42 protein-coding genes and 4 pseudogenes are annotated in these 48,892 nt (G+C 61.2%); 12 read left to right on the forward strand and 34 right to left on the reverse strand.

The annotated features are described in order from the left end of the window. The 12 genes from trbF to QJT82_RS37190 form a co-directional block, all read right to left on the reverse strand. Positions 1 to 412: conjugal transfer protein TrbF (trbF, locus tag QJT82_RS37135; protein ID WP_281446688.1), on the reverse strand; the 412-nt coding region annotated here is incomplete at its 3' end. A 92-nt stretch (positions 413 to 504) separates the two neighbouring features. Further along, a complete protein-coding gene (gene trbL / locus QJT82_RS37140; protein WP_028343873.1) occupies positions 505 to 1,728 on the reverse strand; it encodes a P-type conjugative transfer protein TrbL in 1,224 nt (407 codons plus the stop codon). Next, positions 1,725 to 2,096 carry a putative entry exclusion protein TrbK-alt gene (gene trbK-alt / locus QJT82_RS37145; RefSeq protein WP_016845887.1) on the reverse strand — a complete coding sequence of 124 codons (372 nt, stop codon included), beginning with the start codon at positions 2,094 to 2,096 and terminating at the stop codon, positions 1,725 to 1,727. Before trbK-alt ends, trbL begins: the two co-directional genes overlap by 4 nt. Further along, positions 2,096 to 2,824, reverse strand: coding sequence for a P-type conjugative transfer protein TrbJ (gene trbJ / locus QJT82_RS37150; RefSeq protein WP_026192416.1), 729 nt, complete (start codon positions 2,822 to 2,824; stop codon positions 2,096 to 2,098). Before trbJ ends, trbK-alt begins: the two co-directional genes overlap by 1 nt. Further along, on the reverse strand, positions 2,821 to 5,262 hold the full coding sequence (gene trbE / locus QJT82_RS37155) for a conjugal transfer protein TrbE (protein ID WP_028343872.1): 2,442 nt from the start codon (positions 5,260 to 5,262) through the stop codon (positions 2,821 to 2,823). The genes trbJ and trbE overlap by 4 nt, the downstream gene beginning before the upstream one ends. Positions 5,263 to 5,272: 10 nt before the next feature. Continuing rightward, positions 5,273 to 5,536 (reverse strand): VirB3 family type IV secretion system protein, encoded by a 264-nt coding sequence (locus QJT82_RS37160; RefSeq protein ID WP_018270310.1) that lies wholly within the window; start codon positions 5,534 to 5,536, stop codon positions 5,273 to 5,275. After that, complete coding sequence (locus QJT82_RS37165; protein ID WP_240537001.1) at positions 5,536 to 5,808, reverse strand: TrbC/VirB2 family protein; 273 nt, start codon at positions 5,806 to 5,808, stop codon at positions 5,536 to 5,538. The genes QJT82_RS37160 and QJT82_RS37165 overlap by 1 nt, the downstream gene beginning before the upstream one ends. A 55-nt stretch (positions 5,809 to 5,863) precedes the next feature. Next, positions 5,864 to 6,778, reverse strand: coding sequence for a P-type conjugative transfer ATPase TrbB (trbB, locus tag QJT82_RS37170; protein WP_016845878.1), 915 nt, complete (start codon positions 6,776 to 6,778; stop codon positions 5,864 to 5,866). A gap of 232 nt (positions 6,779 to 7,010) precedes the next feature. After that, complete coding sequence (locus QJT82_RS37175) at positions 7,011 to 8,339, reverse strand: MFS transporter (protein WP_026192414.1); 1,329 nt, start codon at positions 8,337 to 8,339, stop codon at positions 7,011 to 7,013. Positions 8,340 to 8,480: 141 nt separating this feature from the next. After that, positions 8,481 to 8,897, reverse strand: a complete 417-nt coding sequence (locus tag QJT82_RS37180) for a CopG family transcriptional regulator (RefSeq protein WP_018270307.1) — start codon at positions 8,895 to 8,897, stop codon at positions 8,481 to 8,483. 6 nt (positions 8,898 to 8,903) lie between these two features. Next, complete coding sequence (locus QJT82_RS37185) at positions 8,904 to 10,886, reverse strand: conjugal transfer protein TraG (RefSeq protein WP_028343871.1); 1,983 nt, start codon at positions 10,884 to 10,886, stop codon at positions 8,904 to 8,906. Positions 10,887 to 10,922: 36 nt separating this feature from the next. Continuing rightward, positions 10,923 to 12,686, reverse strand: coding sequence for a DUF3363 domain-containing protein (locus tag QJT82_RS37190; protein ID WP_028343870.1), 1,764 nt, complete (start codon positions 12,684 to 12,686; stop codon positions 10,923 to 10,925). A gap of 228 nt (positions 12,687 to 12,914) precedes the next feature. On the opposite strand from QJT82_RS37190, the pseudogene QJT82_RS37195 reads away from it, so the two are divergent. Both QJT82_RS37195 and QJT82_RS37200 read left to right on the forward strand, forming a co-directional pair. Continuing rightward, positions 12,915 to 13,643, forward strand: a pseudogene (locus QJT82_RS37195) (transposase). A gap of 43 nt (positions 13,644 to 13,686) precedes the next feature. Continuing rightward, positions 13,687 to 13,941 (forward strand): hypothetical protein, encoded by a 255-nt coding sequence (locus QJT82_RS37200; RefSeq protein WP_016845865.1) that lies wholly within the window; start codon positions 13,687 to 13,689, stop codon positions 13,939 to 13,941. A 163-nt stretch (positions 13,942 to 14,104) separates the two neighbouring features. Here QJT82_RS37200 and QJT82_RS37205 read toward each other — a convergent pair whose 3' ends face one another. The 6 genes from QJT82_RS37205 to QJT82_RS37230 all read right to left on the reverse strand — a co-directional run bounded on the left by QJT82_RS37205 (position 14,105) and on the right by QJT82_RS37230 (position 21,345). After that, positions 14,105 to 14,836: a lytic transglycosylase domain-containing protein gene (locus QJT82_RS37205; protein ID WP_210262968.1), complete on the reverse strand. Its 732-nt coding sequence runs from the start codon at positions 14,834 to 14,836 to the stop codon at positions 14,105 to 14,107. Positions 14,837 to 14,991: 155 nt separating this feature from the next. Then, a complete protein-coding gene (locus tag QJT82_RS37210) occupies positions 14,992 to 15,504 on the reverse strand; it encodes a S26 family signal peptidase (protein WP_028343868.1) in 513 nt (170 codons plus the stop codon). After that, positions 15,501 to 15,965 (reverse strand): DUF2840 domain-containing protein, encoded by a 465-nt coding sequence (locus tag QJT82_RS37215; protein ID WP_016845862.1) that lies wholly within the window; start codon positions 15,963 to 15,965, stop codon positions 15,501 to 15,503. The genes QJT82_RS37210 and QJT82_RS37215 overlap by 4 nt, the downstream gene beginning before the upstream one ends. A gap of 182 nt (positions 15,966 to 16,147) precedes the next feature. Further along, a complete protein-coding gene (locus QJT82_RS37220; protein WP_075968518.1) occupies positions 16,148 to 16,426 on the reverse strand; it encodes a helix-turn-helix domain-containing protein in 279 nt (92 codons plus the stop codon). 793 nt (positions 16,427 to 17,219) lie between these two features. Next, positions 17,220 to 18,962 carry an NEL-type E3 ubiquitin ligase domain-containing protein gene (locus QJT82_RS37225; protein ID WP_028343865.1) on the reverse strand — a complete coding sequence of 581 codons (1,743 nt, stop codon included), beginning with the start codon at positions 18,960 to 18,962 and terminating at the stop codon, positions 17,220 to 17,222. A gap of 1,018 nt (positions 18,963 to 19,980) precedes the next feature. Then, entirely contained in the window at positions 19,981 to 21,345 is a 1,365-nt protein-coding gene (locus QJT82_RS37230; protein ID WP_016841760.1) for a hypothetical protein, read from the reverse strand. A gap of 348 nt (positions 21,346 to 21,693) precedes the next feature. On the opposite strand from QJT82_RS37230, the pseudogene QJT82_RS37235 reads away from it, so the two are divergent. Further along, positions 21,694 to 21,886: pseudogene (locus QJT82_RS37235) on the forward strand (transposase); the annotation flags it as partial. A 12-nt stretch (positions 21,887 to 21,898) separates the two neighbouring features. Here the strand turns inward: QJT82_RS37235 and QJT82_RS37240 are convergent. From QJT82_RS37240 to QJT82_RS37275, 8 genes and pseudogenes are all read right to left on the reverse strand, one after another. After that, positions 21,899 to 22,330 carry a hypothetical protein gene (locus QJT82_RS37240; RefSeq protein WP_018270293.1) on the reverse strand — a complete coding sequence of 144 codons (432 nt, stop codon included), beginning with the start codon at positions 22,328 to 22,330 and terminating at the stop codon, positions 21,899 to 21,901. Between the two features lie 141 nt (positions 22,331 to 22,471). Further along, positions 22,472 to 23,395: a DUF2493 domain-containing protein gene (locus QJT82_RS37245; protein ID WP_028343864.1), complete on the reverse strand. Its 924-nt coding sequence runs from the start codon at positions 23,393 to 23,395 to the stop codon at positions 22,472 to 22,474. 337 nt (positions 23,396 to 23,732) lie between these two features. Further along, complete coding sequence (locus QJT82_RS37250) at positions 23,733 to 24,833, reverse strand: toprim domain-containing protein (RefSeq protein ID WP_035633030.1); 1,101 nt, start codon at positions 24,831 to 24,833, stop codon at positions 23,733 to 23,735. Next, positions 24,833 to 29,170, reverse strand: a pseudogene (locus QJT82_RS37255) (strawberry notch-like NTP hydrolase domain-containing protein). The gene QJT82_RS37250 and the pseudogene QJT82_RS37255 overlap by 1 nt, the downstream one beginning before the upstream one ends. Positions 29,171 to 29,416: 246 nt before the next feature. Beyond that, positions 29,417 to 31,539, reverse strand: a pseudogene (locus QJT82_RS37260) (ParB/RepB/Spo0J family partition protein). Between the two features lie 417 nt (positions 31,540 to 31,956). Further along, on the reverse strand, positions 31,957 to 33,150 hold the full coding sequence (locus QJT82_RS37265; RefSeq protein ID WP_028343862.1) for a hypothetical protein: 1,194 nt from the start codon (positions 33,148 to 33,150) through the stop codon (positions 31,957 to 31,959). Then, on the reverse strand, positions 33,131 to 33,850 hold the full coding sequence (locus tag QJT82_RS37270) for a hypothetical protein (RefSeq protein ID WP_028343861.1): 720 nt from the start codon (positions 33,848 to 33,850) through the stop codon (positions 33,131 to 33,133). Before QJT82_RS37270 ends, QJT82_RS37265 begins: the two co-directional genes overlap by 20 nt. A gap of 314 nt (positions 33,851 to 34,164) precedes the next feature. Then, positions 34,165 to 34,485, reverse strand: coding sequence for a DUF736 domain-containing protein (locus QJT82_RS37275; RefSeq protein ID WP_018270286.1), 321 nt, complete (start codon positions 34,483 to 34,485; stop codon positions 34,165 to 34,167). Positions 34,486 to 35,061: 576 nt separating this feature from the next. On the opposite strand from QJT82_RS37275, the gene QJT82_RS37280 reads away from it, so the two are divergent. The 6 genes from QJT82_RS37280 to QJT82_RS37305 all read left to right on the forward strand — a co-directional run bounded on the left by QJT82_RS37280 (position 35,062) and on the right by QJT82_RS37305 (position 38,957). Beyond that, on the forward strand, positions 35,062 to 35,322 hold the full coding sequence (locus QJT82_RS37280) for a hypothetical protein (protein ID WP_155258731.1): 261 nt from the start codon (positions 35,062 to 35,064) through the stop codon (positions 35,320 to 35,322). 362 nt (positions 35,323 to 35,684) lie between these two features. After that, positions 35,685 to 35,939 carry a hypothetical protein gene (locus QJT82_RS37285; RefSeq protein ID WP_016843182.1) on the forward strand — a complete coding sequence of 85 codons (255 nt, stop codon included), beginning with the start codon at positions 35,685 to 35,687 and terminating at the stop codon, positions 35,937 to 35,939. A 941-nt stretch (positions 35,940 to 36,880) separates the two neighbouring features. After that, a complete protein-coding gene (locus QJT82_RS37290; RefSeq protein ID WP_155258730.1) occupies positions 36,881 to 37,048 on the forward strand; it encodes a hypothetical protein in 168 nt (55 codons plus the stop codon). Positions 37,049 to 37,661: 613 nt separating this feature from the next. After that, positions 37,662 to 38,117, forward strand: coding sequence for an Hsp20 family protein (locus QJT82_RS37295; protein ID WP_016843181.1), 456 nt, complete (start codon positions 37,662 to 37,664; stop codon positions 38,115 to 38,117). Between the two features lie 77 nt (positions 38,118 to 38,194). Then, the gene (locus tag QJT82_RS37300) at positions 38,195 to 38,692 is read left to right on the forward strand and encodes an Hsp20/alpha crystallin family protein (RefSeq protein WP_016843180.1); all 498 of its coding nucleotides are present in this window, start codon (positions 38,195 to 38,197) and stop codon (positions 38,690 to 38,692) included. Between the two features lie 70 nt (positions 38,693 to 38,762). Next, on the forward strand, positions 38,763 to 38,957 hold the full coding sequence (locus QJT82_RS37305) for a hypothetical protein (RefSeq protein ID WP_035633041.1): 195 nt from the start codon (positions 38,763 to 38,765) through the stop codon (positions 38,955 to 38,957). Here the strand turns inward: QJT82_RS37305 and QJT82_RS45660 are convergent. Further along, a complete protein-coding gene (locus tag QJT82_RS45660) occupies positions 38,932 to 39,606 on the reverse strand; it encodes a response regulator (protein ID WP_077231028.1) in 675 nt (224 codons plus the stop codon). The two genes, QJT82_RS37305 and QJT82_RS45660, sit on opposite strands and share 26 nt — an antisense overlap. On the opposite strand from QJT82_RS45660, the gene greA reads away from it, so the two are divergent. Beyond that, positions 39,590 to 40,069, forward strand: a complete 480-nt coding sequence (gene greA, locus QJT82_RS37315) for a transcription elongation factor GreA (protein WP_028343859.1) — start codon at positions 39,590 to 39,592, stop codon at positions 40,067 to 40,069. The genes QJT82_RS45660 and greA overlap by 17 nt on opposite strands. Before the next feature lie 88 nt (positions 40,070 to 40,157). Here greA and QJT82_RS37320 read toward each other — a convergent pair whose 3' ends face one another. From QJT82_RS37320 to QJT82_RS37350, 7 genes are all read right to left on the reverse strand, one after another. Continuing rightward, on the reverse strand, positions 40,158 to 41,255 hold the full coding sequence (locus tag QJT82_RS37320; RefSeq protein ID WP_038375289.1) for a trypsin-like peptidase domain-containing protein: 1,098 nt from the start codon (positions 41,253 to 41,255) through the stop codon (positions 40,158 to 40,160). 133 nt (positions 41,256 to 41,388) lie between these two features. Beyond that, positions 41,389 to 41,721, reverse strand: a complete 333-nt coding sequence (locus QJT82_RS37325; protein WP_016843176.1) for a hypothetical protein — start codon at positions 41,719 to 41,721, stop codon at positions 41,389 to 41,391. Between the two features lie 138 nt (positions 41,722 to 41,859). After that, the gene (locus tag QJT82_RS37330; RefSeq protein WP_038375292.1) at positions 41,860 to 42,315 is read right to left on the reverse strand and encodes an Hsp20 family protein; all 456 of its coding nucleotides are present in this window, start codon (positions 42,313 to 42,315) and stop codon (positions 41,860 to 41,862) included. A gap of 527 nt (positions 42,316 to 42,842) precedes the next feature. Then, positions 42,843 to 43,175 (reverse strand): hypothetical protein, encoded by a 333-nt coding sequence (locus QJT82_RS37335; RefSeq protein WP_129964896.1) that lies wholly within the window; start codon positions 43,173 to 43,175, stop codon positions 42,843 to 42,845. 197 nt (positions 43,176 to 43,372) lie between these two features. Then, positions 43,373 to 44,995 (reverse strand): chaperonin GroEL, encoded by a 1,623-nt coding sequence (gene groL, locus QJT82_RS37340; RefSeq protein WP_016843172.1) that lies wholly within the window; start codon positions 44,993 to 44,995, stop codon positions 43,373 to 43,375. A 35-nt stretch (positions 44,996 to 45,030) separates the two neighbouring features. After that, complete coding sequence (groES, locus tag QJT82_RS37345) at positions 45,031 to 45,345, reverse strand: co-chaperone GroES (RefSeq protein ID WP_038375291.1); 315 nt, start codon at positions 45,343 to 45,345, stop codon at positions 45,031 to 45,033. Positions 45,346 to 45,906: 561 nt separating this feature from the next. Beyond that, complete coding sequence (locus QJT82_RS37350; protein WP_338132107.1) at positions 45,907 to 46,692, reverse strand: RNA polymerase factor sigma-32; 786 nt, start codon at positions 46,690 to 46,692, stop codon at positions 45,907 to 45,909. A 564-nt stretch (positions 46,693 to 47,256) separates the two neighbouring features. Between QJT82_RS37350 and QJT82_RS37355 the strand changes: the two genes are divergently transcribed. Both QJT82_RS37355 and QJT82_RS37360 read left to right on the forward strand, forming a co-directional pair. Beyond that, the gene (locus QJT82_RS37355) at positions 47,257 to 47,688 is read left to right on the forward strand and encodes a hypothetical protein (RefSeq protein WP_050999402.1); all 432 of its coding nucleotides are present in this window, start codon (positions 47,257 to 47,259) and stop codon (positions 47,686 to 47,688) included. A 602-nt stretch (positions 47,689 to 48,290) separates the two neighbouring features. Next, positions 48,291 to 48,509, forward strand: a complete 219-nt coding sequence (locus QJT82_RS37360; protein ID WP_051448167.1) for a hypothetical protein — start codon at positions 48,291 to 48,293, stop codon at positions 48,507 to 48,509. The last annotated feature ends 383 nt before the right edge of the window (positions 48,510 to 48,892 follow it).

Genomic DNA, 48,892 nt, shown 5'->3' on the forward strand with positions numbered 1-48,892 from the left:
GGCGATCATCATCGCGCCGCGACACTGACTCGCCATCCTGATCGCCGCGCTCTTCCGACCCAGATCGTCGCGCTATAGGAAGGCCCCTGACATCCTCGATAAAGCGCGCCAGATGGTAGGCGATCTGTGCATCAGTGGGTTGATAGTCGATGTTGGCCGGCGCGACCCTTTGGGCCTGGCCAAGATGGTCGACTTCGACCACCCAGGGCGTGATCGAGCCTTGATTCGACTGCCGGACAAGGCTACCTGCGAGACCGGCTGACAACATCAAGCAGCCGAATGCCATCAGGCGCCAGTTCTTGGCTTGCACGCGCGCTGATCCAATGCGTTCGTCCCAAACTTGAGCTGCTTTCTGATACGGCGTGACCGGTGCGGGCATGCGCCCGTAATGAACGGAAGTTCGTTTGAACATCGATGGTTGCCCCTGGTATCGAGTGATCGGTTTCAAGTCGGGCGATGGAAGGGTTGAGGTGCTGCTGTGCGGCGTAGGTACAGTGGTGCGTCTCAGCGCTCTCCTTCGGACAAATCGACGGAGGAGCCGCTGCCACCGTGATCGCCCGAGCGGACCGCGTGGCCGGCAGCCGAAGCACCATGCCGAATAGTCTCGGCACGCTTCATCCGGCGCGCCCAATCAGGCCGCCCCTCGGCCGAGGTGCTCGCCGCCCGTTCGCCCGCTTGCTCACCTCCGACGGCAGCCGCTGCGCGACGCAAAGGACTCATGGCAGCCGAAGCGCCAGCCTCCGCGACGCCGGCAAGGCCGCCGTTTCGATAGGCGGCTGACGCTCCGCTTAGGACAGCGCCGCCACCGCGCGCGGCGCCTGCAATCGCGCCACTAGCGAGACCAGCACCGGCCGCTACACCAGCACCTGCCGCAACAAGCCCGCCAGCAGCCAAACCCGATCCAATCGCCGCACCGGCGCCGAGCTGCGGTCCGCCAGATACCAGGCCGTTTGCAATACCCGGACCGAAGATGCCGAGGCCCAGCAGGGAGAGCGCCGCGAGCACTAGCGTCATTGCGTCTTCAATGGTCGGCTGAGCACCTCGGAAACCAGAGGTGAACTGCGAGAACAGGGTCGAACCGATGCCCACGATGACAGCTAGGACCAGAACCTTTATCCCCGAAGATATTACATTGCCCAGGACCCGCTCAGCGGCAAAGGCGGTCTTGCCAAACAGACCAAATGGAATGAGCACGAAGCCGGCCAGCGTCGTAAGCTTGAACTCGATCAGAGTGACGAAAAGTTGGATCGCCAAAATGAAGAAGGCGAGCAGCACCACGACCCATGCGAATAAGAGAACGACGATCTGAACGAAATTCTCGAAAAAGCTGATGTAACCCATCAGGTTCGAGATCGAATCGAGCAGTGGTCGGCCGGCATCGAGTCCGACTTGGGCGATCTTTCCCGGCCTCAGGAAATCGGATGCGGATAGGCTTGCACCCGACGCTTTCAGCCCAAGTCCGGCAAAGCTCTCGAAAACGATGCGCGCCAGGTTGTTCCAGTTGCCGATGAGGTAGGCAAAGACGCCCACGAAGAGGGTCTTCTTGACGAGCCGCGCGATGATGTCCTCGTCAGTTCCCCAACTCCAGAACAACGCAGCGAGAGTGATGTCGATCGCGGCGAGTGTCGTCGCGAGATATCCAACGTCACTGCCCAGCAACCCGAATCCGTTATCGATATAACGCGTAAACGTTTCCAAGAACTGGTCGATGATCCCGGTACCCGTCATGGCTTGCTCGCCTCGGGTGTCGCCGGTTGCGGATATGCTTGCGGGATCCGGCTCTGATCCTTTGGGGCGGGCGCCAGCCCTGCGAAGGAATCATTCTGGCCAGGGTCTGCTGGGCCGATTCTTTTGCCAAAGAAGCGACGCCGGTTTTCGTCCCAAATCTGCTTGCAATGCCGATAACCCACTGTGTCCTCTGGAGTGACACCGCGGCAGCGTGCGAGCTCGGAGCTGGCTGCATCGGTCCCTTGCTCCGCCTTCGGTGCCGACCGAGACGCGTCCAGTCCGCGCAGCTGAATCGTGCAGGCGGCGACGGCCACTAGGCCGATTGTCGTAAGCAGCGAAAGCGCCTTGAATGCCTTTACGTCGGTCATCAGTGGAACATCTGTACATTGGAGGATTGATAGCCCTGTCCTGGTGTTAGGAAGCGCTTGAGCTGCTCTCGACCCTGATCCTGGGCCGCGGCGCGCTGCGCCGCTTCGAGGCTCTGCGCCCTGCCCTGCGCCGCCGTGGCCGCCGTGAGATCGGCAAGTTGTTGCGCTTGAAGCGCGAGGATCTGATTGCCAGCCTGCGTTGCCTGCAGCGCGCCGGCGGCCCCCTGGCTTGACGTCACGAGCGCGGATGTCTGGATGCGATTGGTGTCGAGGTTACCAACGATGCCGGCTTGGACGCGAAGCGCGTCTTGCGTCGCGGCATAGGAATTTTGCCATCGCGCTTGAGCGTTGGCGACCAGCAGCTGGTTCGACTGGTTGCTGGTGGCTGGCGCGTAGCTGGTCGAGAAGGCGCGATCGATTTCCTGGACGTCGTAGGCGATGCGCTGAGCCTGCGCCAGCAACTGTTGGGTCCGCTGAATCGAGGATAGAAATTGCTGCAGCGACGAATACGGAAGGTTCGCCAGATTCTTCGCCTGATTGATCAGCATCTGCGCCTCGTTCTGCAACGAGGTGATCTGGTTGTTGATCTGCTGAAGCTCGCGCGCAGCGGTCAGGACATTCTGAACGTAGTTGTTGGGATCGAAAACGATCAGCGCCCGTGCGGGGATCGCAACGCCAAGCGCCAGCGCAGTGACGCCGGCTGCGGCCAATAGGGCAAGACGCCTCATGGCGATTTCTCCAGATTGACGAGATTGGGAATTAGATCTATGGCCCAGGCGACGCCACGGTGCTGGAGCCAGGCCGGCACGAAGCCGTCAGGTCCATGTTCGGCGAAGAGCTGCGCGATGGCAGCTTGGTCTGTCTTGGAAGAGGCCGCGGTGAATGCGAGCGCAACCTCACCAAGCCCGAGTTCGAACATCCGGTTGCCGCGACGGGACTGGCAGTAATAGTCGCGTTTTGGCGTTGCCCGACTCAATAACTCGATCTGGCGGTCATTGAGGCCGAAGCGGCGGTAGATGGCGGTGATTTGCGGTTCGATCGCCCGTTCGTTCGGCAGCAATAAGCGAGTTGGGCAGCTTTCGATGATCGCCGGCGCGATCGCTGAGCCGTCGACATCCGAGAGCGACTGGGTAGCGAAGATGACGGAGGCATTCTTTTTCCGAAGCGTTTTCAGCCACTCCCGGAGCTGCCCCGCGAAATCCTCATCATCGAGGGCAAGCCAACCCTCATCGACCATAAGGAGCGTCGGCCGACCATCGAGACGGTCCCCAATACGATGGAAGAGGTAAGCCAGCACGGCCGGCGCAGCACTCGTTCCGATCAAGCCTTCGGTCTCAAATGCCTGGACCGACGCTTCGCCAAGGCGCTCGAATTCGGCATCGAGCAGGCGCCCCGAGGGACCACCCACGCAATAGGGTTGCAGTGCACGTTTCAGGGAGTTGGATTGGAGGAGGACTGACAGGCCGGTCAGGGTGCGTTCCTGCATCGGCGCCGAGGCGAGAGACGTCAGCGCCGACCACAGATGATCCTTGACCTCCGGGGTGATCTCGATTTTTTCCCGTGCCAGGATCGCGCAGATCCATTCGGTGGCCCATCCGCGCTCTGAGGGATCATCGATCCAAGCCAGCGGCTGCAGCGCGACGGGCCGATCACTTCCGTCAGACAAAGCACCGCCCAAATCATGCCAGTCGCCGCCCATGCCGAGCGCGGCCGCCCTGATCGAACCACCGAAATCGAACGCAAAGATCTGGGAGTTCGGGTAGCGGCGGAATTGCAGTGCCATCAGAGCGAGCAGTACCGACTTGCCGGCCCCCGTCGGTCCGACCACAAGGGTATGGCCGACGTCGCCGACGTGGAGGGAAAATCGGAACGGGGTCGATCCCTCGGTCTTGCCGAACAGGAGGGGCGGCCCCTTGAAGTGCAGATCCCTCGCCTCGCCGGCCCATATGGCGGAAATCGGAATCATATGGGCGAGGTTGAGGGTCGAAACCGGCGGCTGACGCACGTTCGCATAGACATGCCCCGGCAGACTGCCGAGCCAGGCTTCGACGGCGTTCACCGTCTCGATCATGCAGGTGAAATCACGCCCCTGGATTACCTTCTCGACCAGCCGCAGCTTTTCATCGGCGGCATTGGGATCGCGGTCCCAGACAGTGATGGTCGCGGTGACAAAGGCTTGTCCGATCTGATCGGACCCCAGTTCCTGCAACGCTGCGTCAGCATCGAGCGCCTTGTTGTGGGCGTCGGTATCGAGCAGCGTCGACGCCTCGTTGGTCATGACCTCCTTGAGAATGGCGCCAATCGACTTTCGCTTGGCGAACCACTGCCGCCGAATCTTGGTCAGCAGCTTGGTGGCGTCTGTCTTGTCGAGCATGATCGCCCGGGTCGACCAACGATAAGAGAATGGCAGGCGATTCAGGTCGTCTAGGATTCCCGGCGTCGTGGCGCCCGGAAAGCCGACAATTGTTAGGACCCGAAGATTGGCTGAGCCCAACATCGGCTCTAGCCCGCCGGTCAACGGCTGGTCGGCCAAGAGCGCATCGATGTACATGGGAATTTCGGGGACTCGAACCCGATGACGTTTGGTCGAGATCGTCGAGTGCAGATAGGTCAGAGTATCCTGGTCATCGAGCCAGGTGCACTCCGGCATGAACCCTTCGACGAGTTGCAGCACGCGGTTGGTTTGATCGACAAACCCGCGCAGCACCTCGCGCGCGTCGGCTCCAACAGTGCGATCACGCCCCTCGTAAAGCAGTCGTTCTGCCTTGGCGGCTCCTTCCTCGGGGGGCAGATAGAGAAAGGTGAGGAAATAACTGGACTCATAGTGGGCGCCCGCCTCTTCGAACTGAGCTCTGCGCTCGGCGTCGACCAGTGCGGATGCGACATCCGGAAATGTACTCGGAGGATAGGCCCCGGCAAAATGGCGCTGTGCCTCGACGAATACGGCCCAACCTGATCCGAGGCGGCGCAGGGCGTTGTTCAGACGACCGGCGACGGCGACAAGCTCAGCCGGGACCGCGCTGTCGAGGTCGGGGCCACGGAATTTCGCCGTCCGTTGAAACGAACCGTCCTTGTTCAGGATGATTCCCTCGTCGACTATGGCGGCCCACGGCAAGAAGTCCGCAAGACGCGCGTTGGAATGGCGGTATTCGGCAAGGTTCATCATGGTAGAGAGCTCAGGCGTTGAGGTGGCCGGGAATGCGAAGATGTCGGCGCACGACGTCGACAAACGCAGGATCGCGCTTGGCTGCCCAGACGGCGGCCATGTGGCCGATGAACCACAGGACAAGGCCCGCGATCCAGAGCCGAAGCCCGAGCCCCAAGGCTGCAGCAAGCGTACCGTTGACGATCGCGACCGACCGTGGCGCGCCGCCCATCAGGATTGGCTCAGTGAGCGCGCGATGAACGAGCACGACAAAGCCTGTGACTGGTTCATCCATCAGATCACCACGCCGCCGCCGAAGGAGAAGAACGAAAGGAAGAAACTCGAGGCGGCAAACGCGATCGACAGACCGAACACGATCTGGATCAGCCTGCGGAAACCACCCGACGAGTCTCCGAACGCGAGCGTGAGCCCGGTTACGACGATGATGATGACGGCAATGATCTTGGCGACTGGCCCCTCGACCGACTGCAGGATCTGATTGAGTGGCTGCTCCCACGGCATGTTCGATCCGGCAGCCCAGGCCGGTGCCGACGCCAAAAGAAGCATCCCGGACATGGCCAGTGAAGCGGCATCTCGAGGAAAGCGAAATTGCGGACGCATGTCAGTCTCCTGTTGATGAAAGGTCGTAGTCGCCGGCGGGCCCTAGCCCGGTGACGAGAGCAAGCTCAGCGAGGCGACGGTCAGCGCCGCGCCCCGCAAGCACAGCAACGAGGTTGATGGTCTCAGCGATCAGGGCGCGCGGAACCGTGATGACGGCTTCCTGGATGAGTTGCTCGAGCCGCCGCAGGGCACCGAGCGCAGTGCCCGCATGAATAGTGCCGATGCCGCCGGGGTGGCCGGTGCCCCAGGCCTTGAGCAGATCGAGTGCTTCAGCACCGCGAACTTCGCCGACTGGAATCCGGTCAGGACGCAGTCGCAGCGAGGAGCGAACGAGGTCCGATAACGTGGCCACGCCATCTTTGGTACGCAAAGCGACGAGATTGGGCGCTTTGCACTGAAGTTCGCGGGTATCTTCGATCAGCACGACCCGATCAGAAGTCTTTGCCACCTCGGCTAAGAGCGCATTCGTCAATGTTGTCTTGCCGGTCGATGTCCCGCCGGCGACGAGGATGTTCTTGCGTGAGGCGACTGCGCTTTTCAGGATGTTGGCCTGTTCCGATGTCATGATCTCTTTGACGACGTAGTCATCCAGCGTAAACACGGCGACGGCGGGCTTGCGGATAGCAAAGGCCGGTGCTGCAACGACTGGGGGCACGAGCCCTTCGAAGCGTTCGCCGGTCTCAGGCAATTCGGCCGAGACCCGTGGCGCGCCGGCATGCACTTCGGCGCCTACATGGTGCGCAACCAGACGAACAATGCGCTCGCCATCCGCTGCGGACAGAGTTTCGCCTGTATCGGTCAGGCCATGCGACAAACGGTCGATCCACAGCCGCCCATCTGGGTTGAGCATTACCTCGATGATCGATTGATCCTCGAGGTATCCGGCGATCGCTGGGCCAAGAGCACTACGCAGCATTCGCGCACCGCGCGAATTCGCCTCCGATTGAAAGGAATGGATTGCCACCGTTGCCCTCCCCGAATGAGGGCGTCCACAGAGGGGCGCCCAGATGGGGACGATTAGAAAAGGCACCAACGGACTTAGCGCAACAAGCGCTTTCGGTGATCGAAGACTGGCGTAGAAAAAGAAAGATTGAGAGGCGATTTTTTTGACACCTACTCAATCGTATCGGTTCGCTGCGAGTTTGTGCTCACCACTCCGCATCGTCATCCGGGGGCAGGAGGATGGCCGAATTCTGGTACAAGCCAACTGACTCGGCAGGTTCGAAGGTGCTAGCCGACATCTCGAGACAGATTGAACCCACCCATGACGCAAAGGACCGAAACCAAGGCAGCGCGAACCAGAGAAACGTCGCGATCTGCAGCGCTACGTTGAAACCGAACGCTGCTTGATAGGCTTGGACGGGCCTATGGCCATCATTCGCAGACCATTGCTCCAGGATAAGACCTGTTGCGTATTGTGCTAGAAACGCCCAACCAAAGTGCAAGACGTTCAAGGCACCGTTGGCACGACCGGCAAGCTCTGGCGGAAAGTAATCCGCCACCACGGCGAAGCTGACCACAGTTGCCGTTCCTACAATTGCGACAACAGACCAGAGCAAGATAGATGGCAGAGACGCTCGCAGGATCAAGGCACACTCGGCTGCGATAAATAGTACCGCAGCTATCGCCAATATTGTCTCCGCCCCGATTCCCCTTCGTTTGACGCAATGGACTGTCATACCGAACAACCAGGCACCAGCGCTAAGTACGATCGACATAATGAAGAGCTGTCTGATGAGACTTGCGCGATCAAACCCCTCTACGTCGGTCAGCCATGGCGATGCCCACAATCCCTGCAGAGACCAAGCCGATCCAATGCAAGTCGCCGACAACGGGGCCATTCGCCAAAAGCGCCGATCGCTGAAAACGGAGCTCAGGGTGGCGGAAGCTGTTGATGGGGCTACGCTTCGTTCAGGCACCACAAGATAGATGAGAATGGCCGTCGTACCGGTCGCGACTGCCAGAATCTCAAAGAGCTGCCGCCAGCCCATCGACGTCAGCAGGTGTTCGACGGGAGCCGTCGCGGTCACCGCTCCTAGCGAGCCCAGCATGATCATATAGCCGTTCAGTAAGGCAACTTGTTCCCTAGGGAACCAAAGGATGATCGACTTCAGTCCTGCGGTCAGTGCCGCCGCCACGCCAAGCCCGATCATTGCGCGCGCGATCAAAAGCGACAGGAAGCCGGTCGATACCGCAAACAGTCCGCCGCCGACGGCTGCGAGCAAGAGCAGAACGCTCTGGACGCGACGCGGACCAAAGTGGTCCAACAATATACCGACGGGGATCTGGGCCGCCGCCAGAACAAGAAAATAGATTGACGTAAGCAACCCGAGGTCGGCAGTCCCAAGCCCGGTGTCCGAGCTGAGATGGCTGGCGATCACGGCGTTGATCGTTCGAAACAGATACGAGAGGTAGTACCCAGCTGCAAAAGGGAGAAAAACGCGCGCGATTCGACGCCATGCTGTTGAAATTTGCATGCTGGCCCCTTTGCTCTCAGCTCACCCGAGCCGATAGCGCGTCCAGCTTTTGTCAGTTCGGCTAACTCGCGGTGGTAGTAGGCTGGCGTAGAAAAAGAAGGAGCGGCGAAATGGTCTATCGACATAGGTTCAATCAGGCTCTTAGGCCGATTCCTGACGGCGGATATCTTCTGGAATCTCGCGCAGAAAGCTTTGCCCCTTTTGCATACGACGCCCGAGCGCCTCGACAAATCCTTCAAAGCGCTCCCTTCCCTTTGCTTGAGCGGCCGCTTGCGCATCGTTGGGCAACGGTGGCGTGATCGTCAGCCAAAAACGAATGAAGAGGGCCAAGGTCTCGGCCGTCAGACCAACGTCACGTTCCAGCCTCTGCATCTGACGGGAAAGCCGATCCAAACGGCGGGTAAATGCTGCTTCCCGCCTGTCCGCTCCATCCGGTGACAGAAACGAAGCGACGGCCGCTTCCACGATTGCAGACCGCGAAAGCTTTTTGCGATCGGCAAGATCAGAAATCTGTTTCAGAAGCTCGGGCGGGAAATAGACGTTCATCCGGTCGCGCATATCGCCTCAGAGCTCCATACCGTCATTCGGGTCCATAGCGACTTGACGCGCGACGCCAAGCATCTGCATAAGTCGAGACTGGCGGACTGCATCCTCGTCGTCGTCAAGAACGGCAGCAAATTCCTCTGCCGGCGTCAGTTCGGTCGTTTCCTTGACGATCGCGACGTGATCGGGGAGTTCCGGCTCACGACGGAGCCCGCTGTTCGCCGTGTCTTTCTCGGTCTCCGCGGCCTTGTCAGTTGGACCTCCCGCCGGCTTTAGCGTTCGGAGCGCTGACCACCCGTCCGTTCGCGATGATCGGCTGGCCCTCGCCGGATCAGGCGGCAGTAGAACCCTCTCGGCGAATCGCCGATCCTCGTAGTAGCGGACCTTCTTGGCCCGGATCGGCGGCGTGCCCGCCACCATGACGATCTCGTCCATCGACGGAAGCTGCATGACTTCGCCCGGGGTCAAAAGCGGCCTTGCCGTTTCCTGGCGCGAGACCATGAGGTGACCGAGCCAAGGATTCAACCTGTGCCCGGCGTAGTTCTTCATGGCCCGCATCTCGGTCGCCGTACCCAAGGCGTCGGACACACGTTTGGCCGTCCGCTCGTCGTTGGTCGCGAAGCTGACGCGGACGTGGCAGTTGTCTAGGATGGCGTTGTTAGGCCCATAGGCCTTCTCGATCTGATTGAGCGACTGCGCGATCAAGAAGCTCTTGATGCCGTACCCCGCCATGAAGGCGAGCGCGGACTCGAAAAAATCGAGCCGCCCCAGCGCTGGGAACTCGTCGAGCATCATCAGGACTCGATGCCGGCGGTCGCAGGCGTGCAGGTCCTCGGTTAGGCGACGACCAATCTGGTTCAGCACCAGACGAATCAACGGCTTGGTCCGTGAGATATCGGATGGCGGCACTACGAGATACAACGTTGTAGGGTGGCTATCCGCGATCAGATCGGCGATCCGCCAATCGCAACGGCAGGTCACCTGGGCCACCACTGGATCACGGTACAGCCCGAGGAACGACATCGCCGTGGATAGGACACCAGAACGTTCATTTTCCGACTTATTGAGGAGTTCGCGCGCGGTCGATGCGACCACGGGATGAGCGCCCTGCTCGCCGAGGTGCCGAGCAGTCATCATCGCCTTTAGAGTGGCTTCGATCGGCCGCTTCGGGTCGGAAAGAAAAGCTGCGACGCCGGCCAAGGTCTTGTCTGCCTCGGCATAGAGGACATGGAGTATGGCGCCGACCAGAAGCGAATGACTGGTCTTCTCCCAATGGTTCCGCTTGTCGAGCGAGCCTTCGGGGTCGACCAGGACGTCCGCGACGTTCTGGACGTCGCGAACCTCCCATTCCCCGCGCCGGACTTCGAGGAGCGGGTTGTAGGTCGAGGACCTTGGATTGGTGGGATCGAACAACAGGACGCGGCCATGCCGCGAGCGAAAGCCCGCGGTCAGTTGCCAGTTCTCGCCCTTGATGTCGTGGACGATAGCCGAGCCCGCCCATGCCAGCAATGAGGGAACGACGAGGCCGACACCTTTGCCCGACCGGGTCGGTGCAAAACACAGTACGTGCTCCGGTCCGTCATGGCGGAGGTAGTCGCGGTCGAGTTTGCCAAGCACAACGCCATCCGGACCGAGAAGACCGGCCGCTCGAACCTCGTCGCCATTAGCCCAGCGCGCCGAACCATAGGTTTCGACGTTCTTGGCTTCACGCGCGCGCCACACCGACATGCCGATCGCCACCGCGATCGAAACGAAGGTTCCTGACGCCGCGATGAAGGCTCCCTCGACAAAGATTTGAGGCGCGTAGGCGTCGTAGACGAACCACCACCAGAAGAAGACCGGCGGGTAATAGATCTTGAAGCCTAATAGTTCGAACCAGGGTCGCCCAAGCTCCGGTTGCCAAGCGAGCCGCCAGGCTGTCCACTCGGTGGCTCCCCAGATGGCCAACAAAACGATCAGACCGACAACGATTACCTGTCCCCAGAGGATTTTGGTTCCGGACATCCCGAACGCCCTTCCGCAACTGAATTGGAGAGATTGCTAGAGGCCGAGGTCGCGCTTGCGGCCAAGGCCCCATTCGATGCCGCCGCCGTCCTTCACGACGCCGGTGACGTGCTGGCCGAGCCGCTTTTCGAGTTCACGTGACCAGGGCACGAGCGCGAAGCCGAGCCCATTATCGATCATGGCGAATCGTCCCGAGGTAAGTGTCAGCCGCTGGCGATACGTGCCGGCCACATGCTCCCCGGAAGCGGCGTTCACATGAGGCAAGCCGGTGTCGGCCGAGACCCGTGCGGCCACGTCCTCCAACTCGCGCCGGCGCAACGTATTAAGGAGATCGCGCTGCAGAATGATGCGTTGGCCCTGCCGCCGCGCCAGGCCCTCCTGGATCAGATGCTCGGTTCGGGCTTCCATGGCGTCACGGGTCTCGCGGCCGAATCCGCCCATGGCGAGCGGCATGGGCTCGCGTTCGACGAGCCGGTGGTCGAGCCAGGTCGCGCCCTTGGCGGTGACCTGCGCCCCAAGATCGATATCGGAACGGGGCGCGAGCACCAGGGTGGGACGCGGATCGCCGGCTTGACCGAAGCGTCGGACTTCGACGATGCCGCCGACCGGTGGCGCATGTTCGAAGGCCTCGAGCCCTCGAAAGCGCACGTGGTGAGCGCGTCCGTCTGTTCCATCGATCGTGGCGTAGGCCTCGCCGGTCAGTTCGTCGTGCAATCCACGATCGACCAGTCGTCCGATAATCTGGGATGTCGGCTGTCCACCGTCGATGACGAAGTCGGCAACGCCGCGCGCTTCCCCGCGCTCGGTAAAGGCACGGTGCATGGTCTTGATGATATCGCCGCGCAGGCCGAGGTCGCGCAAGCTACGCTCGGCCTCGAGCCCTACCATCCATTCCGCAGGTGCGGCGGATGCGGCCAGGCCCATCTTCTCCAGGTGTTGAAGGCGAGCGACCATCAGGCGCCGGATCTCGGGGTCGGACTTGCCGGGCTTCTCTGGGCGAAGATCGATAGTGCCGGTCTCGTCTGCAGTCAGCCGGATCTCCCGATCGAGCCGCGTCCATCGTTCCGCCGTGACTTCCCTCTCCAGCGAATTGCGGATCTCATGCTCCGGTTTTGGCCCCAGTTCGATGGCGACCAGTTCCTCGGCGCGTGAACGCAGTCCCCTGCTGATGTAGTCGCGGGAGATCACTAGATCCGCCCCTTCCTCATCTACTCCCCGAACGAGAATATGAACGTGAGGGTTATCGGTATTCCAATGATCGACAGCCACCCAATCGAGCCGCGTGCCTAGATCGGTCTCCATCTGCGTGGCGAGATCGCGGGTAAAGGCGCGCAGGTCGTTCATGTCGCCGGCATCCTCCGGTGAGACGATGAATCTGAAATGATGCCGGTCGTCCTTGCACCGCTCTGCGAAAGCCGCGCTATCGGCGCGGTCGGTGCCCGCATCGAACATCTCGGCGCGCTCACCACCCCGAGTCACGCCGTCGCGCTTCAGATATGAGAGGTGGGCGGTCAGTGGTGCTGAACGGAAGGCGCGCCCTTTATGCCGAACCACGCGTGCCTTCACCACAGCGCGCCGCGTCGGGCTGAACAATCTGGCGCGGCTGAAGGCGAGGCGCCCGCGGCCAAACGTCGAGCGCCCATAGGCCGCCGAACGCCTGCCGGCCATAGCCTGCGCTGGGGTGTGCCCTGCTTTCTTCGCCGCCCGCAGCACCTGGTTGATGAAACTCTTCGGCTTCGGCGCGCGCGTGCTGCGAATGCGCCCAGGCCGAATACGCAGGTCGCTATCGGCTGCGGTCACAGGCGGTCCTCCAGGTGGGCGAAAGCGCCTACAGTGCCGAGATTGTCCTTGATTGCATTGTTAAAGATGCAAGGCGCGGCACGCGCCGCGACCGACCGGCACGCTAGAACCCAAGCCATGTCAATGGCTTGCGGTTCGACCGGCGAGCCCCTTTTATCTCGCCTTCCTAATCGGGCGTTCAAAGTCAACTCATTCCTACGCTTTTCTCCGACTCTTCGCACTTCAGCCATGACAGGGCTCCCTGCATCGACAACGGACAGACGTCACTACACCGCGCTTGCGATCCCATTCACCGGGCGAGGTCCATGCGTTCCTTCGCGTTCAGCACTTGGACCGTCGCATGCTCTCCATCAGGTTGGTAAACAGGGCTATCCAAGCAGTCCGACGCTCTCGTCCCCGAGCGGAGGGCGCACCAAGCCTGGACGGCTGTGGATGTATGCCCACGATCAACGGAGCTTGGCTGGACCTGAGCCGCCGGCTGCAGTTTATGTGTTCGCGTCCGACCGCAAGGCGGAGCGCCCGGCTACGCATCTGGCGCACTTCAAGGGCCTTCTGCACATCGACGGATACGCGGGATTCGGTCGGCTGACTGACGCCGGAAACGTCATCCTCGCCGCGTGTTGGGCGCACACCGGGCACAAGTTCTACGAAGTTGCGCAGTCCGAGGACATGCCCGTCTCGCACGAGGCCCTGCGGCGCATCGCTAGCCTCTATGCCCTCGAAGCGCAGCTGCGTGGTCAATCGCCGGCGCATCGGCTGGCGATGCGGCGCGCATTCGCCAAGCCGGTCATTGACAGCCTTCGCTTCTAGCTGGAGGTGCAGCTTCCTCAACTGCCCGGCCGCAGCAATCTCGGAGAAGCGATCGGTTATGCACTGTCGCACTGGGATGGATTGACCCGCTTCCTCCATGAGTACTGCATCGAACTTGACACGAAGCCCGTCGACCGCGCGATTTGACCGGTGGCGTTCGGAGGCAAGAACAATCTCTTCGGCGAGAGCGATGGCGCTGGGGTATGATGGCGTTATAGAGATGACCCAGTCTTCCCGAAACGGGGAAGATATCAAGCTGCTCTGCGAGGCCATTGCGGCGCTTCGTGAGTTGCTTTCACGCACGCAAGACGCGACGGACGAGTCGTTTGACGACGGCCATTCGGTTGATATTTGGAAGAGCGAGGAACTCCGTGCCGCAACAGATCGGGCTGAAGCAGTGATCGCGAAGGCGGAAGCTGCCATGGCTGCGTCCCGCACAGAGTAGGAGTTCTCTGGCTCGGAGCGTTGCCACGTAAGGCCGTTAGGCACGTCAAGACCCGACGTCATGTGCGGCCCCTGGACGCATACCGTCGTGTTGCAACCAGTCCCTGCTCTCAGACTGTTTTCCTCGCTGAACCACGCGATCGCCTCCCATGCTGCACAGCTGATCATCGCGCTGTTCCCGAGTTCGACCGGGCGACAAACACGTCAGTGGCCGTGGGGACCATCTGCAAAACATCTCGCGACGAGATTGCAGTCGTTGCGCCGGTCGAGGACAGGAACGCCGGCTTCCGATCGCCCGCCTTGACTGGGTCAATTCGCCCGACGAACAGCGTCGCAGCTGCTGACGGCTGCTGGCTCGCGGCCCAAGTCGCTGGCAGTTCGATGCCGAGCAGATTTGCAAGCTTGGCCACGTATACTCGCGTTTCGTCTGACAAAGGACCGCCCGCGAGATGCCCGTCGTAGCAAGTTGGGCCCGCGTTGTACGCGGCGAACGCCCCGGGCGAACCATAGCGGTCAAGCAGTTCGCCGAGATACGCCGTGCCGGCCAGAATGTTGTTGCGCGGATCGTAGGGATCGCTTCCGAGATGATAGCGTTCGCGAAGTTCCGCCCAGGTCGCCGGCATAATCTGCATCAGGCCGATTGCGCCCTTTGGGGACTTCGCGTGTACGTCACCAGCGCTTTCGATGCTAATGACTGAACTGATCAAGTTCTCCGGAACTGCAAAGCGTTTTGACGCTTCGTAGACGAAAGCTGCAAACGGGTTGCTCGTCCGAGAGACCGCTCGAACCGCAGTCGATCCATTCTCGGTCTGACCAACACTATGCGACGCAGTCAAAATGAGCAGCAGTGGCACGACAGCCCAAACGCGCATCCCCAGTCGAATCAAAGATGCCATGTTCGCTTCCGTCCAGTGTAAAGCTGCTTCGCGGCGGCCGTTGGACCGCCCTTGACTCCCGCACCCATCGGCTTTGCGGAGATTGACCGGCAGGGAGGAATGGTCCGCCAATCGATCGATCAGAGGAATGGCGTGGCGCCGTGAACCCCGCAAGATCAGTCCTCCCATGTCCACACCGGGATGGCACGGCCGATCACGGCCGAGGCCGGAAGAAGCCCAAAATATCGACCGTCGAGGGAGTCGACCGACTGCCAATTCATGACAAACAGCTCGCCGTCTCTGACGACGCGGCAACCCTGCCATTTCGGCAGCGGCCGGCCGCGTCCGTCGCGATCCCGCGCCTCGCCCACTGCAATGTCGTCGACCGAAATTGCGGGTCCGCTTCTGCAGACCGTCTGCCCGGGCAGAGCCAAGACTCGCTTAAGCATAGGGACGCCGAGCGGCAGATAGCCGTTGAAGTCGAGAAAGGTCGCAAGCGGTTCCGGCGGCTGAACGGCGACCAGCTCCGTGACAAAGAAGCGCTTCGCTGGTCGCAAGCCATAGAGACCGATCGGCACGCTTGCCGATGCATTCCAAATGTAGATCGGCAGCGGCTCCAGGGCGATCGTCGCGACGACAGCGGAAGCTACGGCAAACGTCGTGGTCAGCGTCCATAGACGGTCCGTCATCGCATCACCCTTTGACGATGTAGCCAAGCCTGGTGGCGGCCCTTCGTGTAGGGACGCGGGTTTTCGTTGACGGACAGGCGATTGTGAACGTGATGCCAATGATCGGGCGCTACATCAGCCGGATCGATGCTCAGCGCATCGATCGCGTCGATCATCTGCAGCGCCCGTTCGACTTTAGGCCAGCCGGAGAGCCGCAGCAAAATCTCTCCGCCGGGCTTTACATAGGGCACTGTCGAGCAGCGCTGTCCTGCTGCGACCGCGCGCAAGATGTCGATCCGCGAAATGACCGTGCCAAAGTCGTTGGAAGTCCAACGGACGAAGGCAAAGATGCCGCCGGCTGCGAATGACAGGATGCGCCGGTGGCGATCAAGCTTCCGTTCCTTGACAATGCGACCGAAACGAACGCGGTTTTCAATACGCTTTTCGAGCCACAGCACTTCCACTTCGGTGAGATCGCTCATGCCGCCGCTCCTTGAATCTCGAACCGAGGATCGTATGCTTTCGGCTGGGTGAAGCGCGTCCGAAGGAGAGCAGAACTGGCCATCCGGCGCGGCGCAAGATCGCCAGGAAGCGTGCGAAACAGGTCGCGCGGCTCACGCTCGGAGCGGCCGTAGTGCGCTGGGGATTTGCTGACGGGCATGGCTTAGCGCCGCTCTTTACCCGCATAGGGAATTGGCGCATGCCGCTTTGCGGGCAGTACGGTGCCGGCACCGGGATCGGAGGTCGATTTCTTTCTGCCCAGTTTGGCCCAGGCTGTCAGGTCGGCTACTGAGTAGACCACACGCCCGCCGATCTTGTGGTATTCGGGACCGGTTCCGTACGTTCGATGTTTTTCCAACGTGCGGCCGGACAAACTCAGAAAGCGCGCGGCTTCGGACGTGCGAAGGTACCGCGGCGGTTTATCCGTGTTCAGGTCGGACATCTGAAAAGCTCCGTGATCGTCTGGAGCGCGAGCTAGGTTCGCCGCGCATCGACGGCCACAATCGCGGAGCAGCAGTGATTATGGGGATGCCGAAGATGACGGGGTCATTTTCGATACCCTCACGGAAGACGTATTGGTTCTCGCGCTCGGACCGCAGAAGCTTGCGACGAGATGCACAATCAGCCTCGAAATGTCTGCGAGCAGATCGCATATCGCGACATCGCATAGCTATCCGGCGTCTCGACCAAGAAGCAGATCAGCGTCGAATTCAACCAGAAAGAATTCCTCGACATCCGGCGGGCGAAGGAACAGCTTGAGTCGATCAAGGTCTGGGTCCAAGACCGCAGCCGGATGACGATCAAGCAAATCGGCAACGAGTTCCGAGGCGCCGGTATGGCCCGAAGCAGTTTTGCATCGGACCACTTCAAGCTAGTTGAGCCGGAACGGGAGCATTGGAACGTTGACCGGACCGTCTAATATGCGTCGGCCTACAGGAAGGATCTCGCCAAGGAGCTTGACGGTGTCGTCTGGCAACTTGCGCAGCTCACTCGTGAAGGCCAGCGCGGCGTTGAGACAGACAGGACCGTGTTGCCCCCAGCTGGAAATTCGGCAGCGGCGATATCTCCGGCGGCGGCCGTCGAGAACAGCGATTTTCGTCATCGGCCTGGCGATCCCCAAGATCTGGCTCCGCGACAACGAGCCGGAGCCGGCATCGGAAGACAATGCGAAAAGGAAGTGAGCAGCGCGATCGCTGGCGGAGGGAACGCAAGATGTTGCGGCGGTTTCGCAAGTCTCACAGTTCAAGGCCACGTTCTGCGAGCACATTGTGCATGACCTCGCGTTTGATCTCGCCGGCGACCTCGTTTCGAACCTGGGCGCCGAGCACGCGCTCGGCATCCGCATCGCCTAGCAGACCATGCTCGGCCAATCGCTGATCGAGCCGGCTCTCAAACTCCTCGCCCATGGCTTCGATCAACCGGTCTTGCATCGCTTCATATCGGTCCGGAGCGATGCGCCTCAGCACCGTCTCCCAGGGTTGCCAGCGGGCTGCCATGTAGTCGTTGAGCTGGTCCGCTTCCTGCTCCCGGACCAGGTCTAGCGCCCGCGCCGCATCGTCCTGGCTTACGTCAGAGACCGCCAGGAAGCTCATGTCGGGCGCGACGTGACTGAGCTCCAGCGGCTCGCGCAGCAGATGTTGGTAGGCCAGGTAGACTTCGACGTCGTCCACATTCGGATGGTCGCCGGCGAGCAGGTTGACCCTATCGCGCGCGATCTCGTCCAGCGCCTCCAAGCGGAACGCAATACGGCCGCGCTGAATCAGTTCGCCAAGCCGATCGTCATATACTCCCTCCTCGACGTCAGCGTTGAGGCGCGCAGTCTGCATGCCGTTCCAGTGCAAGGTAACACGATCGTCGCAAGTCTCGTTGGCCTCGGAAGCCTGTGCAAAAAACTGCTCGCGCAATCTCGGATTGGCCGCCGCCTGCCGCAGATCATCAGCCACTGCCTGCCGAAACTCGTCATTGCCGTAGTTCACGTTCCCTCGCAGCCTCCCCAGGAACCGTGCGTAGTCCTGGGCGCCTGCCTCATCCGCAAAGTGCTGCCATTCGGCCAGCGTCGCCGGGTCCTCGGCGAGCCAGTGCGCGGCAGCCTCATACAAAGACTGCTGAGCAAGCTGCGGTGGCGTTCCGACCGCCGCCAGATTAGCGAGGACATCGTCCGGCAGTGGGTTATCCTCCAACTCGAGGGTCTCCAAATGCGGGTAATTGAGACCAAGATGCGGTGCACTCTCGACGAGACCCTCAGGCAGGCTGGTCAGCTGGTTACCGCTAAGATTGAGCGATTGAAGCGTGCTGGGAAGGGTCGCCGGCAGGTTCGCCAATTGATTGCGGCTGACATCGAGTTCAATGAGACCCCATGGGAGAGATTCGGGGAGCTCGGTCAGCTGATTTCCACTAACCGCGAGCGAGGTGAGACGGCTCGGGAGAGCGTCGGGCAGGCTACTGAGTCGGTTGTCGTTTGCATTCAGCATCTCGAGCCCAGCCGGAAGGTTGGCGGGCAGACTGGTCAAGCTGTTATCGGCCACCTCTAGCCAGGAGAGGGTTGCCGGAAGAGCGTCCGGCAAACCCGTCAACCGGTTATGGCTAATGAGAAGATGCTGGAGACCGGGTGGGAGCATAGCGGGCAGGCTGCTTAGCTCGTTGTGCCTGGCGTACAGTTCCTGCAACCTTGGCGGCAGGGCAGTGGGCAAGGCGGTCAGGGACAGAGACGACAAATCTAGCGAATGCGAGCTCGTGTTGTCCGAAGCCCTAATTCGCATGCGCCCCTGTCGTCGGTTCTCGGCATCGCCCTGCCCCTCTTCGGCAACCCAGTTGTCCAGGATCCCCGCGCGCACGGAGGCGGGGGTCCGATACCCCGTCAAGACTTCGAACAAATTTGCCACGGCACGGTTGAAGCCGGCGAGGTAGCTTTCCTGCTCCTCTTCTTCAAAAGTGTCCGGATCTGAACGTGTGCTCCGCTGTGTCTGTCCTGTATCCATCAACTTTCTCCGCCTTTAGAAACTAAAGAGTACGCCTGCCACTTCGTCAGGCTCCGAAGGAGGTCGCTGCGCGCCAACGCAATAATTATTCGGGCGAGTGCCACGTGCGCTGCAGCGCCCACTCCTGGTCGAGGTGGTACAGCGTCACGCGAATCCCACAGCGGCCAATAGATCGAGTGCAGGACCCCTAACGTGGGAGCGTTCCGTCCTTTGCAGGCCTACCTGTCGATCAGCTGACGAGTATTGCCGTCGGGGCGACCCGTTCGCTCAACCGTTGGCACCGCTGGTGATCGAAGCCTTGCGATGATGGCCGTTTGCTTAACGGCTGGTCATATGCAACGCCGAATTTGACGCTTGATGGCGATTTCGACGTAAGGGCAATATGTGACTTTAAATCTGCGTCGGAAACGCCACGATTACAAATGACAGGAGGATCTGGCCGAGCGAGCGAGTTTATGCGCCCGTTACGACGGCGCCATCAAACCGCGGCGATGTCTCAGCAAGCGTCGCCATGCTCGGACAATTTGCTGAGCATTGGGATCGAACCGGGAGATCGGCTCGAAAGGCGCCGCGGCTTCGTACGCCGCCTCTCGCCAGCCGCGACGCGCCCCGCCGCCGATTCCAGTCAAAAACAACATGCTCTCTAAGCTCAGCCGACGCGTGTTCAATGGGGCGCCGGAAGCAGCCTCTTTACTCCCAGGATGCTTCCCCTGTCTCGGGGCTTGAGGAGCCCCGATTAATGGCAGTGCTGTAAAACGCAACGGCAATAACACCGTAGGTGTTCTTCGCAGCTTTGGCCGCCGGCTCTTCGGAACGATCAAAGGGCGGTGGCCGTGCGGCTCAACGAGGAGCCGCATGGCGACGACGCGCGCAAGTTAATCGGGCCGGTAGCGCTCACCTGCACCGCCCGGAGCCGCGCCAAGCTCGCAAGAGTCGCTGGAGCAAGCTATGGTCCATTAACAAGTCCAATACCGGAGCTGTGTGGACGGGCTCCTAGCGTGCGATTGTCGCTCGGCATCTACATTCCCGGGTGATGAATGAGCCAAACGTCATTGGGGCCTCCAGGCCCCAAGCGGGCGGTGTAACGCTCGCCTCGAAGGTCGTATTCTTTTACCGGCTGCGTCTCGTCCGGCAAGAGGCCCCAGCGGCCGAGCTTCGAGAGCATCGTGTCCGGCGCGGGTTGGGTGCCGTGCGAAAAATTCTCGGGAACGGCGAATGATGCAGCATAAATCTCGCGGGCCGCGGGGGGCGTCCTCTCAGCCCTGGAGGACGCCGGAGCGGCATGCTCCATCGAACGTCCAAGCAGCGCTAGTGAGGCTCGATTCGCAGGCTGCGCGCTGGGCTGCGGAACGTGTTCCGGTCGAGATCCGAGAGGAATGGCAGCGCCTGGCGCATTGAGTGGGGTGCTTCGCCTCATCGCCGCCGCGGGCACGAATAGCGCCGTGTAGCGGTCATTGTGAACGATAAAGCTGTTGGGTCGGCTGTCCTGGCTCGGCGGGATGCTGCTACCGTCAAGCGCCGCCGACGCGTGCTGGTCGCCGTGCCGGAAGTTGAAGCGACGAACGACCGCTCCTAAATTCGGGGTCTGCTGATGGCGCGCGGTTGGCTCGAGAGACGATGATGGGCCGGCGTCTTCCACCATCGCCCACAGCTGATCCTGATCGTAACCTTCCTCAGGAAGGACCAATGGCGAGCCGACCGCTGGCCCGAGAGGCGACGGTGCTCCGGCGCTTTCCATCAGCACACGAGCCATTGAAGTGCCCGGCTCGCTCAGCTGGCGCTCAATGGCATCCAGTTCCGCATGGCTTAGCGTCCTCTGCCTCTTCGCAGGCCTCAGGTGCCCGCTGTAATCCTCACCCATGAGGGCCGCGTGACTTGAAGGGGGGGCGCTCCCGGTCAGCTCGTTCGGAGCCGGCTGGTATCCGTCGCTCCAATTGAAGTGACGAACGGCTAGTCCGGGATCCGGTGTTTGGTGATCGTGCGCGGTTGGCTTGAGAGACGATGCTAGGACGGCTTCGCCGATCATCCCTCGCGGCGAATCCTGATCGTGACCTTCCGCAGTCAGCCCGCTCGGCCAACTCGAAGCTCCCCGCGCGCTGTGCTGCGCAGCGACGTGCCCGACGCTTCTGGTGACTGCGTCTTCGGGATGAGGACCGCCGGCCCCAAGTTCCAACGCCTCGGTGAGTCTACGGTCTTCGCCAGGCAGATGAGGATAGTAGCGATCTGGAGAAACAGGAACCCCTGCGACGGCAGTGGTATCAAGCTGCGGCACTTCATCCAGGTACGGCTCAAACTCCGCTTGCTGCTGTTGCGGTTGTGTCACCGCAGCGTTGTAAGCAGCGAAATCCCGGTCGAACGGGTTGATGCTGTTAAATGGGTCCATATCCCCTCCGTTTGAGTCGGTTCGCAATCCTAAGCAGGTTCACTCTCTGGTTCTCCCTTTATTGGGATCAGCTGTCGACAAGCTGACGCGCTTAGAATTCCGACTTGGCTGTGATCGTCTCTGGAGTGCCGTTTGGACTTAGAGAGCATGTTGTTTTTGACTGGAATCGGGGTTCCCGGAGCGGGCGATTTCTGATTCAAGCTCCATGCTGGAGTGCGGAGGCCAGCACGGATGATGCGCCCCTATTCGAAAGACATCCGTGAACGCGCCTTGGCTCGCGCTGACGCGGGCGAGATGGTTCGGTCGATCGCAGAGGCGCTACAGAGCCCCTCGTACGCGCCAGACCACCGTATCTTCTTGCCGCCCTACAGCCCTGACCGCAACCCGATCGAGCACGTCTTCGCCAAACTCAAACATCTCGTGCGAGCCGCAGAGCCTCGTGACGTGGAGGCAACCTGGCGGAAGGTTGGTGAACTCCTCGATCTTCTCCCAGGAGGAGTGCACCAACTACTTCAAAAACCCAGGCTATGCTTCCGTGTAAATACATCATGCTCTAGCCGGCTCGAAGTGAAGGGTCACCGCGAGCAAGCACAGTCAAGCGCGTCCACGTCGTGCCGCCTACGCAAAGCGCGCCGAGGTAAGCGAAGGCCTCACGCCAGGCCAGCGACGGCACTGCGATCTGCGACAGCGCGAGCACCACATTGTAGCCGGCGATGGCAGCTGGGACAGCGAATATGGTCGCGATCATGACGCGCCGGGCCACGGATCGGCTACCAGCGAAGGTGATCTCACCGACGGCAAATGTCAGCACGCCAGCGGCAATTGCGACGAGCAGCGCGCCGATGACGCTGGCGCCACCATGGAACGCTATCATCCCGAAATTAAGTGCGACGAAAAACGGCAAGGCATACACTGCCAGCGCGAAAACCGCCCAGCAGAACAAACCGATGCCGAGTGCGTTGAGAACAAGCCCAAGGGCGGGCATGGTGGCGGCTCCAATTGCATGGATTTGCAAGTCGCGCCTTCCACCACCACCACGGCGCGACTTCGGATATAAGGTCTGAACGAGGCGGAGTTGCGGCGCGTACAACTCCGCTTTGATGGTTTGGAGGCGAGACGACGGCGCTCACGCGCCGCCGAATCTCCAAACGGGGATGCCGAAACGCCTCGCCTTGTCGGCGAGGTTGTCCTGGATCCCTGTACCCGGAAAGTGCATGACGCCGATCGGCAGCAGTTCGAGCATGGCGTCATTGCGCTTGAAGGGAGCCGCCTTGGCATGCTTTGTCCAGTCGGGCTTGAAGACGATCTGGGGTACCTTGCGGGTGGTCGCCCATTTGGAGGCGATCAATTCGGCGCCTTTGGGCGAGCCGCCATGGAGCAGGACCATGTCGGGATGCTTGGCGCGAACCTTGTCGAGGCGATCCCAGATGAGGCGGTGGTCGTTGAAGTCCAGCCCGCCGGTGAGTGCGATCTTCACTCCCGGCGGCAACATGTCCTCGCTCTCGGTACGACGCTTGGCGGCGATAAAGTCGCGGGAGTCGATCATCGCTGCGGTGAGCGTGCGGTGGTTGACCAGCGAGCCCGACCGAGGACGCCACGACGAGCCGGTGTGGACCTCAAATCGTTCGATCGCCTGATCGCGAAAGATTTCCAAGCAATTTCGGCGCTCGATCAGCGTGATGCCCTCGGCCATCAGGCGCTCAAGCTCGACCGATCGCACCTCCGACCCGTTCTGCTCCCGTTGGCTCTTGTGCTGAGCTTGTTCATTGTCGTCGAGCTGACGTTCAATGCGGTCGACGGCACGATGGAACAGGTTGACCGTCGACCAAAGGAGTTCGTCGAGGTCCGGCTCTAGCCGCGTATCGCTCAGCGTGGCGACCAGGGCGTCGAACATATCGACGATGGCACCGGCGATCGTTTTCGCCTCGGGAAGGGGTCTTGGATCTGGCTGGTCGTCGAAGGGACGATAGCCGAAGAGCTGCAATTCGCTCAGGACGTGGTCGGTTGGAGACGCCGCCTGCGCCGGTTCGATGTCGTCGTGGTCGGTCATGGGAAGAGGTCCTTTGCCGGATTGGCCGCGCCCATCGCGGCCTTCGTGGCGATCACTCAGACGGCGGGCGGAACGGGCCAGAACCCGGAGCGGCTTGTCCGCCGAAGCCCGCTAGGGCGCAGGCGGAAGCGGAGGGCCGAAGCGGCAGCGGAGGATGGCGAAGGCCGGCTATTTTGCTTCGCGATGCAAAGCGCGCCGGTCGGATCGCTGGCGTGCCTTCTCATCGCCTGCGCGCGGCGGAAAATAGCCGGACGCAGCCATTGCCGGCCCGAACCGCTTGGCGTCCGATCGCCCTCTAGAAGGCCGTGGTCGCGTGCCCTTCCGGCATTGGCCCAATCTACCACCGATCCATCGCGATCGATCGAACGATGTCGGCTTTTTCCGCGGCCGGCGGGAGCGAATGCAAGAAGCGAACGACATCTTCTGGTACGAGTTGAAGCCGCAACGCTGCTCGGAGCGCTTCAGGGCCTAAGATGTGCAGATCTTCATTGAAGTCGCCCAGCCGAGGCGACAACGCGATCGCTTCAACGCCGGCATCTTCCGCGCGCTGGGTAAGGTTAGCTTGTACGGCATCTCCGGCGGCATCGGCGTCGCGGGCGATATAGAGCCGACGTAGCCCAGACGGCAGCAACATGGCCGAGAGGTGATTGGCCGACAGCGCCGCTGTCATCGGCAGGCTCGGCAGGAGGTAACGCAGCGACAGCATGGTCTCGATACCCTCGCCGGCAGCGAGCACGTCGTCCGCCAGGCCGAAACGAACGGCATTGCCGAGCAGGTCACCCATGGCCCGTCGTGGCGTGTCGACAGGGGCCTTGCCGAGCCGGACGCGATCAAATCCGTCAGGATCGAGCCAGGTGCGATGCACGCCGGAGATCCGCCCGGCGAGGTTCGTGACGCAGGCGATCATCGCTGGCCATGTTTCGGTCGGCAAATGATCGTCCGGTCGATAGTAGCAACGTGGGTGGAAGCGCAAGCTGCCACCATGGTGGATGCGGGCTATTCCGCGACGTTGCAAATAAGCTTCGACCACAGTCCCGTCGATTGGGCTGGACATGGCAAAAAGGCGACGGGCGGCTTGCTGCGATCCGGCCAGCACGGCTGGACCCACCCGTTCCGGGGTAGGTTGCCGCTCGGAACGAGGTAGCTTCAGAAAGCGTCTCGCCTCCTCGGCCACCTCGCGAAAGTCTCGCAAGGCCAGACTTTCGCGGATGACGTCGAGGAGGTCACCATGTTCTCCGGTCGCGGCATCGGTCCATTTGCCGGCGGGTCCCTTCGGCGATTCCTGGAGCCGTACGAACAACGAACGGCCCGGCGTGTTGCGGACGTCGCCGACCACCCAGTACCGTCCGGCCCGCTTACCATTGGAGAGATAGTGCCTGCATACCGCCTCGGCCTCGCGCGCGAGGCGGCGTGCCAATTCGGAGGCGTCGCGGGGCATCACGCGGCCTCCCGTCCACCGACGCGCGCGACCGGATAGCTGTCGAGCACCTTCGCCAGGACCTCCACACCGCTTGCGTCCGTGGGCACGAACATGCGGAGCTTCCAGGAGATGATCTCCCCGAACAGACCATAAGCCCGCAGGCGATCGCGCATCGTGTCGTTGAGCCCGACAGTTCGATGCGGGTTGCGCCCATCAATCGGACACGGCGAAGCTGGAGGTCTTCGGCAAGATCGAGGACGATCTGTCCCTCCATCAGCGCGGCAAAGGCAGCGTCCGGCGTCAACGTGGGCGCATCCGCGGCAAGGACGTTCGCGACCCAGGCGGCGGAGACCTTGCGGCCGATGATGCGTTCGCCCGCGTCGGTCTGGAGCCGATAAACTCGGCTTGATTCGTTCGGCAGCCGCTTCCAGATGGGTAACAGCAAGCCGGCCACGACGTGGATCGTACTCTCCGAGAACTCGGGTAGCTCTGCGAGTTCCGCCAGCCAGGCGGCGGCAAAGCGTTCGCGATCCGATTCGGCCCAATGGCTTTCCGCCATCATGTTGAGGGAGACGCTGTGCTGCTCCATCGGCCGTATCAAGCGGATGCGCCGCTCGATCTCGCCGTCGTCGAGCATGAAACTTGGCGCCGGGAGCTGCACGGCCGCACGGGCCGAGCGTTCATTGAACAACGGAATCGCGCGATGATCGGAAAGCCGAGCCAGAGCCTCATCGAGACTTAAGGGATGATTGCGCCAGCGCTGGGTCAGCGTAAGCAGGCGGGTCTGCGCCCCCGTGCCCGGATGGGTGTAGACCGTCCGCCGGTCGCAGACGACAAAGCTCTCGGCGCGGAGCGTTTCCAGCCCAATGTCATAGGTGCCGGAAGCAACCGCGCCCTCGATCCGAGCCATCAAGAGCTGTTCGAAGACGGTGAACAGGACGTTCTGTAAGTCGATGGTGAGCGCCAGCAAACGATTGAGGAAGGTCGTGATCGGCGGCAGCTCATCCCTCAGCCCATTGGCATCGGTCAGTTGCAGGCCGGTCGCATCCTCGAACCTCTCGAGCGAGCAGCCGTCGATCCTGCCGCGAACGAGCAATGTGTAGAGTTGACGCAAGGCATCACGCCCGTACCGGCTTTCGAGATTGTCCTCCGGCCGAAACAGGCCCTGCCCTCCAGTCTGGCGCTGACCGCGTGTGATCGCGCCCAGCGTGTCGAGCCGCCGCGCAATGGTGCTGAGAAAGCGTTTTTCGGCCTTCACATCCGTCGCGATGGGACGAAACAGCGGCGGCTGCGCCTGATTGGTCCGGTTGGTCCGGCCAAGCCCCTGGATCGCGGCATCGGCCTTCCAGCCGGGCTCGAGCAGGTAATGGACCCGCAACCGGCGATTTCGGGCCGACAGTTCGGCATGGTAGCTCCGTCCCGTGCCGCCCGCGTCGGAGAACACGAGGACGCGCTTGACGTCATCCATGAAGGCCGAGGTTTCCGCGAGGTTCGCCGAGCCCGCTCGGCTCTCGACCACCAATCGGCCATGCTTGCGAACGATGCGGCGCGAACGGCCGGTCACTTCGGCGACCATGTCGGTGCCGAAACGCTGGATGACCTGGTCCAACGCCCCAGGAACAGGCGGCAGCGAGGCGAGCTTTTCGATCAAGCGATCGCGGCGCAAGACAGCCTCCCGGCTCTCGACCGGTTGGCCGTCGCGATAGACAGGCCGCGAGCAAGGATTACCCTCTGAATCAGTGAAGGGCTCGTAGAGCTGCACCGGGAAGGAAAAAGCGAGATAGTCGAGGACATACTCGCGGGGCGTAATGTCGACCTGGACGTCGCCCCAGTCTTCGGTCGGAATTTCGGCCAGCCGACGCTCCATCAGCGCCTCGCCCGTTGAGACGATCTGAATCACCGCGGCATGGCCGGCGTCGAGATCACGCTCGATCGATCGGATCAGCGAAGGCGTCTTCATCGAGGTCAACAGATGCCCGAAGAAGCGCTGCTTGGCGCTTTCGAAGGCGGATCGCGCCGCCGATCTGGCCTGTCCGTTCAGCGTTCCGGTTTCGCCGGTGATGTTGGCGGCCCGCATCGCGGCGTCGAGATTGTTATGGATGATGCTGAACGCGTCAGCATAGGCGTCGTAGATGCGAACCTGCTCGGACGTAAGCTGGTGCTCGACGAGCTCGTACTCGACGCCCTCATAAGACAGCGAGCGGGCGGCATAGAGACCGAGCGCCTTTAGGTCACGAGCCAGGACCTCCATGGCCGCCACCCCACCCTCCTCGATCGCCTCGACGAACTCGGCGCGCGTAAGTCGGATCGTAGCCATGTCGTTCTGTGAGCCAAGGAGTTGCCAGACATATTTGTCTTCCTAAGACCGCTTGGCCTCCGACTTCCGTCGCCGACACATAGACCACCCGAGCATTCGGCAAGGCGTGCTGGAGCCTCAGGCCCGCGCGCCCCTGCTGAGAGGCCGCCCGGTCGCCGCGCTCGCCCTTGCCCCCGACCGCATTCTGCATGGCGTGGCTCTCGTCGAAGATGATCACTCCTTCGAAGTCGGAGCCCAACCATTCAACGATCTGGCTGACACGCGAAAGCTTCTCGCCGCGCTCGTCGGTGCGTAGCGTGGCATAGGTTGTAAATAGGATGCCTTCCGAAAGCCGGATCGCCGTCCCCTGGCGAAACCGGGACAGCGGCGTCACCAGCAGGCGCTCCATGCCGAGCGCCGACCAGTCGCGCTGGGCATCTTCGATCAGCTTGTCGGATTTGCTGATCCAGACCGCACGGCGGCGGCCCTTGAGCCAATTGTCGAGCAGGATTCCACCGACCTGACGTCCCTTGCCCGCGCCGGTGCCATCGCCCAAGAACCAGCCACGGCGAAAGCGGATGGCATTCTGAGCGTCCTCGCACGCGGCGGCCACAACATCAAAGGTCGGATCGACGGTCCAGGAGCCTGCCAGGAATTCGGAATGTGCTCCGCCGGCATAAATGACGCTCTCGAGCTGAGCGTCCGACAGAAGTCCATCTGTCACCACACGTGGCGGCAGATGCGGACGGTAGGTCGGCTTCGGTGGCGCGACGGATGCCATTGCCGCGGACTGCACGAGTTTGGTCGGATGTGGATGCGATCCGGAAATCCGGATCGACTGCAATTCGTACTCCTCATAAAGCGCATCGGTCAGTCGGGCGCTTTCCGGCGGAGACCAATCGACTGTCTCGTAGTTGAGCTCTACGCCTCTTGGCGCCACACGTCCCGACGTGGACGGTAGACACGGTACAGCGGCGGCGGTCGATCTCGCCTTCGCTGGACCACAACGAATAAGGTCGCGCCCAACCGGCGTAGTGACGACGGGTAGCCTCGACGGCACATGCCGGGCCACCCAGCCAAATAAGGTGGCGACATCGCTCGCCATGCCCGGTGAAGCGGGAAAGATTTTCGGATCAGGCGCAGGCAGCTTGTCGATCACAAGCAGCCTTGTGTCCGTTTGTGTCCCGTGCTTGGCGTAGACGGCGCCGTCAATGGCGGCAGAAAACGCAACCCGCCCGCGTTCCTGGAGACGAACAAAGGCTTCCGTCCATGCCGGATTATCCGGCGCAAGGCTCTTGCCGACGATGACGACAAGACGGCCGCCGTCGCAAAGGCGCGCCAAGGCTGAGGTGATGTGCCGGAGAGCTGCGTCCGGCATCGGTCGTTCGACATTCGCCACAGCCGAGAACGGCGGGTTCATCAAGACGACGCTCGGGGCAACCCTCGCCTCAAGGTGATCATCGATCTGGGCGGCGTCAAAGCGGGTGACCTTAACGTTGGTGAACAGCTGATCGAGCAATGTCGCGCGCGGCTCGGCCAACTCGTTCAACACCAGGGCGCCGCCCGAAAGCTCGGCAAAGATCGCAAGCAAGCCTGTCCCTGCCGAGGGCTCGAGAACGCGATCGGCAGGCGTAACGCCCGCCGCCACAGATGCAACAAGGCCGAGCGGAATCGGCGTCGAGAATTGTTGAAGTGCCTGGCCATCCTCGGAACGCCGCGTATGGGTCGGCAGACAGCTTGCGATCCTTGCGAGCATCGGCAGCATGGCAGCCGTCGAACCCGCCTTGGCGCGCATGGTCGGGCCGAACTTGCGAAGGAATAGAACGGTCGCCGCCTCGCAGGCGTCATAGGCGGTCTTCCAATTCCAGGCACCGGCCGCGTCCGAGCCGGCGAAGGCAGCCTCCATGGCGCTACGCAGGACAGCGGCATCGATGCGACGACCGCGTTCGAGCTCAATCAAGAGCTGCTGTGCAGCGCGGAGAGCCGCAGAGGTTAGACTTGCAGCGGCACGCATCGAGAGCGGCGCGGCGGCAGCGCCGCCGGTGAGAGATTCGGTCATGGCAGGATGTCTTTCGGAGAGCGGGAACGGGTCGAGCCGGCTGGCGCTCTCTCTGGACCGTGCCGGCTCAAACCCGTCTCGGCCGCTCTCTGCCTCTCAGGAGGCAGCCGCGCGCCCTCACGCCGCGCCACCACATTCGGCCGGGCGACAAGACGAAATCACTGCCGGACACGGCGTGGACGGGCGCGGGACGAGACGTGCGAAGGAAGGCGTACGGGACGGCCGGAGCCGTCCCGCGATGAGGCGTCATTCGGCGGCATCGAGCTGTGGTTCAGCCTCGTCGCCACCCTCCTCCTGCCCTTCGTTGGCGAGGAATTCGGGGAGCGAGCCAGCCTCCCCTTCCTGTTCGACTGGCGAGGCGGTGGCGTCGACCGGGCGCAGCAGCTCCGGCAACCAGCCCGAACCCTCGAGAAGACGCTCGGCCTCGCTGGCCATCTCGGACTTCTTCAGGTGATCGATCAATTGCGCGGACGATTCACCTCGCGCCTCCCGCACCGCCTCCAGGATACGCGGCTTGGTGACGCGGCCGAGATAATTGTCAACAGTCGGTCGCCAGCCGGACTGAACCATGTCGAGGCCGACAGCACGCGCCAGCACATCGGCCTGATCGAACCGAGAGCAGACGCCGTGAGCATAGACACGGCCCTGATTGTAACGGTTGGCCGGCTCATGGACGGCGTTGACCGCAAATGACGCACAGTGAGCGAACAGGGATGCCTGTGCGGCACCGTCAAGGGCCGTGAGCGCATCCCAGAGATCGTTCTCGCTCTTGGGCAGCCGGGCCTTCCAGGACTCGTGCCGGGCCTCAACTGCCTTGGCAGATGCGCTTTCCCTGAGCCCGGGGGCTTGAGCGGGAAAGGTCGGCGTACGAAGTCCGATCTCCAGACATGTGTTGGACGATCCGTACCGGTAAAAGGCCGTCAGCACGAAATTGTGCAGCACCGCCTGGAACGCGATTGCCGGATGTTCTGCCAGCGCGTCCCGTAATGCCAACGTACGATGCGCCTTTCGGTGATGAGTCGATCCGGCAACGGCCTTGCCGCATCCTCATCATGCTCCTCCGGCTCGGTCGATGCACCGGCGAGCGAAATCGCCGTGCGCTGGACCGAAGCACCGGGCTCCTGCCCTTCAGTCACCGCTACATCGGTGCCTCGCTCGCCTTCGACACCGGCCGCAGGCTCCTCGTCCTCCGGTCGGACATAACCCCGATTGACAGAAAGCCGTCCTTCGCAATCGATGCTGACGAAGACGCCGGCTCTGGCCATCTGGTCCGGCTCGAAGATGTCCGGCCGGTTGTTGAACGCTTCGAGCGCCTGCTCGAGTTCGCCGAGCCGCGCGTCCACCTCACCGGGCAGTTCGTCAGCGCCTTCAAATCTTGCCTCAAGCGCGTCGTATTCAACCTGGAGAGTATCGAAGCGCGCCTGCTCTTCGGCGGTGAGAGCCGCCGGATCTGCCTCGAGCCGGCGGAGCCCGTGGTCATGGCCGTAGGGAAAGCTGGCGGCGGTCACCTCTATCCACTTCCAGCCTTCGGCGGCGATCGCCTCAGCTTCTGCCCGCAACTTCTCAGCCACGAGACGCTCCAGCAGCGCAACGTCCTCGAGCCAGCCGCCGCCATCTTCTTCGAAGAGATCGCGCAGCACGCCGCCGCCGGCCGCTTCATAAGCGGCGAGGCCGACAAATCGGGCGCGCCTGTCGGAGACCCGCACCGCACGCTCGGTCAGGAGGCGCCTGATCTGATACGGCTCTTCATAACCCGACTTGTTGACGGTCTCCCAGACCTGTTCCTGCCGGCCGTGATCGGCGGTAACCGAGAACGCCATCAACTGTTCGAGCGACATGCCGTCGTCGGCGTAAACCTCGAGCAGCTTCGGGGACACCGCCGCAAGCCGCAGCCGCTGCTTCACCACGTTGACGGATACAAAGAAGATGGCCGCGACATCTTCTTCGGACCGCCCTTGCTCGCGCAGGGTCTGGAATGCGCGAAACTGGTCCAGGGGATGAAGCGCGATGCGGTGCACGTTCTCGGCGAGCGAGTCTTCTTCCGCGGTGATCACGTCAGCCATGTCACTGACGATGCATGGGACCGGCGCGGTCTTCGCCAGACGCTTCTGCTTGACCAGGAGCTCAAGTGCGCGATAGCGGCGACCTCCGGCCGGCACCTCGAACATGCCGGTTTCCCGGCCTTCGTCGTCGAGGACAGGCCGGACGTTGAGACTTTGCAGCAGGGAGCGCCGGGCGATGTCCTCGGCAAGATCCTCGATCGAGATGCCGGCTTTGAGGCGCCGCACATTATTCTGGCTCAAGATGAGTTTGCTGAAGGGAATGTCGCGCGACGACGACAGCTTGATCTTCTGAACGGCCTTTGCCATGTCAGTTTCTCCGAAACGGGCGGCCGGGAGCCTCTCTCTCGGCCTCCAACCCGTTCACGAACATGCCTGCCCCTCTCTCGCTCTCGCTTTCTTGCTGGCGCAATGGCGGTGGTTGGCGGCTGCCGCGCTATCGGAAAACTGAGTTGCCCGAGCTCGGATGCGATCCAGTTCACCTCTCGTTTCAGAAGTCGAGGTCACGTGGGTCGAAGCTGCAAGCGAGTATCGCGACACTTGGCGTGCATCTTTCGGTGCCGCGCCGGTTTTGGCGACGGCGCTACGGTCTCCGAGCCGCCGCGGAATTGCCGGCCCGCGACGGACATCAACGTCTCCCCGAGAGGCAGCGCCATCCCCGAACTGGTGAGCCGGAAGAGCGCAGACAAGCCAAGCCGGAGAACGGAATCCCCGGCTTGGCCGCAATTACGCCACGCGGTCGAGCAACTTCTTGGCCTTGGCCTCCATGTCCAGGCGGACATCCTGATGCGGCCTGTCGCGCGCGACGGCGGTGATGCCCTGCACGAAATCGAAGATGCTTTCAGGCGGGCGGCCTTCCTCCGCCAGCACCGCCTCAATCACCTTGCCTGTCTCGGCCTTGGAGAAGCCGCGGCGGCGCAGAAACTCGGTGCGATCCTCGTCGCTGCGTGCCACGATCCGCTCGCGGGCGGCCTTGATGCCGTTGACAAAGGGCATGGGTGAGGAGTCGGCGAAGTTCAACAGTGCCGGGGCTGCCTCGTGAGCAAAGCGGGAGGCTGCGTATTTGGAATGGCGGATGGTCATCTCCTCGAAATCTTCCACGCCCCACAGATTGCGATTCTGACAAACCGCACGAAGATAGAAGCTCGCCATGCCGAGCGTCTTCGCGCCAACTTCCGAGTTCCAGCAATAGAAGCCTCGGAAATAGAGGTCGGGCGAGCCGTCCCGGAGACGACCGGCCTCGATGGGATTCAGATCATCGACCAGAAACAGGAAAACGTCCCTGTCCGACGCGTAGAGGGTCGTCGTGTCCTTGGAAATGTCGACGCGGGGATTGTAGATGCCACTTGACCAGTCGAGCGCACCAGGCACCTTCCACCGTGTATCGCCTGTGCCATTGCCAGCGATGCGTTGTACGGCCTCAACCAGCTCGTGGTCGTAGATCCGGCCATAGTCGGGACCGGTGACAGCGCGAAGCTCGATGCGGCTACCCTCGGTCTCGAGCGTTTTGATCTGCTCGACCCGATTGTCGGTCAGGCCATATTGCAGGTTGATTGCTGCGAGTGCCGCGGGGAGCTGCCGCAGGTAGGTGGCCGGAGCGCCAACCTGGCTTGCAAGCTGGCCGAAGCTCCAGTGGGTCGGGGCGAGCGGCGTGTCCAAGCCGGGCAGCATCAAGGCCAGGCGCTCAGGATCGGCACGGTTTGCCTCGACATGGATGAGCGCGCTTTCGACCACGCGCGTCCGGCTGCGGTCCGCGCGATCGCGCACCGTGCAGGCCAGTTCGTTGAGCGACAGATAGCGCTCATCCGCCGGACGACAGAACCACTCCGAGGACACCCGACCAATGCGCTCGCCGCGGCTCACATCCACTCTGTAACCGAAACTGGCGTTGCGGCTGGCATCAACAATCTGCGTATTCATGGGAGCAATCTCCATGACGGGCGCCGGAAGACTCTCCTCCGACCCTCAACCCGTCATGGCCAAGGCCGCTCCCCTCTGCCTCTCCTGTATCATCGGTCGCCAACGGCAACGTCCAAGACGCGCGACCAAGGCCTTCTACCAAGACCCTTGACCAAGACCCTTGACCAAGACCCTTGACCAAGACCCGCGACGGCGGCATCCGCCGCGTCGCAGCTTCCGTCAGGGATGGAAGCCCGAAGGGTGAAAACCCGGCGCAAGCCGGGGTTTCAGCGCCAGCCGACAGCCCGGTCCCGCAGGGAGGCGGCAATAACTCAGCCAACGCTTGACAAGACATTTTGAACACGAGTGGCCAAAAGTCTGACGTCCCTGGCAGATTGTTGCGGACGCGATGCCGTATCGAATTCTGCCCGGAGTTCGCGAACTGGAGTTCGGTATCGACGGCATCGACATAGGAGATTTTGTCCGCCGTGGGCAGATTGAGTTCGGGTCCCAACAGCCATTTATAGAGAAACCAGATGCGACGCGTGTAGAGCCCGATCGGCGTCTGCTTCACAAGCTCCGCAATCTCCTCCCGCACGGCGAGGAAAAGCCGCTTCAGGATGGCGAGCTCTATTGCTTCGTTCTTGAGCGCAAAAGTCAGATTTCTCTCAAGGGTCGCGGCAGGCGCATGACGCGGCGTGTAGATGCGCCATCTTCTCACAGTCGAGCGCGAGCGGCCGGCTGTTTGCGCTTTTGCAATTCGAGGACGAGAAGGTTCTTGCCCAAAGCCAGGCCCGCCTTCGCCGACTCGCTCCGCCTCGCAGAAGGCCGCGCTTATGCGCGCACAGGCGGCGACGAACGCCCCCGTGTTTGAGGCCGCTAAGACGCGCGCAAAACCTGGGCGGGGCGCCGGCGCCGGAGGAGCCGGCCCAGATCGATCCGTGCAACCTATCCAACAGCGAGATATTCTCGCTGGCTCGCGCAGAAAAACGAACCCCGCCCAATAGTCTGAGCGGGGCTCTGAAGGATCGAGGCTCACTCGCCGTTCTTGCGCGGGCGCGACCACAGCAGCGTGTAGCCCTCGCCGCCTTCGTCGTCGAACAGGTTCGCGTAGATCGGTGCGTTGAACGAGGGGTCGTCGAGCTTGAGCGAGAGGTAATCGCGGCCCTCTTCGGAGCGCTTCGACCAGGCTGCGCCGATCTCGGCCCGGCCTACATAGATTCGGTGGCTCGGAGCGTTGTCGTTGGAGCGGTTGGTCTCGGCGACGATGCGGACGCCCTTTGCCTGCAGGCTCAGGGTGACAATCTCGCCCTGGAAATCGTTGCCCAGCTTCTTGAAAGAACCGATGTTAGCCATGTCACTTCTCCTGTTGTGTTTCGAGCCCGCGACCACCGCGGCCTCGATGGCGATCTAAAGGCCGAGGACGATCGGCGACGCACCCGTTCGGGCCGGAGCGCAGCGGAGGACGGCGTTGAGGCGACTTTCTTGTCTCGCGAGGAATGGGCGAAGCCCAGGGGAAGAAAGTCGCATCAACGGCGTTGCGGCTCAGACGATCGAGGCGAAGCCGGTCTTCGGCCAGATCAAGCCATCAAAGAGGCCACGTGCGTCCGCGTGCTGAAGCGCAATTTCAAGGAGAAGATTGGCCAATTTCGGTTCAGCTGCACAAGATGTTGGAACGATTCAGCGAAGAAATAGAAACGATCTGCTGCAAAGGGCGGTATCGTCCGTGAACGAACATCGAGAGCGCGCAATCCGCCACCGCGACGAGTGGGCTAGGCCGAGATTGCTGCAGCCTGGTCGAAGCGCACCGAAGAGGCGGATTTGCTTCTCGTTCTCGTCATCTTGACCCCGCATTCAACGAACCGATCTACCCGAACTTGTTCGACGAGGAAGGAGACGAATGATCATCCCTCGCGTGTGGCGGCCGTGAGAATGGTTGAGACGGCTCCGCCAAGTCTAGCCGGCTCGAACGGACGGCTCACCGCAAGCAAGCACAGTCAAGCGCGTCCGCGTCCTGCCGCCAACACGAAACGCGCCGAGGCAAGCGAAGGCAGCCCGGCAAGCATTGCGATCTGGGGCAGGCAAAACATCTGCCTCTCGATGGCCATCTTCCGTTGGACGGTTTCGAATTCCGAGCATGAGCAGCTCGCCATTGCCCAGACCAACGAAAATCCACGTTGCCAGAGAAATTAGGCCTATTAGCCAGCGCGCTGAAAGACGCTTTCGTCAAGCCGCTTGAGCGACAGGCCCAGACCTGCACGATCCCGGAAGAGCAGCCTGATACCACATAAAAAACGGCCCCGGGAACGGCGGACTGATAGTCAAACTGCAGAAATCGCTTGAACCTCACGCCACGTCAGGGCGTAGCCTGGAAACCGTCGGCAGATCCTGATGACGCGAAGCATCGGATCGGGACGTCACACAACCAAATGACAGAGCTGGTTCGGCGTCATCGTGAGTATTGCGCCGTTCGTACCCCTCAACGCGAAGCGAACGGCGCAGCCGCATTAAGCCAAAATCGCTCCCTCGCAAGCAATTCGATCCAGGAGACATGGATGAAATTAGCGAAGACCTCTGTAATCGCATGCGGCATTTCCGCTTTCCTCGCATACTCCGTCATTGTGCAAAGCCTCGCCACCGACGCCAGGGCTCGCAAAGGCATGCAAGACAGGAGCGTACAGAGCGGCATGAGTGATGATGACGATTCTTTGCCCAAACTCAGGACCGCGGGCGGGAAAGTGGGCAGGAAATCGACCAAGGGCGCGAAGAGTGCAGCCGGCGGCAACGCACCGGACAAGGAGACTGATTGATCCGCAACCAGCAGCACACCGGTGGGTGGGAAGCGACTGACGCGAGGCCGTGTCCGGGTAACCCTCCACTCGCACCCGCTGGCCGGAGGTTCAGCCGCACCAAGATGAACTGTGACGGTCGTCGATCTTCAAGGAATACGACAAGGACGAAGGTTCAGCCATTTAACTCGCGCGTTTGCCGTGGCCGCCCGACGGAAGCCATGAAACTAACCCTGATCAATAGCAGCGCAACGGCCGCAATGCTCAACTGCCCGATCGAAGAGGAGCAGTTGCAAAGGCTGAACGGTGACCCGATGCGATCGTTGTGCACGATAGCATTGGGTACTGCCCTCCGATCTCGTACGACCGCGTCAGGTTACCGACATTCATGTTCGGAAGCCGCCCGAGGAGTTGGCTGGCGCGGCGTGAAAAAGCACAACTTTTTGGTCTCTCGTCGGTTCTTCACGGTCTGGCACGCCGGTTGCTGAGTGATGCACGGCTTGGTTGCTCAATCACGACCTCCTGAGGCCCAAGCCGCTTCGTAGCGCAACTCGTGCGGGCGGATCTCCCGCCGCCCGCACGTTTTTCATGGCTTCGACCTGGCGCCGCGCTTCATGAGCTTATGTTTGCCCCGTGAGGAGGCTGCGCGCGCCCGTCTGGCACGCGAGTTGCTCGGAGGAATACGGCTTGGCCCTCATGTATCGCGCCCCCCAGAGATGGCCAAGCTTCCACCCAGACTAGCGCGGGTGGTCCCCCAAGCCGCTCGCGCGACTTTCCATTCGCCGCGGGTCTGCCGAGATCGGGCCCGGCGAAACGCTGTGGAGATTATCGGCATGATCCGTGGAGAGCTTTAGAATCGCTAAAGCAAGCCGCTCATAGACCAGCCACTCACAGTTGCTCACGGAAACGCGTTGTGATGGAGAACGGAGTGGACGTCCGATGCATCTTAAGTATTCAATACCGTGGGCGCAGCAGCAGCATTAGCGATCGGCGCGCACGATGCTCTCGATGTTGCGCCGAACGTCGGCATCATGCTTGGCGCATTATTGATTGTCGCCTTTCCGGCATCGGTGATCGCTAGCCTTTTAAGTTGCTGTCAAACCGAACGGCGCGATGACAGAACCGGTTGATGATCGCCTATTACTCTTAGATTTCTGCCGGCTCGACCGACATGGCTCCGCCGGCGCAGCGCTATGCCCCCCGGCAGGAGCCTTCGTTCCGAGATCTCACGATGCGCGGCTCTCGTGACTGTCCGACACCAGGGCTATTTGTCGCGGTCTTCCGCTCAGCCGCGACCGAAGGTGGGAGTTTCATCTCCAGGAGCTGCGCGCGCGACATACCAAACCGGCCAGGAGATCCGATGGTGACGCCGAGCGCGGCGAAGCACGGCGGGTCACTCCCGAAAAATGATTCCAGAAGCGCCGTGTCGATCACGTCGTTTTGGACTGCTGCCATGGTCACTTTCGTTGGCGAGTACCTTTGGAGGAACCGGCTGAGACGCAGCAGGACGGCAGGAAGTCCTTCCACATTCGCCTCAGCCGGATCCGACAAAAACATGGGTGCGGCACTGCCGCTTTCGCAAGTGCCTGGAAGGCCTTGAAACGATACGCCCCCCTTCTAATTTTATGGGTAGCCACGCAGTAATTGCACGGCACAATCGGGCGCCTGCTACGGGGCGCGTGCAGGCACCCGGCAAGCGTCCTGGGTGCTCTTATCCATGTTGCTCAAAAGGAGGATATGGCTATGACCACGCTTGATCTCGCTCCCCTGTGGCGATCGACGGTTGGATTCGATCGTCTGTTCGACCTTCTCGCGGACTCCGGCCGATGGACCGGCGCGGACAATTACCCGCCCTACGACATCGAACGTGTCGGTGAGGACCACTACCAAATCACGCTGGCTCTTGCCGGCTTCCCGCCTGACACGGTCTCCATCACGGCCGGGCAGAACACACTGACCGTTGAGGGTCGCAAGGCCGACAAAAGCGGCCATCAATATCTCTATCAAGGCATCTCTGCGCGCCCGTTCCGACAGATCTTCAATCTGGCCGAGTACGTGCAAGTGAAGGGCGCCTGGTTCGAGAATGGCATGCTCAAGATCGATCTGGTTCGGGAGGTTCCCGAGGCGATGAAACCGCGCCAGATTGCGATCAACACAGGTGCTGATCACCAGAAAGATGAGAACAAGCATGCGGCGTAACACCGCCTGCTCACAATTGAATTTTGCGGCGAGGCTTTATCGCGTCGCGAATTTTGGAACAAAGAAGGAGAAAATCCATGGCTATCACCGATCTGCCCCCCTGGGGCCGCGGTCGTGATCTGACCACCCGTCGCTCCGAAAACTACAATCCGGTTCTAACCCTGCACCGGGAGATGAACCGGCTATTCGATGACGCCTTCCGCGGCTTCGATGTCGCGCCATTTGGCGGCAGCTTTCTCGAGCAGTCGATGAATTGGCCGAGCATCGAGGTCAACGAGAGTAACCAGGACGTGAAAGTCACGGCGGAGTTGCCAGGTCTCGACGAGAAAGACGTCCAGATCGAGCTCGCCAATGGCGTTCTCTCGATCAAGGGAGAGAAGAAGACTGAGACGGAAGACAAGGATCGCAGGTTCAGCGAGCGGTACTACGGCAGGTTTGAACGGCGCATCCCGATCGAAGACGTGGACCAGGACAAGATCTCTGCTGCGTTCAAGAACGGAGTTCTGACTGTCACCATGCCAAAGCTGCCGCAAGCAGAATCCAAGGTGAAGCGTATTGCGATCAACTCGAAATGACACAAATCGATGGGAGCGGTCTCCGCTCCCGTCCTATTTCCAATAAGAGCGGGCGGGGGTGTGCCCGACCATGGACACAAAGCGGAAATCCAGTTTTGCAGGCGCTGCGGATGTTGTTGCGCATGCAAAGATCGCGGCTCAACACATCGAGGAACTGAAAGTCGCCTGTGCGAATGGAGATAAGAGCGCGGCCCGCCGTTCGCTGCGCCAGGCTATCAGCGAACTCGAGCTGGCGCGCGCTATGGTGCGGACCGGTATTGATTGAGTCCGCGCGGATTTGGCGCTGCGTCCGAGTCAAGCAGACGGCTGGTGCGTAGCATCGCTTCCAGCTTGGCTGAGAGTTCCTGGGAGAAAAACGGCTTGCTGAGGAGCAGACTGTCGTTCATGTGTTTGCTAGGCTTTTCGATGAGATCTGGATAGCCACTGCAGTACACGATCGGCAAGCCCGGCTGCTGCCGTTGAAGCTCAAGTCCGACGTTGAGTCCAGAAACGTCGGGCATCGCCAGATCAATAATCGCCACATCGATTGCTTGATGAGAAAGGGTCGACAGCGCGGCATCCAGATTATCAGCCGCAATCGCCTGGTATCCGAGATCGTCAAGCATGTTCCGTGACGTTTCGCGGACGCTCGCGTCGTCGTCCACAGCAAGGATGTACTCCCGTGCGCCCATGCAAGGAGTGCCCAATTGGCTCATACAACTGCACTGGTCGATATTCGCACGGCAAACCCGTAGACCTGCGACAACCCAAGTTCCGTTCCCTTGTCGGGCTCCTTGGACCGGGCGGTCCTTGGAACAGGTAAAGGCCAGCATAGTTGCCAGCCCATAGTACCGAGATAGGTAGGCCCGGCAGGCGACCGCGGCCGCTCGCGGTGCTCTCACAAGGCGGTCCGAATTGATGCCAACCCTCCCCATGACTGCGGCCGGTCATGCCGCCCTTAACGACGAACTGGCCGACCGCACTAGAATCAAGCGGCCTCATCTTGCCGAGCGCATTCAGCAAGCGATTGCCGACGAGCCCAACCTTATTGAGAATTCGGAATATCAGGCTGCGTTGGGCGAGCAAAGGCTCAACGAAGCTCGCATAGCCGAGTTAGAAAGCAAGCTTGCACGTGCAGAAATCATCGAAGTGTCAAAGCTCTCCGGCGAGACCATCAAATTCGGCGCGACGGTCACACTGACGGACCAGGATACGGGCGAGGAGCGAATTTGCCAAATCGTTGGCGAGCCGGAAGCCGACCCGGCAAAAGGCAAGATCTCGTTCAGTTCCCCGCTCGCACGGGCGTTGATAGGCAGGTCCAAAGGGTCAGTCGTAGCCGTCCAGACGCCAGGCGGTGACAAGAGTTACAAAGTTGAGCAAGTAAGATGGCTGCCCTAAAAGCAGAGGGGCTGGGCTTTTGAGCCAATACGTCTGCCAGAGCATGAATTTGGCAGTCGACCGGCCAGATTGTCTTGAACCTTTTGCATCAATGCAGCAGGCGAGTGGATGTGCTGCTTGCCTGGACAGGCGGAGCAACTTTCACGACGGCGGAACTGGTTTGACCGCCCCGCACGATGGTGAGCTTCACATCTTGACCGACACGCGCCAGGCCGATCTTGTTACGAAGTTGCGACGCGCTGCGGATCCGACGGTCGTCTGCCATGACAACAATATCGTCCTTCCGCAAGCCGGCCCTTGCAGCCGGAGAGTCTGCCGCGACCTCTGCGATCACCGCGCCTTCGTTGCGCCCTTGTTTGGTCGACGGTTGGAGTTCGCGCAGTGAAACGCCAATGCGGCCTCGCTCAACGTGTCCCTTATCTACAATCTGCTCCATAACGATCCGGGCCATATTCGCGGGAATTGCAAAACCGATCCCGACATTCCCTCCGCCCGGCGAAATGATCGCGGAGTTGATGCCGACCAATTCGCCGCGGAGATTCACCAATGCGCCGCCGGAATTTCCCGGATTGATCGCAGCGTCGGTCTGGATGAAGTCCTCAAAGCCTTCCTTGCTCAAGCCAGTGCGACCCAGCGCACTGACCAGGCCGGACGTGACGGTCTGGCCGAGTCCAAAGGGATTGCCGATCGCGAGCACGAAATCTCCGACCTCAAGCGCATCACTGTCGCCGAAAGGAAGCGCCTGAAGGCCGGCAGGGTCTTGGATCTGCAGCACTGCAACGTCAGTTGGCGCATCGCGCCCGATTACCTTCGCAGTTAACTGCCGGCCGTCCTTGGTCGTGATCCGAACGACCGAGGCGCCTTCGACAACATGATTGTTGGTCAACACATAGCCGCGCCTGGCATCGACGATGACTCCCGAACCGGTCGAATTGATTTCCTTCTCGACCTGCTTGGGAATGTCGAAAAACTCACGAAAGAACGGGTCGCGGTAAAGCGGATTGTCCTCACGGACACGGCCGTGCACGGAAATATTAACAACCGCGGGTGTCACCTGTCGAACTACCGGCGCCAATGTTGGCACAGAACCACCCGTCTTCAGGTCCGGCACTTGGGATATAGCCGGTGAAGCCCCGAATAGCGCCACAACCAGAAGCCATGCCAATATTGTTCGCTGACCCAACATTCCGATCACCCTTGCGTGCTTGTGGGATCGTCAATCTGAGGCAGACGCGTTCCTTCCAATGCTAGGAGCGGAATTGCCCAGGCTGCTGCGGCATGGCCAAGCAGCACGATCGCTAGAACGGCTTCCGTGACCATCACAGCGCCCTCCGCTGTGCGGCGGCCCAGGGCCGCCGCAGCCGCATGGGGACGCCACCGCCACTGGGCGGATCATCATCGTCGTCTCTGTCGAGTTGCCGCAACGCTGCCAGTATGTCGGCCAACTTCACAGCGTGGCCCATTCCGGGGACCTCCCGCATGCCGGGACAGGATTCCACGGCGTACATATCCGACGCCCACGAGGACAGGATGATTCGCTTCTCAGGCGTCGAGAGCTCAATGTCATTCAGGACTTCCGCCGGAGAAATGTAGCGAGCGGCGGGGTGGAAGAATGGGTGCAGATCGCCGCCGTCGATTTTTACGTTAGTCATGGCTCGCCTCCCTGTTCACTCCTTTCCAGGGGATGGTGCTCGTGATTTGGGTGGCGGCGTAGTCGATGCGCCACCCACGTTGAGATGAGATCGGTCAGGAACGTCCGATGACATCGCCGGTCCACGGATCGAAGCTACCTAAGCTGCCTTCTTCCGCTCAATTTGCGACGAAGCAGCCGTTGCACCGATCTGGATCTTGCGCGGCTTCATCGTCTCCGGAATCTCTCGAACGAGATCAATGGTCAAGAGACCGTCCCGGAAGGATGCCTGCTTGACCCGGACGTACTCGGCCAGACTGAAGACTCTCCGGAACGGTCGCGCCGGAATACCTTGGTAGAGATACCGCCGCGCATCCCCGTCGGACGTCTTGCCTTCGATCGTGAGCGCATTTTGCTCCGCCGTCACGGAGATGTCACTAGCGCCGAAACCTGCTACGGCCAGCGTGATTCGATAGTGATCCTCACCGGACCGCTCGATATTGTATGGCGGATAGCTATCCTCATTCGGCCGGCGCGACATGCCGTCGATGAGGCCAGCCAAGTGATCGAAGCCGACGCTGGTGCGCCACAGTGGCGTAAAATCAAGTGTCCTCATAGCCAAGTCCTCCAAAGAGCAATATGGATACGAAGCAAGGCAGGATCGGAGTTTCGATTATCGTCGAACACCCCCGGTCCAGCCTCGTCGAGCCCGGCCTGGCGCTCGACATACCGCAGTCGCGGTCGAGAAACGAATTAGAACTGACACTCGTGAATTCAAGAGGCCGTGCGCTTTTTTCTGACCGAACCTCGCCTGGCGGGTCAGCGACTACGCGGCCAAGCGATCCGGGTAAGCACCCTGGCGTAGGACATCCATCACTCGCTGCTCTCGCTCAATCCGGGCTTGATAGAGCTGCCGCCTTGCTCGCTCCTGGCAGTTGAGAGCAGGCGCTCGTAGTGACCGATCACCTTCAGACAACCTCGGATGAGGAAGTCGCGGACGGCAAGCTCAACTGTTGCTTGAGGTTGCATCAGAGTTCCCGCGCACGGAATGCCTCGCCGAACTCAGCCCGGACATGAGTGCCGCTCGCTCTTGACGAGATTGCGTAAGGTAGGGAGCGGCCTTCGCGGGCCGCTCTCTGAGGTTCAGCTTGTTGCCGCCAGTCCCGCGGGATGGGGCGACGGTTGCGGCCAGATGCCGGTCGGCGCGGAGGTCGGCGGCAGCAAGATGTCGATCTTCATCGTTGCCGCCGCGGGCTGCCATTTCAGCCACGGCATCGTGTCGAGATACGGGATTGGCGGCAGTGGCAGTCCAGTGAAGGTACCCTGTGTGGCCTCGGCTCCCCGCGGGCTTTCCACGCCGTAAGCACCGAAGGCCGCCAGAGACATTGCGCCGGCTACTACTAAAGCAAGCAGGCTTCGCCGCAGATTGCGGTTGGTCTCCGTCCGGTCGGACAACGTATGGTGATAACTCAGCATCTATACTCCTCCCATCGTTCGAAAACAGATCCAGGCAATGGTGACAAAACTCAGGGAGAACATGAACCAATGGATCGTGTCCTGCCTCATCCTGAGCCGACGACGATTAGGCTTGTTCATGGGACACTCCATCTTTGGAAGCGGTCTTCTCTCCTCTCATCGGTGGAGCCCGGCCTTGATCGGCCGGGCTCGGTTGTTCAGAAGTCCATGGCGGGAGCTGCCGAAGCGGATTCAGCCTTCTTCGGCTTTTCGGCCACGAGTGCCTCGGTGGTGATCAGCAGCGAGGCCACCGACGCAGCGTCCTGCAAGGCGGTGCGCACGACCTTGGCGGGATCGATCACACCGGCTTTCACAAGATCCTCGTACTCGCCAGTTGCCGCGTTGAAGCCCCAGTTGTAACTCTGGTGCTCCAGAAGCTTGCCGACAACCAGTGAGCCGTCTTCGCCGGCGTTCTGCACGATCTGCCGAGCCGGCATCCGGATGGCGCGACGAACGATGTCGATGCCGGCCTTCTGGTCGGCGTTCGCGGTCTTGATGCCGTCGAGCGCTTCGAGGGCACGCAGGAGGGCAACCCCGCCTCCGGGGAGAATCCCCTCCTCCACCGCCGCTCGAGTCGCATGCATCGCGTCGTCGACACGGTCTTTGCGTTCCTTGACTTCGACCTCCGTCGCACCACCCACACGGATCACTGCGACGCCTCCGGCAAGCTTGGCGAGGCGCTCTTGCAGCTTTTCGCGATCATAGTCGGAGGTCGTCTCCTCGATCTGGAGCCTGATTTGCTGGGCGCGCGCCTCGATATCCTTCTTGGCGCCCGCGCCCTCAACAATGGTGGTGTTGTCCTTGTCAATGACGACCTTCTTGGCGCGCCCGAGCATCTTCACTGTGACGTTTTCCAGCTTGATGCCGAGGTCCTCGCTGATGACATTGCCGCCGGTCAGGATCGCGATGTCCTCCAGCATGGCCTTGCGACGATCGCCGAAGCCAGGTGCCTTGACGGCCGCGACCTTCAATCCGCCGCGCAGTCTATTGACGACCAATGTCGCAAGCGCTTCACCTTCGATGTCCTCCGCGATGATCAGGAGCGGCTTACCGGACTGAACGACCTGCTCCAACAGCGGCAGCATGGTCTGCAAGCCGGACAGCTTCTTCTCGTGAATCAGAACGTAGGGATCCTCGAGTTCGACACGCATCTTCTCGGGGTTCGTGACGAAGTAGGGCGAGATGTAGCCGCGGTCGAACTGCATGCCCTCGACCACTTCGAGCTCGGTGTGCAGGCTCTTGGCCTCCTCGACGGTGATCACGCCTTCATTACCGACCTTGTTCATGGCGTCGGCCAGGAAGCGGCCGATCTCGGTATCACCATTGGCGGAGATTGTGCCGACCTGGGCGATCTCGTCATTGGAGGTGATTTTCCTGGCGTGTGATTTGAGGTCGGAAACGACGGCGTCGACAGCCAGGTCAATCCCCCGCTTCAGATCCATTGGGTTCATGCCGGCGGCGACGGATTTGCTGCCCTCCTTGAAGATGGCCTGAGCGAGCACGGTCGCGGTCGTGGTGCCGTCGCCCGCCAGATCGTTGGTCTTCGAGGCGACCTCGCGCACCATCTGCGCGCCCATGTTCTCGAACTTGTCCTCCAGTTCGACCTCTTTGGCGACGGTTACGCCATCTTTGGTGATGCGCGGCGCACCGAACGATTTCTCGATCACGACGTTACGCCCCTTCGGACCGAGTGTGACCTTCACCGCGTTTGCCAGTGTGTCGACGCCCCGCAGCATGCGCTCTCGGGCCTCGGTTGCGAACTTCACGTCCTTGGCAGCCATTTTGATCTCTCCTTTCCTCTATGACTGTCAGCGCGCTAAGCTGCCTTCTTGACGGTCGCTGTCTTGTCGACAACACCCAGAAGGTCGCTTTCCTTCATGATCAGGAATTTCTCGCCGTCGATCTTGACCTCGGTACCAGACCACTTGCCGAACAGGACACGGTCACCGGGCTTGACGTCGAGTTGAATGAGCTGGCCCTGTTCGTTGCGTGCGCCGGGGCCAGTGGCGACAATCTCGCCCTGCTGCGGCTTCTCCTTTGCTGTGTCTGGAATGATGATACCGCCGGCGGTTTTCTCTTCGGCGTCGAGACGTCGCACGAGCACGCGATCGTGCAAGGGACGGAAATGCATGCACATCCTCCTTGGGTAGGTTCAGCGATGTCCAAAACCGGGTCCATAACGGCCCCCGGGCAAAAATCCACCTAGGAGCGAGGGTTCTACTTTCAAGAGGTTGGAAGAAAATTTTTGCGGCGAAAGCCGGATCGTCGATATTGCTCGCGGCTCGTAACCGGAGAGCATTCTCCTGCGTCCGGAAACGCTCAGCGCACCTTGAGAATTGAAACCGTCAAACCGAGACGTTGTCTCGGCTTCAGAACAACTCTGCGCGGCAAATTGGAGCATCGTCGAAAGGAGGGTAACCAGAGATGTGGAGCTTAATGGTACTTGCTGCTCCAATCGGGATGGTGATCTCGCTGCAGGCGAAAGAAGCGGATTCGTCGCGAGCAGTGCGAAGCTCCGAGGCCACCGTTAAGCAGCTTGTCAGTGATCAAAGCGGCCAGCCCCCGGGCAAGAACAAAGTCCGGCGGCCGCAAGGACCGTGATTTCTCGGCGGGAGCCATCGTGCTTGATATCTGCACCGGCTGCTGATTCATCGATCAGCAGCCGGCCAGCAGTTTCTATGTTCTGCTTCTACTATGCGCTCGCTGAAGCAGCCGCAAGCTCCGGAAGGCGTGCGCACAGCGTCGACTTGATACGCTGCAACGCACGCTGCTCGATCTGGCGGATACGCTCACGCGAAATACCGAAGGTATTGGCAAGATCGTCAAGCGTTCTTTGCTCATCTGCCATGTAACGGGCTTCGACAATGGTGCGTTCTCGCGGAGAAAGCGCACACAGCGCCTCCGAGAGTGCGGCCTTCTGCCGTTCTCGGTCTCCGGCCTCCACGAGCAGGGTTTCAGGATCAGGAGATGAATCTGCGACCCTGTCCTGCCACTGTTCGCCTTCCTCGTCACTGAGTTGAACATTCAGCGTCATGTCGCCACGGATCCGCCCGTTCATCTCGACGACGTCGGTTTGCTTGACCTGAAGATGGTCAGAGATCTGCTTCACCTGCTCCGGCGAAAGCTCGCCATCGTCCGGCGTTCCAAGGCGTCTCTTCAACTTTTGAAGGTTAAAGAACAGCTTTTTTTGCGCCGCGGTTGTGCCGAGCTTGACGAGCGACCATGATCGCAGGACGAATTCCTGTACGGACGCCTTGATCCACCAAGCGGCATAAGTCGCCAGGCGAAATCCCTTCTCAGGGTCGAACCGCCTGACGGCCAGCATCAATCCGACGTTGGCTTCCGAGATGAGGTCGGCGATGGGCAATCCATAGCGCCGATATTTCAGCGCGATCTTGGCAGCCAGTCGTAGATGGCTCGTCACCAGACGGTAGGCAGCTTCGCTATCCCCGGCATCCCGAAGACGCCTTGCATACATCACTTCTTCGGAGGCATCTAGCAGCGGGAAAAGCTACGGATCTCGTGCAGGTACCGGGACAACCCGGCTTCCGAATGGATAGCGGTGAGGGCTGACTTGATTGACATGACTTGCCCTCCTTCATAAGCCGTCGCCGCTCTTGAGTTCTAACGAGCGGCCAGACGGAAGATGCAGCTGCGAGACCCCGCCGAGGCGAGTAAGGCTGATCGGCTGCCAAGCGACAATACGGGTCGTTTTCATATCCAAATCCTCCACGGAGCAAAATGGTACGAGCCGCCGTGTCGCCTGGCTTAGCTGGGCCATGAGGCGCCCAGCGACACTCGGGCCGGCGGCGCCAAAAGAACTACGAAACCAACAGGTTGTTCCTCGTATCAGCTAGCCAATTCGTCGGAAGCCATACTGCCGCTGCCCGATGAGGCGGAGGAGGAGCCCGACGCCTCAGGCGGCTTCCGAGTGCTCAGTCCGTCAAGGGTTCAAACACCTCGTAGACTTGGGACATTCCGAACCTTGGCCGAGACGTATACCTATCGAAGTCGGGTAGCGGTGCGGCACGGCTAAGTTTAAATGGATTGCGCCGCCGGCGAGGCGCTCATCCGCGAGGCCGACGATCTGCTCTGCCAGAGCTGGAACAAAAAGATCTGCGCCGACGGCGGGCCCGGTCGACGCATCGCCGTCGATCGACCAGGCCATCAAGCCGGCTATCCGTGGCTCGAAATCAATTGCTCGCGGTGCAAGACACCGCTCGCGGTCGCGCCTAGCCGCGCTGCGCCACGTTCCGACCACCAACGTGCGCGATCTCGCCGGTCGCCTGCGCTGCGTGAAGTGCAGTACGGCGGGCAAGCGGCCGGCCGCGGAGCTGCTGCAGCTGTGGCGGCGCTGCCCGACCGGAGATGCGACGTGACCGAGCTCACGCGTCGGCGCGACAGAGCCGCAGCCGGGCAGAAATGGAACATCCTCTATAGCGACGTCGTCGTTGGCTCAATCGGGCTGCGCTGAGGCCAAGTTGTCATGTCATCACGAGAGGTAGGACGCTCAGCCGATCAGCAGCCAACTTACGCTGACGATGAGCGCCACAAACGACATTCCAGCGAAGCTGAGAAAAGCCCTATTCAACACCAATCTATGCGATCGAAGCTGGACATGGATCGCCGGCAGCGCCATTCCCGCAGATAAGCACGTCAGCGAGGGTGACTCAGCTTTGGGGGCCTAGAGGCCGGTGCTGAGGCCTGTCACCGTGATGAATCGGGACGTGACCCGAGGCGTGGAAGCTAACACGGCTGTCAGAAGTTGCTAGTTTTTCCCGCGCGATCCGACGAAGCTAGTTTTAGTACGCTCCTGTCCAATTGCCACGCGTCAGGCTAGGAACCATCGCGAGGAGATCAGCGTCTAATTGGCGCTTCTGGTCAGCCAAGGTGCCCCCGACTGCCAGAGGAAAACCCGTATCGTTCGGGTTAGCGGCCCCCGGTGGGGGCCGTTTTCAGTTCGCCGCGAAAGCCGAGTGGTGCTTGTCCAAAGTTGATCGTCACGATTCACATAGTTCAATGCCGCGCGCTCCATCCTTCGAACTAATCGACGCGCTCGTATTTCGCAGATGGTGGATGCAGATGGAATTTACTGGACGCCCGATGCGGGGACGTTTCCTCGTTCGGCAGGGTGGCAACGGATGGATGGTCTACGATAGCGAACTCAAAGGACCGGCGCAGATAGAAAAGAACGGCGCGTTCGCCGAGAAGCTGACAAAAGAGCAGGCTGAGACTTTGGCGAAGCTGTTTACGACTCGCGACAAAAAAGACCCCAGCTCCCGGGGAGAGTGCTGAGGCCGGCAAGTAGTCCCACGTGGTTACTCAACGTCGTTGGACTGCTGCTTGTTCCCCGAAGCGAAACGGCCCCAGCGAGGTGCCAGCCGGGACCGCTCCAAACTGATCGAGAATATGCCCCGGGTCTTCGGGGGCAAGAGCCGGGGTCCTGAAGGCGCTGGCGAAGTCTAGCGGCGTTACGAGGCAGGCCGCGTAAAAGCTGGCGCGCAAGCTGCACGGCGGGCTGTCCGGTCGCTGCCTTGCGAAGCGCCTTTATGGCGAGCGCAGCATGGTCGGCGGCTTCATCGTTTCCAGCCTTTCTAATGTGCTCCAGCGTAGGTAGTCTCACTTGATTTCTGGAGGGCTTGGTTTCGGCAAACCATATTTCGCCGCACGCATCTCTG

This window comes from Bradyrhizobium sp. Mp19 (assembly GCF_029952935.1).
Taxonomy (GTDB): Bacteria; Pseudomonadota; Alphaproteobacteria; order Rhizobiales; family Xanthobacteraceae; genus Bradyrhizobium; species Bradyrhizobium elkanii.

Bases quoted from the DNA above. Each gene is read 5' to 3' on its own strand.
- trbL (WP_028343873.1), bottom strand. From the start codon at position 1,728: ATGACGGGTACCGGGATCATCGACCAGTTCTTGGAAACGTTTACGCGT.
- trbK-alt (WP_016845887.1), bottom strand. From the start codon at position 2,096: ATGACCGACGTAAAGGCATTCAAGGCGCTTTCGCTGCTTACGACAATC.
- trbJ (WP_026192416.1), bottom strand. From the start codon at position 2,824: ATGAGGCGTCTTGCCCTATTGGCCGCAGCCGGCGTCACTGCGCTGGCG.
- trbE (WP_028343872.1), bottom strand. From the start codon at position 5,262: ATGATGAACCTTGCCGAATACCGCCATTCCAACGCGCGTCTTGCGGAC.
- QJT82_RS37160 (WP_018270310.1), bottom strand. From the start codon at position 5,536: ATGGATGAACCAGTCACAGGCTTTGTCGTGCTCGTTCATCGCGCGCTC.
- QJT82_RS37165 (WP_240537001.1), bottom strand. From the start codon at position 5,808: ATGCTTCTTTTGGCGTCGGCACCGGCCTGGGCTGCCGGATCGAACATG.
- trbB (WP_016845878.1), bottom strand. From the start codon at position 6,778: ATGCTGCGTAGTGCTCTTGGCCCAGCGATCGCCGGATACCTCGAGGAT.
- QJT82_RS37175 (WP_026192414.1), bottom strand. From the start codon at position 8,339: ATGCAAATTTCAACAGCATGGCGTCGAATCGCGCGCGTTTTTCTCCCT.
- QJT82_RS37180 (WP_018270307.1), bottom strand. From the start codon at position 8,897: ATGCGCGACCGGATGAACGTCTATTTCCCGCCCGAGCTTCTGAAACAG.
- QJT82_RS37185 (WP_028343871.1), bottom strand. From the start codon at position 10,886: ATGTCCGGAACCAAAATCCTCTGGGGACAGGTAATCGTTGTCGGTCTG.
- QJT82_RS37200 (WP_016845865.1), top strand. From the start codon at position 13,687: ATGGCGCTGGGGTATGATGGCGTTATAGAGATGACCCAGTCTTCCCGA.
- QJT82_RS37205 (WP_210262968.1), bottom strand. From the start codon at position 14,836: ATGGCATCTTTGATTCGACTGGGGATGCGCGTTTGGGCTGTCGTGCCA.
- QJT82_RS37210 (WP_028343868.1), bottom strand. From the start codon at position 15,504: ATGACGGACCGTCTATGGACGCTGACCACGACGTTTGCCGTAGCTTCC.
- QJT82_RS37215 (WP_016845862.1), bottom strand. From the start codon at position 15,965: ATGAGCGATCTCACCGAAGTGGAAGTGCTGTGGCTCGAAAAGCGTATT.
- QJT82_RS37220 (WP_075968518.1), bottom strand. From the start codon at position 16,426: ATGTCCGACCTGAACACGGATAAACCGCCGCGGTACCTTCGCACGTCC.
- QJT82_RS37225 (WP_028343865.1), bottom strand. From the start codon at position 18,962: ATGGATACAGGACAGACACAGCGGAGCACACGTTCAGATCCGGACACT.
- QJT82_RS37230 (WP_016841760.1), bottom strand. From the start codon at position 21,345: ATGGACCCATTTAACAGCATCAACCCGTTCGACCGGGATTTCGCTGCT.
- QJT82_RS37240 (WP_018270293.1), bottom strand. From the start codon at position 22,330: ATGCCCGCCCTTGGGCTTGTTCTCAACGCACTCGGCATCGGTTTGTTC.
- QJT82_RS37245 (WP_028343864.1), bottom strand. From the start codon at position 23,395: ATGACCGACCACGACGACATCGAACCGGCGCAGGCGGCGTCTCCAACC.
- QJT82_RS37250 (WP_035633030.1), bottom strand. From the start codon at position 24,833: ATGCCCCGCGACGCCTCCGAATTGGCACGCCGCCTCGCGCGCGAGGCC.
- QJT82_RS37265 (WP_028343862.1), bottom strand. From the start codon at position 33,150: ATGAATACGCAGATTGTTGATGCCAGCCGCAACGCCAGTTTCGGTTAC.
- QJT82_RS37275 (WP_018270286.1), bottom strand. From the start codon at position 34,485: ATGGCTAACATCGGTTCTTTCAAGAAGCTGGGCAACGATTTCCAGGGC.
- QJT82_RS37280 (WP_155258731.1), top strand. From the start codon at position 35,062: ATGGTTGAGACGGCTCCGCCAAGTCTAGCCGGCTCGAACGGACGGCTC.
- QJT82_RS37285 (WP_016843182.1), top strand. From the start codon at position 35,685: ATGAAATTAGCGAAGACCTCTGTAATCGCATGCGGCATTTCCGCTTTC.
- QJT82_RS37295 (WP_016843181.1), top strand. From the start codon at position 37,662: ATGACCACGCTTGATCTCGCTCCCCTGTGGCGATCGACGGTTGGATTC.
- QJT82_RS37300 (WP_016843180.1), top strand. From the start codon at position 38,195: ATGGCTATCACCGATCTGCCCCCCTGGGGCCGCGGTCGTGATCTGACC.
- QJT82_RS37305 (WP_035633041.1), top strand. From the start codon at position 38,763: ATGGACACAAAGCGGAAATCCAGTTTTGCAGGCGCTGCGGATGTTGTT.
- greA (WP_028343859.1), top strand. From the start codon at position 39,590: ATGCCAACCCTCCCCATGACTGCGGCCGGTCATGCCGCCCTTAACGAC.
- QJT82_RS45660 (WP_077231028.1), bottom strand. From the start codon at position 39,606: ATGGGGAGGGTTGGCATCAATTCGGACCGCCTTGTGAGAGCACCGCGA.
- QJT82_RS37320 (WP_038375289.1), bottom strand. From the start codon at position 41,255: ATGTTGGGTCAGCGAACAATATTGGCATGGCTTCTGGTTGTGGCGCTA.
- QJT82_RS37325 (WP_016843176.1), bottom strand. From the start codon at position 41,721: ATGACTAACGTAAAAATCGACGGCGGCGATCTGCACCCATTCTTCCAC.
- QJT82_RS37330 (WP_038375292.1), bottom strand. From the start codon at position 42,315: ATGAGGACACTTGATTTTACGCCACTGTGGCGCACCAGCGTCGGCTTC.
- QJT82_RS37335 (WP_129964896.1), bottom strand. From the start codon at position 43,175: ATGCTGAGTTATCACCATACGTTGTCCGACCGGACGGAGACCAACCGC.
- groL (WP_016843172.1), bottom strand. From the start codon at position 44,995: ATGGCTGCCAAGGACGTGAAGTTCGCAACCGAGGCCCGAGAGCGCATG.
- groES (WP_038375291.1), bottom strand. From the start codon at position 45,345: ATGCATTTCCGTCCCTTGCACGATCGCGTGCTCGTGCGACGTCTCGAC.
- QJT82_RS37350 (WP_338132107.1), bottom strand. From the start codon at position 46,692: ATGTATGCAAGGCGTCTTCGGGATGCCGGGGATAGCGAAGCTGCCTAC.
- QJT82_RS37355 (WP_050999402.1), top strand. From the start codon at position 47,257: ATGGATTGCGCCGCCGGCGAGGCGCTCATCCGCGAGGCCGACGATCTG.
- QJT82_RS37360 (WP_051448167.1), top strand. From the start codon at position 48,291: ATGCAGATGGAATTTACTGGACGCCCGATGCGGGGACGTTTCCTCGTT.